The sequence below is a fragment of the Autumnicola psychrophila genome, from assembly GCF_031846645.1.
Classification (GTDB): domain Bacteria; phylum Bacteroidota; class Bacteroidia; order Flavobacteriales; family Flavobacteriaceae; genus Autumnicola; species Autumnicola psychrophila.
Genome location: NZ_JAVRHN010000003.1, coordinates 1 through 57671, shown reverse-complemented (window position 1 = coordinate 57671; position 57671 = coordinate 1). Strand labels below are relative to the sequence as shown.

The window sequence follows — 57671 nt, the reverse complement described above, 5'->3', positions numbered from 1 at the left end:
CTTTAACCGAGGCTTCTGCTATAATGCCGTCTTGGGCAGAAGTCACCCCGCTGATGCCAATTGAACCTATGATCCTATCTCCTCTCATAATAGGTAAACCTCCCTCTACAGCCATTACATTCGGCAAACCGAGTAGGGCGGAATTTCCATCATTAATCATATCCTGAAAAACTTTGGTTGATCGTTTAAAGTAAACTGCGGTTTTCGCTTTTTCGAGGGCCACATCTATACTTCCCAACTGCGTTCCGTCCATTCTCCTTAAAGAAATAAGATTTCCTCCATCATCAAGGATCACAATTACTACATTCCAGTTATCCTGCTGTGCACGTTCTTGGGCAGCATCTGAAATTCTCTGAGCATCTGCTAAGGTGATGGATCCGCTTTGACAAAAGGCCTCTCCGGAAAAAAGAATAAAAAGAAAAGAGGCCAAAAGAGTAAGATTGGTTTTCATAATGCTATTTATTAACAGATAATTTATCAAAAATAGCAAAATTATCTTAAAATTAAACCAGCTATTAAATTTAAAACCCAAACGATCAATCAAATAGCTCTTTTCTTCTAATCCTTAGGTTGAACCCAAATTATTATCCTTAGTAGCTTTCGACCTCAATTACCCTTGGTTGTTCAGCTTTGCTCCAAACATGCGTGTACAGGTACATTAAGGTGAACGTAGGGATTACATCTGTTATTGGTAAAATCTCCTCAATAAATACGATAATAGAAGCCAGTTTTCCTTTCTTTCCAGGATACATTTTTCTCATTTTCTTTGCAGCATAAGGTGCCCATAATAAATCAAGAAAAGGACCTATAAACGGGATTGCAACGGTAGCCATACCTATTGCATCCTAAATAATTCCCTTAATAAATAATTTATTCTTTAAAATTTTCATTGATACTTTTTCTATGAATAAATCAAAAAAAGTGCCAGGTCCAAACTCATTTGAGATCTGAGCTAATGAGCTTCAGGAATTCATTCCTGGTTTCTATTTTTTCAAATTGACCTCTAAAGCCGGAAGTAGTTGTAGAACTATTCTGCTTTTGCACTCCTCGCATCATCATACACATGTGCTGTGCTTCAATAACCACCGCCACTCCTTTAGGTTTTAAAGTTTCGTTTAAACATTCCAGAATATCATGAGTTAAACGCTCCTGTACCTGTAATCTTCTGGCAAAAACATCAACAACCCGTGGCAGCTTACTTAGTCCAACGATTTGCCCATCAGGTATATAAGCAATGTGAGCTTTACCGAAGAATGGAAGCATATGGTGCTCGCACAAAGAATAAAGTTCTATATCCTTAACCACCACCATCTCGTTGTAGCCTTCTTTAAACATGGCTTCTTCCAGAATTGTTTTAGCATCCATTTCGTAGCCCTGCGTTAAAAACTGCATTGCTTTTGCAGCACGTTCAGGTGTTTTTACTATCCCTTCCCTTTCGGGATCTTCTCCCAACTCCTGAATAATGCTTCTGAAATTACCCTTTAGATTATCTGTGACTTCCAGGTTGTACTCTTCGAAAAGTTTGTACGCCATGAGTTTTTATTTCTTTAGTTTTTCTGAAAAATGTTCTTTCAGTTTAGTGACTTTAGGATCAATAATATATTGGCAATAAGGCTGCTGCCTGTGCTGATTATAGTAATCCTGATGTTCCTTTTCTGCAACGTAAAAGGGTGAAGCTTCAGTAACTTCAGTCACAATAGGATCATCAAAAACGGCTTCTTTTTCAAGGTTTGCAATTACTTTCTCTGCAGTCTCTTTTTGTGCTTCAGAATTATAGAAAATTGCGCTTCGGTATTGTGTTCCCACATCATTTTGTTGCCTGTTAAGGGTTGTAGGGTTATGGGTTGCGAAAAATACCAGTAATAGTTCTTCAAAAGAAATTACTTTAGGATTAAACGTGATTTCTATAGCCTCTGCGTGGCCGGTTCTTCCAGTAATAATTTCGCGGTATGCAGGATTTTTAATTTTGCCCCCGGTGAATCCTGAAACTACTTTTTCGACTCCGTCGAGTCTCTGGAAAACCGCTTCTGTACACCAAAAACATCCACCCGCAATTATAGCTTTTTCTAACTCTTCTCTTTCCATTTAAAATAAATTTTTTGTTTAGCTAATTTAGCTTTATAATAAACAAAATACTATGCATTTAACTATAAATTATGTCTTTCTTACTTCTCTTTTATAATAGACAAAACCCATTCCACAGTTCATTTTTTGCCATCTTTTTGAAAATCTATGACAATCAGGAGTAATAGAATATATTATTCTAATCTCAAATGTTGCCAATTCTTTACTATTTGGGTACTTTTCCAACTTTAACAGTAAAAAATGATTTCAGCAAATAACATCCATAAATATTACGGAGATCTTCATGTTCTAAAAGGAGTTGACCTGCATATTAAAAAAGGGGAAATTGTCTCTATTGTTGGTGCTTCCGGAGCCGGGAAGACCACGCTTTTACAAATCCTGGGGACTTTGGAAAGACCTGAAAAAGGCAAGGCATCAGAATTGGCAATTAATGATATTCAAATTGATAAATTGTCTTCAAAAGAACTTTCAAAATTTCGGAATAAGCACGTAGGTTTTATTTTTCAGTTTCACCAGCTGTTACCGGAATTCACTGCTCTGGAGAATATTTGTATCCCGGCTTATATTCAGAATAAATCGAAAGCAGAAGCCGAAAAAAGGGCAAAGGAACTGCTTAAATTTTTAGGTCTTGAGCACCGGGCCAGTCATAAGCCCGGAGAATTGAGTGGTGGAGAACAACAACGTATTGCTGTTGCCCGGGCCTTAATAAATAATCCTGCGGTGATTTTTGCAGATGAACCTTCGGGAAACCTGGACAGTGAATCTGCCGAGAACCTTCACAAATTGTTCTTTAGACTAAGAGACGAATTTGATCAGACTTTTGTAATTGTCACTCATAATGGAGAACTTGCCGATATGGCAGACCGAAAATTATCTATGGTCGACGGCGAAATTGTATAATCTGAAAGTAATTATTCCCATTGAAAAAAAGCGAGTTAAAGTCTTTCCTTGATTTTAAGGCTGAACAATATAATACCCCGGAATTTATTGCAACCGATCCGGTTCAGATTCCGCACCAGTTTTCTAAACAAGAGGATATTGAAATTGCCGGTTTTTTGACTGCAACCATAGCCTGGGGTAACCGGAAGAGTATCCTAAACAATGCCAACCGGTTAATGGACCTTCTGGAAAGGAGTCCGCATGATTTTGTCATAAATCATTCTGAAGATGACCTCAAAAAAATGGCAAATTTCGTCCATCGCACGTTTAACGGTTTGGATTTAGAATACTTTATAAAAGCACTTCAGAATATCTACTTAAGGCATTCGGGAATAGAAAAAATCTTTAGCAAATATGCTGAAACAGATAACCTTCAGCCTGCAATTCATCACTTCAAGAAAATCTTTTTTGAACTTCCTCATCTGTCAAGAACTGAAAAACACGTGAGTGATCCCTTAAAGAATTCCGCAGCAAAAAGGATTAATATGTATTTAAGATGGATGGTGAGAAAAGACAATTGCGGAGTAGATTTTGGGTTGTGGGATACTTTAAAACCTTCCCAACTGTCCTGCCCTTTGGATGTTCACTCGGGTAATGTTGCCCGTAAACTGAATCTGCTCAAGAGGAAACAAAACGATGCAAAAGCACTTCAGGAACTCGATACCGTCTTAAGAACCTTAGATCCAAACGATCCGGTAAAATATGATTTTGCCCTTTTTGGTCTTGGGGTATTCGAAAAATTGAATTAACACATTTTTAAGAATTTTTACTATATTAGCATATGATACGCACCTCTAATTTTCTGATTGCATGATTCATCCTCCTGTTCCTGTGAATGAGGAAGAGCGCCTTACAGCTCTTTACGCACTAAACATCTTAAATACCGATCCTGAGGAAGAATTCGATAATATTACCGAACTGGCTTCTTATATTAGCGGTATGCCTATTTCTTTAATTACCCTTGTTGATGAAACGAGACAATGGTTTAAATCTAAAATAGGAACAAATATTTGTGATACAGACAGAGATGTTTCTTTTTGTGGTCATGCAATCATGGAGCCTCAAAATTTTATGGAGGTAGAAGATTCCCATAAAGATATACGTTTTCATGATAATCCTTTAGCAAATGGTAGAGAAAAGGCTATTAGATATTATGGGGGAATGACGTTGGTAAACAGCGCCGGAGTGCCATTGGGCACCCTCTGCGTTATAGATACTAAACCTAACAAATTAAATGAGAATCAAATAAAAGCATTAAAAGCACTGGCAAAGCAGGTAGAAATCCTTATTGAGGCCAGGCATAAAAATTTCCTTCTCGAAAAAGCCCGACAGGATTTAGATGATCACAATGTTCTTTTAAAAGATTTTGCAGGAGTAGTCTCGCACGACATGAAGATGCCGCTAGCCAACATGGTACTTACCGCAGATGTAATTAAAAAAAAGTATGGTGACCTTATTGGGGAAGAAGGGGTGAAATATCTCAATCAACTTAAAAAATCGGGACTAAACCTAAGCGATTATATAACAGGTGTTCTCAATTATTACGAAAGTGAAAAGCTGGCTAAAGTAGAAATTGAGGAAATTGATTTACATAATCTTCTGGAGGATATCATTGATCTTTTAGGAATAGAAGAAGATTGTGAGATAAATTTCCCGAAGAAAAATGTTAATATCAGAGTAAACAGATCGGCTCTGGAGCAAATACTTTTAAACCTGATAAGCAACAGCCTTAAGTATAACGATAAGGAAAAAATCGTGATCAATTTAGGTTTTAAAGAAGTCCCAGATTACTACGTTTTTACTGTAGAAGATAACGGAATAGGCGTGAAACAGGAGGAACAGGAACTTATTTTTAAACTATTTTCCACCCTCTCCATAACAGATAGGAAAGGTAATAATGGACATGGGATAGGTCTTTCTACTGTTAAAAAATTGGTAACAAACCTCGGGGGCACTGTTAAAATCGAGTCAGAATTAAAAAAAGGCACTAAATTTACTTTTACAATATTAGCAACTTAACTTCTTAACCCCCAAAATTTTGTTTTACAGTTGCGAGTATAAACAGCAGGCAAAAATCGGGGCATGAATTTTAAAACTTCTACAACTAAGAATAATAACCGCCGGTCTTCTCTAGCGGAATATAAATTCGTAAAACGAGAGGTGGATAAAGATTATGAGGAATTAACTTTTCTCGCTTCACAAGTATGTAAGGTTCCTATTGCTCAAATAGGAATTATTGGTAAAAAATCGATCTGGTTTAAATCTATTTTTGGAGCCTCTATAGCTGAAATACCTCATGAAACAGATCTTTTAGAAAGAACGCTTCGCAAACCTTACGAAATTTCTGTATTCCACAAGAAGGATGCTCCCGATGCTTTTGAAGAATTAAATAAACTTTATCAAAAAGATTTTCAGTTTTACGCCGGAATTCCTCTTTTTAACCCTAAGGGTGATGTTATTGCAGTTTTTAATATTCTGGATACTGAGCCTCATGATTTTTCTCAAACCGAACAACGTTCTTTAGAAGCAATTGCAAATCAAACACTTAATCTTTTTGAGTTCAGAAAACAAAATAACAAGCTTTACCAGGTTCAGAAAAAGCTGAAGCTGAAGTATCAGGAGCTGGAAAAATTTACAAGCGTGGTTTCCCATGATATTAAATCCCCCCTGGCTAATATTATCTCCCTTTCTGAACTTTTAAAAGACGAAAATGAAGGAAAATTCGATGAGGATACTTCACAATACTTGCAGTACCTGGTAGAATCTTCTTATTCTCTTCGTAATTACGTAGATGGAATCCTGGGTTATTATCGAAGTGACCATATTAGCGAGAAAGATTATGTAAATGTCGACCTTGGCGATCTTCTCAAAAAAGTTTCTGATCTCTATCAGGTTTCCGAAAATATTGAAATTACATATCCTGAAGATGTTACGCTGCACAACGTCAACAAATCTGCTTTAACTCAGGTTTTTATGAACCTTATAAGCAATGCATTAAAATACAACGATAAAGAAGTTCGCCGAATTGATATAGGTTTTGACGAGACCAATGACTTTTATTTATTTGCAGTTAAAGACAACGGTAAAGGAATTTCTAAATCAGACCTGGAAAAAATTTTCGATCTTTTTACCACCCTGGATGAAAATGACAGGGATGGGAATCCCGGCACCGGAATTGGCCTCGCCACGGTAAAAAAACTTGTGGAGAATATGCATGGGAAAATTGAGGTCCAGTCTGTTCCTGGAGATGGCAGTAAATTTTCATTTAAGATCAGGCGTACTTAGGTTAGAATAGTTTTCATTTCCTATATTTGAAAAATATTCAAGCCGAGCATGTATTTTAAATACCCGGAACTTCTTTTTGCCCTTTTCTTGCTCATTATTCCAATTATTGTTCACCTTTTTCAATTACGGAAATTTCAGAAGGAGGAATTTACAAACGTAAAGTTTCTGAAAAAAATTTCCAGACAAACCCGAAAGAGTTCCAAAGTGAAAAAGTGGTTGGTCCTTTGTTCGAGGTTACTCGCCCTGGGATTTTTGATTTTTGCTTTTGCGCAACCTTACCTCCCCGCCTCTACTAAAGCTTTTAGATCGAAAAACACGCTTATTTACCTGGATAATTCTTTTAGCATGCAGGCTACAGGCCAAAAAGGTCAATTATTACCGGCTGCTATTCAAAGTGTACTTGAAAGCTTACCTGAAGAGGAAACTCTTAATTTGCTTACTAATGATGAAGATTATTTTAATATCGAAACAGCAGAAAGTCAGAGAATTTTACAGGATTTAAATTACACTGCTACTCCGCTGGATTTTGAAAACCTCAAGTTAAGAGCTGAAAGATTTTTTCAGGAAAATCCGGCAGACGATCAGGAGTTGGTTGTAATTTCAGATTTTCAGCAAAATTCCGAATTTCCTGTAAAGCCTGATGCCGAAAACTTCAATTTTCGACTTCTCCCCTACCAGCCTGTAAATATTACGAATATCAGCCTCGATTCCGCTTTTATTGCTGAAAGAGACAGAGAAAATATCATCCTGAAGGTGCAATTAAGTACTTCTTCAACCAATGAAGATCAGATTCCCGTCGCTATTATGGCAGGAGGCGAACTCATAGGGAAATCCTCAGTGGCCTTTAGCGAAAATAACCAGGCTGAAGTAACTTTTAGTCTTTCCAATGACTCTATAAGTGACGGAAAAATAGAAATTGAAGATAACGGACTCCAATACGACAACGAACTGTTCTTTAGCATACCGAAAATTGCCAAAATTAAGGCTGCTCTTATTTCTAAAGATTCCGATTCATTTTTGAAAAGAATTTATACCGAACCCGAATTTGATCTTGCAGTTTTTCCATTTTCCGGAGTAGATTACAATCAGCTTTCGAGCTCACGACTCATTATTTTGGATGAATTGAAGGAAATTAGCCCTTCATTATCCACTATTCTTCAAAAGAGAATGGAGGAAGGGGCAATTGTGGTTCTTATCCCTTCAGTTGATGCAGAAATTGCCTCTTACAATACATTTTTACAAAATTCCGGAGCACCAGCTTTTGAAGCTTTCCAAAGTGAAGAGCGAAAAATTACAAATATCCGCTTTGATCATCCCCTATACACTTCAGTTTTTGAAGAACAGGTAGAGAATTTTGAATATCCTTCAGTACAATCCTATTTTACATTAAATCGGCCTGGATCGCCAGTTCTAGAATATCAGGATAATGCACCGTTTCTCACGCAAAGTGACCAGTTGTTTTTATTTACTTCAGCATCAGGTGCAAAAAATGGCAATTTTCAGCAGTCACCTTTAGTCGTTCCCACGTTTTACAATATGGGCAGGATGGCGCTACAGGCAAGGCAAATCTATTACGAAATTGGTAAAAATAACCTAATTGATATTCCGGTTACTTCAGAAAATGATGAAGTTGTTCATCTTACTTCAGAAGAAGACAATTTTATTCCGCAGCAACAAGCTTTTTCAGAAAAAATTAGAATAAACACCTCTGAACTACCTGCTGTGGCTGGAAATTACCAAATTAATTACAGAAATAATATAATTGAGAACGTAAGTTATAACTACAGCCGCCACGAAAGTAATCTGAATTATATTAATCCTGAAGATTTCGAAAATGTCGAAATTTACGACAACATCAATAACTATTTTGAAAATACAAATGCAGTAAGGCAAATAACTGCGCTTTGGAAATGGTTTGTTATTTTTGCATTAATCTTTCTAATCGTGGAAATGCTCCTGTTAAAATACCTTAAATGAAGCTACTTATAAAATCGGCCACAGTCATCGATAAAGAATCGGATTTTAATAATAAAAAGGTTGATATTCTTATCCAGGATGGTATCATTAAAAAAATTGGTGCTTCTCTAAAAGAAAAGGCAGAGAAGGAAATCTCTAAAGAAAATCTGCACGTTTCCAGAGGCTGGTTTGACAGTAGTGTAAGTTTTGGGGAACCGGGATTTGAGGAGCGCGAAACTATCGCGAACGGACTTGATACCGCAGGAAAAAGCGGATTTACCACAGTTTGCGTGAACCCCAGTACTTCTCCAGTCATTGACCATAACAGCGCGGTAAATTCTTTGATATCAAAAGCTGCCAACCACCCGGTAACATTGGTTCCTACAGGCGCTTTAACCGTAAAAAGTGAAGGATTAGACCTAGCAGAGCTTTATGATATGAAACAGGCCGGAGCAGCTTCTTTTGGAGATTACAAAAGTGCGGTTAGAAATCCGAATCTTTTAAAAATTGCCCTGCAATACGCACAAAATTTTGATGCGCTGGTGCAGTCTTTTCCGCAGGAAAACAAAATAGCCGGGAGCGGACAGGTAAATGAACATCACCACAGCACTTCTCTAGGGCTAAAAGGAATTCCAAATCTTGCTGAAGAACTCCAGATTACTAGGGATTTGTATATCCTTGAATACACCGGTGGGAAACTTCATATTCCCACAATTTCCACAGAAAAGTCGGTTAAGCTAATCAAAGACGCCAAAAAGAAGGGACTGGATGTAACCTGTAGTGTCGCTATTCACAACCTGATTTTTACAGACGAACTACTAAAAGAATTCGATACCAGCTCGAAAGTGCTGCCTCCTTTGAGAACTTCAAAAGATATAAAAGCACTGATAAAAGGCCTTAAAGACGGTACGATAGATATGGTTACGAGCGATCATCAACCCATAGATATTGAACATAAAAAAGTAGAGTTTGAAAATGCTTCTTATGGGACCATTGGACTTGAATCTGCTTATGGAGCGCTAATGAATATTTTTTCTGCAGAAGAAGCTATTTCGCTCCTTACTTCAGGAAAAAACAGGTTCAACATAAACGAATCCGGAATTAAAGAAGGAGAAAGAGTAGATCTTAGCTTATTTACTACTGAAGATAAATACAACTTCTCTAAAGAAGACATTTTTTCCACTTCCCAAAACAGCATTTTTATTGGAAATCAATTAAAAGGAAAAGCCTACGGTGTTATTTCAAAAAATGGTCTAATTACCTACTGAATTTTAAATATGAAAGAAGGAAAAATAGCAGCAATTACAGCCTATATTACTATTATAGGAACCGTAGTTGCCTACTTTATGAATCTTGACAAGAAAGATCCTGTGGCAAGTTTCCATATCAGGCAGGCACTTGGTACACATTTATTATTTTATCTAATGGGAGTATTAGCTTCTATGTTTACAGGATATATGATCCCGACAGCTTTTTACATTTTCGTGCTCGTTCTCTGGGCTTACGGTCTAATAATTGCAATAAAGGGTGAACAAAAAGAAATTCCTCTTGTTGGTAATTTCTTTCAAACAATTTTTAAAAGTATTACTTAATGACGACTGCAGATTTATCCTTACATCATCTTATAAAATCTTCTACAAAGACTGAAAATGCTCCGTTGGCAATCATGCTCCATGGCTATGGAAGCAATGAAAATGACTTGTTTTCTTTTGCCGGGGAACTTCCCGAAGAACTATTTGTAATTTCTGTGCGCGCTCCACACCCAATGCAACCTTCCGGAAACGCATGGTTCGCTATCCATTGGAATAATACTGACGGAAAATTCAGCGATGAAAATCAGGCACGGGAATCCAGGGAAACGATCTCCCGTTTTATAGATGAAGCTGTGGCTGCTTATCCCGTAGATCCTGAAAACGTTACCCTTATAGGTTTTAGCCAGGGAAGTATTTTAAGTTATGCTGCAAGCCTGTCTTATCCTGAAAAAGTGAAAAACGTGATTGCTTTAAGTGGATATGTTAATGAAGACCTTATGAAAGAAGGTTACGAAAAAAATGATTTTTCTCATTTATCATTCTACTGTTCCCATGGTACACAGGATCAGGTTCTCCCTGTGCAATGGGCGAGAAGAACAAAGCCTTTTCTCGATAGTCTAAAAATCGAAAATGTATATTCTGAATTTCCTGTTGGTCACGGTGTGGCTCCGCAGAACTTTTTTGAATTACAGGAGTGGCTAAAAAAGAGGATTTAGTCCAGTGGATATAAAAATGATTTTTCCGGAACAAGAGAAACTTCACCATCTTCTTCTACAGAGTAGCTGAAGAAAACTTCTCCCCAGTAAGTACCGTCGGTAAAGTCTGCCAACACCCATTTGTGATTAACAATTTTTATTTTATTAATCCTCATATTCCCTTCCATTCCTGCAAATGGAACGAACGGATTATCCTGGGATGCACTGTTTCCACTAATTAGTTTATCCTGAATTTTTAGTTTTACATCTTCAGGTGAAATTCCCCGTTCTTCAAAGTAATTAAACGCGTCCTCGTTTCGATCAATCGAAAAATAATCAGTTTCAGTACCTGACATTTTCAGCGAGTCCAGCTCTCCTTGTACCTCAGCAATTTGATTTTCAAGACCAGCTATACTTTCGTCCCGCGCATCGAGAATTTTTTTATCATTTACATAAATAAATATGGTAAACAAGAGCGTGAAAATGAATAAATACATCAATATTTTACTCCGCATGCTAAATTTCTATTTTAAGATTATCATAAGCCAGGTGAACGTTCTCAGGAAGTTCCTTTTCAACCTCGTCATGAAAACCCAGCAGATGGCTAATATGCGTTAAATAGGCTGTTTCCGGTTTCACCCTTTCAATAAATTCCAGGGCTTCTTCAAGATTAAAATGAGAATGGTGTGGTTCCCTGCGCAGCGCATTTACCACCATAACCTTCACATCCCGAAGCTTTTCTACCTCTTCATCTTCAATAGACTTTAGATCTGTTAAGTATGCAAAATCTTCAAACCTGAACCCAAAAACCTGAAGCCGGTTATGCCTAAAGTCAATGGGAGTTATAGTCAATCCTTCAAAAATGAAAGGCTTATTTTCTATTTCAAATTCTGTAACTCCCGGAGCTCCGGGATATTTATTTTCTGAAGCAAATATATAATCGAAGCGGCTACGTAATGCCTTCAGTACGCGTTTGTGAGCAAAAATAGGGATGTCACCCTGCCTAAAAAAAAAGGGACGAATATCATCGAGGCCGGCCGTATGGTCATTATGCTCATGGGTATAAATAATCGCATCCAGCTTTTTTACGTGATTGGCCAGCATCTGGGACCTGAAATCAGGTCCGCAATCTACAAGCAGATTATAACCTGCCCATTCCACCAAAACCGAAACCCTGAGACGTGTGTCTCTTGGATTTTGGCTTAAACAAACGGGATGGTCACTACCTATAATTGGGATACCCTGTGATGTTCCTGTGCCTAAAAATGTTACCTTCAAGAAGTGTTTATTTTATCACAAAAATATTTAGATATACAATTATCTGAATACTATGTGGTTAAAGTTAAAAATGTTTTACACACGACCCCTTTCGGAGTCTATTTGTTATACACGTTATTTTATCCCTATCTTTGAATCACAATACTATTTTTATGTCTACTACTCATAAAATTGTTCTAATTAAAAAATATGCTAAGGATAAAGAAGGTTATCTAAAGCTTAGAACTACAAAGGATAGAAAACCTACCTACACTCCTTTAGGATTTAAGGTGCAAGTTAGTAATTGGAATGCTGACAAACAATATGTCAAGAGTAAAGAACCTAATTCAGATAGAATAAATGAGAAAATTCAGGAAGTAAAAGCTGAAGCTCAATACAATACTGTCAAGAAAAAGAAAGAAGTAAAAGGTAAGTCTTTTGTCAGATATGCTAAAAAGGTCATTCAAGTAATTTCACAGGAAGGAACTAAAAGAAGTAGAAATAATGGTTTGAACAAGCTTAGAGACTTTTTAAAAATTAAAGATAAAGATGACATAGCTTTTGAAGACATAGATACCTTCTTTGTTAAAGAGTACTATGGATATCTATTAGAAAATGTAGCAAACTCTTCTGCTAATGAATACCTCACAGTCTTCAAGTACTTCTTAACTCATGCAGATGCACATGGATATCATTCCTACACTATAAGCCCTTTCAGAGGACTCAAAAAGAAAAAGGAGAAGAGAAGTTTACCAGTCCTAAAATATTATGAGGTAGAAAAGTTTTTTGGCTATAAACCTGAGAAGGAAGACTTTTATCTAGTACAGCAAGCATTTGGATTCATGATGTATGCTAGTGGCATGAGAGTCTCTGATTTCGTCACTCTTAAGTGGAAAAATTTTAAAGAAATTAATGGTAACTACTATGTAGAGTTTAATATGAATAAAACCAAAACCTTGATGAAGACTAAACTCACCTTGGATGCTCTACAGTTTCTTATTCCTTTTATGGAATTATATGATAAAAGTGCTGTAAATTCCTTTCGAATTTTTGAAAAGAAGCAGAAAAACATGAGGAAAAAATTAAAAGAAGCTATTGATGAGGAAAGTCAGATTGAGCTTAGGAGCTTTAGTGAATTTAAGTATGATATTTTTGCTGATTTAATGGATAAGTGGCATACGTTAGTTGAGCAGGAAAGTAAGAAGGAAGAAAGAAAGATTACTTTACAGCAGCTTATAGAAGGAATGAAAAGAGATTTAATATTTAATGAGGATATTCTTCTGAGTATTCTAGGTAATCAAATAATTGAATTTAAAGATAAATATCCTGAAGATACTGTTCATCCAATGCTTAGAGATGGTCAATCTTATAGTGAAGCTCAAAATGCAAAACAACATTTCAACTACAGACTAAGAATAATGGGAAAGGAATGTGATATTAAAACTCCTGTGACTAATCATCAAGCTCGTCATGTGTTTGCTCAAAGGTTATTTGAAGCAGGTGCAAATTTTCACCATGTCAGTCTTGCTCTTGGTCACTCCTCTTTAGAAATTACTGAACACTACAGGGAGAAGCTTGTGACAGATGATGCTATGGATGTTGTAGAGGAGTTTAGCAGGATTATGACAAAGACGATCTGAGAGTACTAAGATAAAGAATGTTCAGAAGGATCAAGTAAGTAGGTCACTGACTAAAGAAAATCCATTTTAAAGCATGTAATAGGCTGATATGATGTTATAAAGGGTTGGTTTAGAGAAAATTTATAAGTCTACTTTTATGAATAATTTTGAAATTTATATTTTAGAAGTCATAGACCTGAAGAAGAAAAAGCAGTATGATTTGGCATGGAGAAAAGCTAATGAGTATATGCTAAAACTTGTTCAAGAAGGTCATGAAATGTGGTACATGCTCTACCACCAAATGGCAGATATCTTAGCAAGAGAAAAGAAATGGTATGAAGCATTGAAGCAAATGACCTATACCTTCCATTATTTAGGTAAAGTAGGTGGAATAACTCACCAAAGGTTTATTGAGAAGTTATTGAAGAAGGTAGATAAAAGCTCCTACTTTGATGAATTTGTGAAGATATCCATAGACCCTGAATTAGATATAGAAACTAAAATAAGTCTCACTACTGAATTCAGGAGTCTATCTGCTTAGACACTCATGCATAAGTCATCTATCTCTTCCTGCTGTGCACCTAAGTAGGTTCTTATAGTAGCTACATCTTTATGACCAAATGCTTGGAAGAGCTTCAGAAGAGCTTTGTCTATTTTTCTATCGTGAGCCCCTCGCTATCCTACCAAACGTTTTTCTAAGGCTGTGTGAGGATATCCTCTCTCCCTTAAAGTACTGGTTCACGACAGTAAAAGAAATTAAAATAATATTTCAACAAAAATTACTAATATTCAGTTATTGCTATAAACTAAACCCGCCAGATATGAAAAAATTGGGTTTACTTGGATTCCTCTCCTCTTGAAAAATCCAATCCACCCCAAAGGTTAAAAACGTAGGATTCTTTAATGTTCTAGAAATGTTATTTTCTTCAATTTGAATTGAAGAATCAATATTTTGTCTAATCCTTTCTTTCGCTTCATTAGATATATTTGGGTCATCATAAATTTTCTGTAGATAAGGTTCTAGAAGCTTTTTGTTAGTTTTTCCAGGCTTCTCAATATAATTTTTTGCCAATAAATTAATTGAACCACCGATATTATAGGTAGGATTTTTTATATATGAGTATTTTTGTACACCTGAATATGGTATTAGCATTATTTTGGGAAAATATTTCCAATGGTAATCAAACAATAGAGGTAACGAGATTGAAGAATAATATGTTTGGACATTGTTTTTATAATCTCCAAATGCACCTTGAAAACTTTTCGAAGAAACTATAAACTCACCCGCATTCTCTATGTCACTGGAATTAATAAATGATCTTTTTAAGGATTCTTTATTATAAGTCACAAAATCAACACCTGCATTAAGTTGGGGATAAAGAATCATGTTTTTTCGATGCCAGTTAAAAAGGTAGTAACCGATTCCACCTTCCAGTGCACCTGTAATTGGATGTTCTATAGAACTTTTAAAACTGATAGGATTTAGAACTTTTAATCTTTTATACCCGACAGTTAAATCGAATTTATATGTCCATAGATCGTTTGTTCTGTATACATCATTTTCAACATCAAAAAATTTATTTGTGGAATGCACAAAACTATATCCTACTTGAATTCCATTCTTTTCTTCAAAGTTTACATCATTTAATTTTAAAAATTTATCAGTTTCAGTTAAACCAAATTTAATAAAGTGACCGTTTATTTTTTCAGCGGTGATTTCCCCTGTCACTTTACCTTTATACCTTAATTGCGTGGAATCTATTAAAAACTCAATTGTTGCTCCAGAGGTATTCAAATTAAAATTTGTACTAGTAGCATTATAGAAATTTGCATAGGTGAATTCTGCGCTATTGGTTAGCTGACCAAAAGAAAAGTTGATCGAAAAAATAAACAACGGCAGTAATATTGATTTTTTCATAGGTATACATTTTTATTACAGAATGGTTTAATCACTTTGAAATTAATCTAATTTTTTAGGAAGATAAAACAAAATTACATTAAAAATCATCTGTAGAATTCTCAAAAACAGCATTTTGCATAAAAATACCCATTTTTAGGTATTCATTTTTCTTCTTTATTTTTTAGGAGAGACTTATCAGTTCAATGGAATTAAACCTTAAAAAGAAAGAAGCTTCTCATTTTTTTAATTCAAATTGTTATTTTTAAGAAAGCAGGGAGATACCACTTTTTCTGTTCCTGCACCTGTATCTTAATGGGATGGTTATTCTTTTTTACGAACGTAATTAATTTGAGAGATAGCTTATGTCAAGAAACTATAGAAGGGATTAAAACAAGGTGGTTCGAACTTCTTTCAAAATATTGGGTGAGTTTTTATCTATACTTTTTTTTCTGGAGTAAAAATCCTTTGTTACTGGATATGCTGAAAATTTATCATTCGTGTAGCCCTCCTTTATTATTTCTTTTACATCCTTATCAGATAAATCATTACTTATCCATTGCTTTAAATACTCGTCATCTAAAACAAAAGGCATCCTTTTAGCTTCATTGTGTATTTCACTGAAAAAAGCATCAGCTTCAGTTGTCAGTAAAGTTGTATAGTAACTCATTCTCCCATCACTCGAATATAGCCCAGCAAAACAGAATAATTTCCTTCCATCCTGCTCAGTTGCATCAGGAATATAGCAGAAATAGGCTTGTTTACTACCATCTGGATGAGCATGTGGCTCAAAAAATCCATCACAATAAATCAAACAGCGTTCATGGATGTGGTTTTTATAGGTAGTAGTTTTGAAGATGTCCTCACTCCTGGCGTTAAGTGTATTGTACTTAAAGTTACTGTAGAATTTTTCAGGATCATTTAATTGGTACTTTGGAATTAAACCCCAATTAGCAGGATAAATATGTGTGCTTTCGTTCTGTGGAATTATGTACATGTAATCATGAGTAAAACCGTTCTGATAATAGTAAGGTTCATAGACATCAACATCTATGAATGGAATACGTAAATGTTGCTCTATTACTTCAGGTCGTTTGGTTAATGCAGTATGGTAGCACATAAGCTTATTTTCCTTAAATATATAACATAATCTCTTCTTGAAAAAAAGGAATATTTCCATATTTTTGGAAAAAATGCTATGATGATATACAACCCACCTCTGCTGTTAAGAAGTCAAGACGATATGTTTGCCCAAAATAGAATAAAGAATACCCTATTGGGCTTCAATTGGGACTTTATTTATACTGGAAAATACATTGATAAGCAAAAAACCCAAATAGAATTATCAGTGAGCACCTGGGTAATAGATCATGACGAAAACCTTTACATGCGTTGTTGTACCTATTCTGGCAATAGGAGCACTTGGAAGCAAGTAATAAAGGATCAACTATATAAAATGATGGGAGAAATAGATATTGAAGTAAATTTGATTAAATCAGAAACCAGATATTTTATGATTACCCAAGAGAAATATATCAAGCCTGAAGCCTGAACTCTATGAAAAGAAGCTCTTCGACTTAAAACATTACCTAGGTAAGAAGGAATAGTCACAACCTCTGATAATTTAAAGGGAATTATTTTTTCTTGCCTAATTGTTTTTAGAATCTTAAATCCATAAAACAGGTCAACAAAAATTGTAATATAAATGCGAATATAATGTATAAATTAAAGGTGAAACTATGGCAAAATCCATGAAAACCGACTCATAATAATTGGATGAACTTAAATAAAAAATACGGTTATATTGACCCCTATAAAAACTCCTAGATGGAAGAAGTTACTTGGCTTGATGTAATTAAAATTATGATACCTGTACTTGCTGTAATTCTTGCAGGTATTTTTGCTTTGTTTAATCTTAGACACAGCATTCAACTCCAGGCAAAAAATAAATGGAAGGAAGATTTCAGAAACCATATGGCAGAATATATCGAATCGTATATCAAGCTCACTTATTTAACTATAGAATGGAAAGAACTTTTTGCCAATAAAAAATCGACAGATGAAATAAGAAGTAAAATACAGGCTGTCACGAGTGAACTAATTTCAAGATTTAGCAAGGTAGAGTTAATGTTAGACGAAGATGAAAATTCAAAGGAACTTCTGAAATTAGTTTTTGAATATGACATGGAACTCTCTAGACTGCAAAAGGGAGAAACTATAGAATTAGATTTAGAAGCAGCGATTAGGAGAATATCACAAACAGCAAAAAAAATATATCACTCTAAATAGTTATAGATTCATATAAATATCATCAAGCTCTTCCTGCCTTATTCCTAAATATTTTCTTGTAATGGATACGGAGGTGTGATTAAATAACTCTGAAAGATACATAAGAGCTTTCTCAGACTGTTGGTTATTATCCCATACTCTTCTTCCAAAAGTTTTTCTAAGGCTGTGTGAGGTGATGTTAGAACCTTTAAAATGCTTCTTCATTAGTCTGTTTACATGCTGAATAGAATAGACTGTACCTTTTCTACTTCTAAAGGCATGGAACTCTTCATTCTCCTTAGAGAAGTAAGTGACAGCAGCCTTTATATTATCGTTTGTCTTGAGGTTTCTTTTTTTACCTGTCTTACCTTCTGTGATAGTGATGGTATCATTCCTTAATTGTCTAAAAGAAAGGTCTAACAAATCACTAACCCTCAGTCCTAAGTTAATACCTGCTATAATGAGTAAACCAAAAGTAGGATTCTCACCACTCCTGATTAACTTCATCCCTACTCCTTGTGCTTTGTCAAAATCTATGTATGTACTTCCTGTCATGATATATGGTTTTTATGTTGATTTACATCAAATATAATATATTTCTGAACATTAGGGAATAAAAATTTATATTAGTTACCTATAAACCCTCGCAATGTTCATTTATCCCATTTCTGAACATTGTAAAGAAGCTCTACATTAAATTACTTTGTTACTGAGGGTGTTCTATTACCTTAGACTGTTGTAGGTTTAGGGTTTTTTTGTGGATTCTCAGGATTTTCTGAGTGGTTTTGAACAATAAAAATAATTGGAGGAGTTTGGTCAAGGGGTGAAAAACGTGGAAAATACCCCATCAATGTTCATTGTTGTTTTCTCTTATCCCTTGCTATACTGGCTCTCAGTAAAGCTTTAGGTATGTTTCGGTATATTACTTCGGATAAATTAGAAGGCTTACTCAGGGTCTCCTATGAACTCAGAAGAACCTATTTGGATCTCTAAAGGGAATGACTATGCTGCTAATACAATTTTTTGCGGAATTTTTATGGGGTATACTCCACAAGCAGAATTGCTAAAATAAGTGCAGTAAGAGCTATGACTGTCATAACTAATCCGTACCATTGCTCACTAAATTTAAAGTTCTTGAAATATTGCCTAACTTCCGCCCTAAAGACAGTAGCCACAAAAGTCCCTACAATGCCTGTCATGGGTACTACAAAAAAATATAAGAATTCCATTTGTTTCTGTTATTGAGTAGTTTCACCTCCTTAGCTACTCAGTTCGTAATTGAAACAAATATAACGGTTACAGGTATGTATCTGAAAACTATCTTTTAGTTCTTATTAACAGAAAAAACATTATAATCGATGTCAAACTATTAATAATCAATAACTTATATTTCATTCTTAAATCTGACTGTCAATAACTTTTTGTTTGTGAGTAACTTGCCATATACTGTATTCAATATTTTTGTATAAAAAACTCCAGAACTTCATCTGAAGGGGCTTAATCTATCCCAAAAAATTAGTAGGCCTCTGGAATCTTACTCTTCCCTTTACTGTCTTCTTGAACTAATTACTAAAAAGATATCATCTACTCCTACCCTTGGTGCAAGAAGAAAAATCTCTCAACTCGAACTACTCTTCCATTATTTTATATCAAAAATTCTTTACTTTACAAACAGGGGGGGCACGCCACTTTTCGTTCCAAGGGAGGGGGTTCTCATAGGGGTGGATTGCGACCTGTTTTTACATAATGAATTTCAAAAATTAAGTTTTCCTGTTTTCTCTTTAGGGGGTGTGAAAATTTTCAGCACTTTTCTTGCCAGCATTTAATTAAATCTGTTTAACTATAGTAATTATTATACTGTGCCACTACAACATAAGGCTTCTATTCTCAAACAGCTTTAGAAAATAGCTCTTGCCAGAGAACTACAGGAGGAATTAAAATAAAGTATCCGCACCTCTTTTAGAATGTCAGGGATTGTTTTTATCCAGACGGAAAGGTCTAAACTTTATTATAACCCCTCTATAGGTTATTATTATAAAATTACTTCTATGGGAGACATATAGCTATTTAAATTCGCAATATTTTGGAAAAAATATTATCTTAGATGAAGCATAAGTGTTTATATATCAAATATTTAAAAACATGATAAAATTTATTGGAGAACCGATTGCAGGGGAAGACTTTGAGTATGTCCTTGAAGGTGGGGATGAAGTAAAGCATAAAATTTTAGCTTCAGTAAATAATCGGATAATATATAATCAGGAGGATGAATGTGATGATCCACCTTGTCATGAAATGATACACATTGATCCTAATTATGCTTCGGAAAAAATTTTAATTAATTACAGCAATTCGGAAGGTGAATCTCAAAGTTTAGAATTTGAAGTTAGGGTTAGATATTTAAGAAGGTAATGAACGATATTATTGCAGCATTAATAACAGCCTCTGCAACCTTATTCTCTGCATTTATTATTGGAATAGCAGGAGGTATTATTTCCCATATGTACGCTAAAGAAAGGGACAAACAGGACAAAGAAAGTCAATGGAGGAATCATGCCATCGAATTAACAAAGCTTGACCTTCAGAGAAAAACCTTAAACACCAAGAATGGTAAAATACCTCGAATAAGTATTTTAGATTTTCTAGCTAATTATAGAGATTTAAAGGAATTGGATTATAAATCACCAAAGGAACTTTATAGTATAATTAAGGAGAGCAGAACAAATCCAACACAACAGGAAGATGACCATTAACAATAAAACTTCAACTTCAGAATTAGAAAGGGAAGGAAGAGAACAAATTTACATGAGATTGTGGTTGTTTACTATGGCATTCTGAAGGAAATCCTTTTCAGCTATATATTGCCACAGAAAGTGCTCCTACTAAAGAATAATCCATAAATAAAAAAGGGATATTGCCCCCACAATACCCCCATTTTAAAATAATGACAGTTCCCCAACAAATCATTAAATCAAATGTAGTTAAAAAGCCAACTATGTTTTAGGGTGTTTTTCCCCTTTTTTAGCATATATATTTTTGTTTACATTATAAAATTAAAGTGAATAAAGATGCTTAAAATTAAAATCGGGAGAAGAATTTATATAAAGAATCTGTCCTTCTTAATTTTGTTTTTATTAATTTCTTGTTATTTCTTCGGACAAGAAACACACTTTTCTCCCATGACAGAATATTTAAACACAGGAGAAAAAGAATTAATAAACAGAACCATCAACATTGATGAAAACTTCATCCAAATTAAAACTCAAACTGAAAATGGAGTTGATATCCAAGTCTTAAAAATAGTGGAATCGAAGTTGAACAGAGAGACTAAACCTCCTACCATAATCTATGACTGCACCTCCCCTGATGGAGTTTATCCGACCACCTATTTATTCCTCAAAAAGAAGTTATAACTGAGATTATAGCCATTCAACCCTCTTTGGTCGATGGTACAGATGAGAATTTTAGATTTCATATAGAAGCTAAAGAAAACCTACTCCTTCAGTAACATGGGCAGGTGCTTTCCTCCTTTACAAAGTCATGATTGGGAAATATGCGCCTCTACCTCACGACTGAAATTGTAACAGTTCAAAAATTTCCCTTTGCGAAATTTAGGATATAGAACAATATTCGGACTCAAATGGTTTACTAGGACCAACCCAATACCTTTTCTTTGGCAAATTTTGAAGAGATTTTCGTAACTACATCCTCTTATTATATATGGTTTCCTGTTCCTTAAAAGATTTACACTATCGCTTGAAATTGCTATCCACTTCTCATTTGCAGGATATCTGCTAATTTGTGAAACAACATCAGCAGTTTTATATCTATCTGGTTCATATTTATCTAATGGTAAGCCCATTATAAAAAAACTTGCTATAGAGATACCTAGGAAGAGTAAAAGCAACCAATACCATTCAAACCTCCAATTAAAAAAAGTAACACTAATACCTATTACTACAGCTGTCAGTAAAACGTGGAGAATTAGTTTATCATAATTTACAAACGGTTTTAAATTCATTAAAGTTTTATATGATTTAGCTTCTATTGATACAGAATGAAACGTTTGCTTCTGAGAATGAAAGCAAAGGAAACCATCAGCTATACCATTATACTTCGGAATTGTGTAGGCCTGCGACTTTGCATAAATAGTTTCAGTTTTGTGTTTTGAAGAGTAAAATTGTTTTAGATGCTCTATGGCAGATGCTTCTACACAAGGCTCAGTAAGTTTTGCCATGGTCAAATTTGGGTTTGTTACGATAAACCGTCTGTTTACCGCACTTCTCTTTTCATTTCATGAATTTACTTATTTTTTCCTTAACAAATTTTTATATCTTTATTTCCTACAAAATCTACTCCCTACGTTGATTTCTGTTGAATTATAAAAATAAGGAATGGCTGAAACTGTCAACCAGAATCCTGAACAGATAGCAAGAGATAAAATCGATAAGATGCTTTCTGATGCAGGATGGGAAATTCAATCAAAGGACAAAATAAATCTCTCTGCTTCCAAAGGTGTAGCTGTAAGAGAATACCAGACTGATGCAGGATTTGCTGATTATGTACTTTTCGTAGATAGGATTCCTGTTGGAGTAATCGAAGCTAAAAAGGAAGATGAAGGTCATCGCCTGACAGTTGTTGAAGAGCAATCTAAAGACTATGCTCAGGCACAGCTAAAGTACCTGAAGAACGACCCTCTGCCTTTTGTTTACGAAAGCACAGGAACTATAACTCGTTTCAGAGACTTCAGAGACCCAAAGCCAAGAGGAAGGAACGTTTTCAGCTTTCATAAACCTGAAACCATAGCAGAATGGATAAGGAAAGGTAACAGCCTGAGAGATAGGTTGACAAAACTACCTTCTTTAAATCCTGAAGGTTTACGTCCTGCACAAATTGTTGCGATTAATAATCTTGAACAATCCTTCAAAAACAATAGACCTAAAGCTTTAATACAAATGGCTACAGGGGCAGGAAAGACCTTTACTGCTGCTACCTTTGTTTATCGCCTATTAAAATATGCTGATGCCAAAAGGATACTCTTCCTAGTCGACACACGTAACCTTGGAGAGCAGGCTGAGCAGGAATTCATGACCTATCAGCCCGATGACGATAATAGAAAATTCACAGAATTGTACAATGTCCAGAGACTTACTTCAGGCTACATAGCATCAGACAGTCAGGTTTGCATCTCTACCATCCAAAGATTATACTCCATTCTTAAAGGTGAGGAATTGGAAGAAAGTGCTGAGGAATCTAATCCCAACGAAAGTACTTGGATGGAACAACAGATGAATAAAAAGCAACCTGTTCCTGTCGAATACACCCCCAGAGTTCCCATAGAACAATTCGACTTTATTGTCATTGATGAAGCGCATCGTTCCATCTACAACTTATGGAAACAGGTGCTGGATTACTTCGATGCTTTTTTAATAGGTCTTACTGCAACTCCAGATAAAAGAACCTTTGGATTCTTTAATGAGAATGTAGTAAGCCAGTACACGTATGAAGAATCTGTAACTGATGGTGTAAACGTACCATATGAGGTTTACAATATTGAAACAGAGATTTCTTCAAAAGGAGGTGTAATTGAATCAGGATGGTTTGTCGACAGGAGGGACAAACTCACCAGAGCAAAAAGATGGCAACAGGAGGACGAGGATACAGAATACAAGAGAAACGATTTAGACAAAAAGGTAGTAAACCCAAGTCAAATCAGGAACATCATAAAAGAATATAAGAAGGTACTGCGCACCACCATCTTTCCAGATAGGTTTGATGAACAGGGAAATTATGAAGTACCTAAAACTCTTGTCTTTGCCAAGACTGACAGCCATGCTGATGATATCATCAAAATCATAAGAGAGGAGTTTAATGAAGGAGATGACTTCTGTAAGAAGGTTACTTATAAAATTGATGAAGACCCAAAATCAGTTTTGAATAGATTCAGGAATTCATATCATCCACGCATTGCGGTTACAGTAGATATGATTGCGACAGGTACGGATGTAAAACCTCTGGAGGTTCTTTTGTTCATGAGAGATGTGAAAAGCATCAATTACTTTGAGCAAATGAAAGGTAGGGGAACAAGAACCATAGATTCTGAAAAACTAAGAGAAGTTTCAGCAACAGCCAGAAGCAAAACCCATTTCGTTATTGTAGATGCCATTGGAGCGACCAAATCTAAAAAAACAGACAGCAGACCTTTAGAGAGAAAACCTTCTGCACCAATGAAGGATTTATTAGGTGCAGTCACAGTAGGTGTAGCAGATGAAGATTTGTTCCTGTCTTTAGCAAACAGATTAATTCGTCTGGAGAAGCAGATTACTGAAAAAGAACAGGAGAAGATTTTGGAGTTTTCAGGAGGAAAAAATCTGAAACAAATAACCAAAGAACTTATTACAGCTTTTGACCCAGATGCCATTGAGAATGGAGCACAGGAGCTAATTAAAAATATTCCTGAAGCAGAACGTACTCCTGCACAATATGAAGAAGCTAAAAAAGAAGCTCAGGAAAAATTAGCTCTTGAAGCAGCCAAAACTTTTAATGGTCAATTGAATGATTATCTCGAAAATGTTCGAAAAGAGCACGAGCAGATAATCGACCATATCAATATTGATACAGTCACTAAATCTGAATGGGAGAAAACTTCTGTTGACCAGGCAAAGAAAACTATTCAAAAATTTACGCAATATCTTGAAGCTAATAAAGATGAAATTAAAGCTCTCAGTATCTTTTATAATCAGCCTTATCAAAGAAGGGACATTACCTTCAAAATGATTCAGGATGTTATGGAAAAACTGAGAATGGATAAACCTACTTTAGCACCAGATAATGTGTGGAATGCTTATGCTGCTCTGGAGGAAGTAAAAGGTAAAGCACCTCAGGATGAACTTACAGCTTTGGTCTCACTTATTAGAAGAGCCTGTGGAATTGATAAAGAACTAAAACCCTTTGACAAGACCATAGATGAGAACTTCAAAAATTGGATTTTTAAACAAAATGCAGGAAAGCACAATCGCTTTACCTCAGAACAAATGGATTGGTTAAGAATGATAAAAGAACACGTAGTAAGCAGCTACCATATAGAATTGGATGATTTGGATTACACGCCTTTTGATTCTCAAGGTGGAAGAGGTAAAATGTATCAGCTCTTTGGGAATGAGATGAATGAAATTATTGATGAACTTAATGAAGTATTGGCTGCATAATGAGAGAAGACTGGAAGAAATGCAAATTTGAAGATTTATTAGACTATGAACAACCTTCAAAATACATAGTTAGCAGTACAGAGTATAGTGACCATTATGAAACTCCTGTTTTGACAGCAGGCAAGACTTTTATTAAAGGGCACACGAATGAAAAACATGGGATTTTTACAAATTTACCCACTATAATATTCGACGATTTTACTACTGCCTCCCAATATGTAAATTTTCCTTTTAAAGTTAAATCTTCAGCTATGAAGTTTCTAATACCTAAAAGCAGATTGTTGAACCTGCCATTTACTTTTTATGCCTTACAAGTGCATAAAACAAGGAGTGACACCCATAAGCGATATTGGATTTCGACTTCTTCCAAACAAGAATTTCTTTTACCTCCCCTTCCTGTTCAAAGAGCCATTGTAGCAAAGACTGAGGAGCTTTTCAGCAGTTTAGATAGTGGTATTGCAGATCTAAAGAAGGCACAGGAGCAGTTGAAGGTTTATAGACAGGCTGTTCTAAAAAAGGCTTTTGAGGGTGAATTCACCAAAGAATGGAGGATAAAGCAACAGGATTTGCCTAAGACTGAGGACTTATTAGAAACTGTTTTCATCGAAAGGGAATCTTACTACGAGGAAAATCTTAGGAATTGGAAAGCTGCTCTACAGGACTATGAAAAAAAACCCTCTGGTAGAAAAAAACCCAGGAAGCCTAGAAAGCTTGCAGAAGTTCCTGGTTTATCTTTAAAGGAATTAGAAGCCTTGCCTACTTTACCAAGAAATTGGGGTTGGACGAAATTAGGAAACATCTCTTCAGTTTTTGTCGGTTCTACACCAAGTAGAAGTAAAAAAGAATATTGGGAAAATGGAAATATACCTTGGGTAAGTAGTGGGGAAGTTAGCTTTAATAAAATATTTGACACCACAGAAAAAATTACCCAGAAAGGATTAGATAATGCCTCCACAATAGTACATCCTCCTTCGACAGTATTGTTAGCCATGATTGGAGAAGGCAAAACACGTGGTCAAGCAGCAATTTTACAAATTCCTGCCTGTCATAATCAAAATACTGCCGCCATTCAGATTAACCAGAAGATTTTATTACCTGAGTTTCTGTTCTATTATCTATTTATGCAGTATGAAAAGAATCGCAGAGTAGGTTCAGGAAACAATCAGAAGGCATTAAATCAAGGTAGAATTATGAATTTTGATTTTCCTTTGACTTCTGTTAAAGAACAAGCTTTAATTGTTAAAGAAATTGAATCACGAATTTCTGTCTGTGACCAAACAGAAAGAAGCATCGAAGAAAATCTTCAAAAAGTAACAGCGCTTCAACAAAGTATCCTTAAAAAAGCCTTTGATGGGAAATTACTTTCAGAGGAAGAAATTGAAAAGTGTAAAAAAGAAAAAGATTATGAATCTGCTGATGTCCTATTGAAACGTATTAAAGAAGAAAAAATGAAATCTGCATAAGTTATGGAAGAAAGTTTTAAACCCAACAGCCTTACAATTAATAAGCTCCTTACGGATTCTGATGCATTGTATCAAATACCAATTTATCAGAGACCTTACAAATGGTCAGACGATGAGATAGATAAATTATGGGATGATATTTTAGAAAGTTTTTATAACCAAGAACCTAATTATTTTCTTGGTTCTATCATTACTGCTGCTTCAGGAAATGGAACAAAATATCTTGATGTAGTTGATGGTCAACAAAGACTGACAACTCTTATTATATTAATGGCAACTATTAGGGATTTATACCCAAATATTAACCGTAAGCAATGTGAGGAAGACCCATTTGCCGTTGGGATTGAACAAATTAAAAATGCCATTATGGTTAGTGATAAATTTGGAAGATTACGTTTGGCAACTCACTCTAATCATAGTACTGATTTTGACAAATATATCATTAAAGGAAATATTTTAGAACATAGGAAACCTTATAAAAAAGACCTTCGGAAAGATGAAGCTCCCGAATATAAATTTATTAATACATCTGTTGAGTTTAGACATCGGTTGGAGGAACTAGGAGAATCACAGGCGGGTGAATTACTGAATTACATTTTCAATCAAATTAAAATAATTAGGATTGATTGTTCCAATGTTGGGTTTGCCATTAAGCTTTTCCAAGTTCTAAATGCAAGGGGTTTAGATTTGACTAATTCTGATTTAATAAAGAGCTTTTTAATTGGGAAGCTTCATATGAAATATGACTCTGAGGTTGTTCAGAGTAAGGAAAACCAGTTTTTACAAGATTGGATTAAATGTGAAGACATTGCGCTTGATGTAGAAGAAAGTATGAACGAATTATTCGTTATGTATGAATATTTTCTCTTAGCTGCAAACCCAAAAAAATCATTGTATGACGAATTAGAACGTCAATTCGAAAATGAAGACCCGTTAGATGTAATTTCAGATTTTAAGGCTTTTATATTAGAATATCAACAACATGTTTTCAACTCAAAAAATAAGTTAGATTACTCATTCTTTTATTTGCGGTGGTCAATATACTGGAAAACAGTTTTAACTACTGCTTTGCATACAGGATATCCTGATATTGATGAATTAAAGCAAACCGTCAGAAGATTCTTTTACCTTTTCTGGATTGCAGGTTTTACTCTTACTCGAATCAAGCAGACTACATTTAATTTAATAAAATGGCTTAAAGAAGGGAAACTAATTAATGAAATAAAATATGAACTAGAAAAGAACTTAAAAGAAAATAAAGTTCAAGATAGAATCGAAAGTGCACTTACAGGTAATATTTACCACGAACAATGGTGTAAACCTCTTTTAATACTAATAGAGTATAATCAAATTGATAATCCTGAATACATTTCTTTAAAAGATAGAAATATCCATGTGGAACATATACTTCCTCAAAATTTTCACGAGGTATACGGGTGGAAACACGTCATTGAAGATGACAGAGACGGAGTAGAATGGGTAAATTCTCTTGGTAACCTCACCTTAATTAGTGGAAAAAAGAATATTCAAGCTAGTAATGATGCCTTTGAGAATAAAATTGGAATTTACCAAGGTAAAGGAAAGCATGGTACTTCAGACGATAAAATAACCTCCTTCAGGATAACGCAGAATATTTTCGATGCTTTCAACCAGAAGAAGATTGAGAAATGGGATATAGATTCTATTGCAGCTAGAAGGTCGAAGCTATTAGGAGATATAGAAGAAATATTACAAGTGGATTTATTTTTAATTAGATGACAGACTCAACAATAATATCAAAGATTTGGAATTTAGCTAACGTACTACGTGATGATGGAGTTGGCTATGGAGATTATTTGGAGCAAATAACCTACCTCCTATTCCTCAAAATGGCAGACGAGCTTAACAAGCCTCCATACAACAAAGGACTTACCTTTCCTAAACTAAAAGATGTAGAAGGAAACGAAATTCCTGATGGGGAAATCTGTAACTGGGAAAACCTTTCAAGCAAGAGAGGAGCTGAATTAGAGTCCTTTTATTCTCAATTACTACGTTCCCTCTCCACAGAAAAAGGAATGTTAGGTCAAATCTTTACTAAGAGTCAGAACAAGATTCAAGACCCTTCCAAACTGTTGAGAGTAATCAATCTTATTGACCAAGAGCAATGGAGTTTGATGGGTGCAGATATAAAGGGTAAAATCTACGAAGGTCTTCTTGAGAAGAATGCAGAAGATACAAAGTCAGGAGCAGGTCAATATTTCACACCCAGAGCACTTATACAAGCGATTGTAGCTTGTGTTCAGCCAAAGCCAAAGAAAACCATAGCAGACCCTGCATGTGGCACAGGAGGCTTCTTTTTAGCTGCTTACGATTGGATTGTTGAGAACAATCAGTTGGACAGAGAAGAAAAAGAATTCCTAAAGAACAAGACCTTTCATGGGAACGAAATTGTTGCCAGTACACGTAGAATGTGTCTGATGAACATGTACCTCCACAACATTGGAGAAATTGATGGAGAACCTTTTCTTTCGCCTAATGATGCACTTATTTCTGATGATGGAAGGAGGTTCGACTATGTGCTTGCAAATCCACCTTTTGGCAAGAAAAGCAGCATGACCATTACTAATGAAGCAGGAGAGGTTCAGAAAGAGGATATGAGCTATAATCGTCAGGATTTCTGGGAAACTACTTCCAACAAACAGCTTAATTTCCTTCAGCACATCAAAACTCAGCTAAAGGTTAATGGAGAAGCAGCAGTAGTCCTACCAGATAACGTTCTCTTTGAAGGTGGTGCAGGAGAAGAAGTTCGAAAGCAGCTAATGAAAACTACTGATCTTCATACCATTCTACGTTTACCTACAGGACTCTTCTATGCTCATGGAGTAAAAGCGAATGTTCTCTTCTTCGTAAACAAACCTGCAAATAAGGATGCCTGGACGAAAGATATATGGTTCTACGACTACAGAACCAATGTTCACCATACCCTAAAGCAGAAGCCAATGACCTTGGCTCATCTGGAAGAGTTTATTCAGCTCTACAATCCTCAGAATAGGCACAACAGAACTGAGACATGGAGTGAGGATAATCCTGAAGGACGATGGAGAAAGTATAGTTATGAGGAGGTTCTAAAAAGAGACAAAACCTCTCTTGATATTTTCTGGTTAAGAGACAAGAGTCTAACTGATTTAGATAACTTACCTGAACCTGAAATTTTAGTTCAGGAGATTATTGAGAACTTGGAATCAGGACTGAATAGTTTTAAGGAGATAGTGGAAAAACTCAACTAATAGGTAGAATATGTTTAAAGAAGAACTAAAAGAACATTTTTCTAAATTTAATACATCTCCTTTTCTTTTCATCGGCTCAGGCTTTTCAAGAAGGTACATGGGGTTGCCATGTTGGGAGGATTTATTGAAGGAATCCTGTGCCAATTTGGGACTGTCGAAGCCTTTTAATTACTATAAATCCAATGCAAATTCCAATTTACCTAGAGTAGCTAGCTTAATGGGTAAAGATTTTAATTCTGTTTGGTGGGAGTCTGAAAGTTTTGTTGATAGTAGAACCGAATTTGAAGATAAAGCGCAAACTGAGTATTCTCCTCTCAAATATGAGATAAGCAAAAGGATTAGAGGTGAAGGAAACCTTCTAGATGATGAGAAGCTCGAAAAAGAGTTGAAACTCATAAAAAAGGTCAATATCGATGGCGTTATAACTACAAATTGGGATTGTCTCATAGAATCAGTTTTTCCTGATTTCAACAAGTACATTGGTCAGGAAGAATTAATTTTTTCGGAGCTTTTTTCAATAGGTGAACTTTACAAAATTCATGGTTGCATTTCAAACCCTAACACCTTAATATTAACTGAAGAAGATTATAAACTTTACCACGAAAGAAATTCCTATCTGGCTGCCAAGCTATTGACTATTTTTATTGAAAACCCCATTGTTTTTATAGGCTACAGCTTGGATGACTCCAATATTCAAGAAATTTTAAAATCTATCCTTAAATGTTTGACCAAAGAAAAGGTAGAAAAGCTTAAAGATAGACTCGTTTTTTGCCAATGGTCTCCTGAAGTTAAAAACCCAACAATTACTGATTCATCTATTCTGATATCAGAAACCGTTATACCAATTAAATTAGTAAGCCTTGAAAGCTACAACGAACTGTTTACTGTGTTGGCAAATAACAGAAAAAAGATGCCCATAAAGGTATTGAGACAAATGAAAGGTATGGTATATGATTTTGTTAAGACAAGTGATTCGAAGCATAAAGTTTACGTCACAGATAACCTTGAAAACCTAGAAGATGTTCACAATGCTGAGTTTGTTTATGGGGTTGGCTTAAGGGACAAACTTTCAGAAAAAGGAATTAAAGGATTAGAACTTGTAGATATTTTAACCGATGCCGTTATACCGCAGAACTATAATCCTGAAAAGATTGCTAAACTTAGCTTACCCTACTTAGCAACTACAGCCACTTACATACCTTATTTTAAGCATTTGCGAGAAGGAAATTTCCTAAATAATGAGGACGGAATTGATGAGGAGTCAGATATTAAGGAGTTCTCTCCTGGGTTTATTGGAAAAGTAAATGCTCTGTCCTTAGAAGATTTTAAACCTAAAGGAAGTTATCTGAGGAAAGAGTATATTATTAATGAGAAATATGCTTCTTTTGATGAACTAAAAAATGATTGCGAATTATATCATACCTTGATTTATACTCCACTACTGCAAGTAGATAAAATAGATTTGAAGGATTTAATAGAATTTCTACAAGAAAATGTAGAATTATTAAATGACAGTAGGTTAGGTACACACTACAGGAAATTAGTATGTCTTTACGATTTCCTCCATTTTAAACTGCAACTATGATTGAGAATAAGATTCTTGAAGACTATATTAATTCATTCTACGGATATGGTATTTGGAGTGCCAATTATTGGTTCGTAGGAATCGAAGAAAATGGAGGATATACAATTGAGGATACAATAACACGCATAAATAGTTGGAATGGGTACAGAACAGACCTCATAGACTGTAAAGAACACCATTCAAATATTGGTCACCACCAGTTTTTTACGAAGGGCAAGCATCAACCTACTTGGTGGGGACTTATGAAGCTAAGAAAGGCTATAGAAGGAAAAGATATTACAACAGCCTCATTAAGAGACATGCAAAGAAATAATTGGGGACAGAAAAATTCTGAAAACTTAATTCTTGACCTATTTCCCCTTCCTTCCCCTTCTGTCAAGGATTGGAAATATGATAAATGGTCAAAACTAACCTACCTTACTACACGTTCAGATTACTTTAAAGAATTAGCTGAGAGAAGAATAAATTACCTTCAAGAAAAAATTCAATTAAACGAGCCTAAAGTAGTCTTTTTTTATGGTAGCTCAATGATGAAATATTGGAATAAAGTAGTGCCTAATTCTTTTCAAAAAGAAGGAAAAACAACTAAGGTGGGTCGGTACTATTTACGTGTTTTAGAAAGCGACAGAACTGTTTTTGTTCAGATTCCTCACCCCTCAGCCATTTGGGGAAATGAATGGTATGAAAATGCAGGAAAAGTAATTCAAAGAAGTCTTTAAAAGAGGTATGAATGAAATTATTAAAAACATTTCTATTACTCCTTACCTGAACCTGAAATTTTAGCTCAGGAGATTATTGAGAATCTTAAGTCAGGATTAAATAATTTCAGGAAAACAGCGGAGACTTTAAACGATAAGAACCAATTTAAAAAACAATAAGTTGATAACTCCTGTTTTTAAAGATTTCAAATCCCACATTCTTCTGGAATTAGATAAAGCTGAGGAAACGATTTTAGTAGCTGTTTACTGGTTTACTCACAAGGAATTATTTAATAAGTTATGTGAGAAATTAGAAAATGATGTTTCAGTTTCCCTTGTAATATTTAATGACCTTACTAATAACGGTATAAGGAGATTGGATTTTCAACGATTCATTGATTTAAAAGGGAAATTCTATTTTTCCAGTTTCACGAATCCAATGCATCATAAGTATTGTGTGATAGATGTTAAAGTTTTAATTAATGGTTCTTACAATTGGACTTATAATGCAGAAGGGATTAATAAAGAAAATATCATTATAATTAAGAACCATGCAGAGGTAATAAATGCTTTCACAGAAAATTTCCAATCACTTATTTCTGAGCTAAAAGAAGTGGAAAAGGTAAATGATTATATATCCATTGATACAGATTTGGAGGAATATAAATTTCTCAAAAACCAGTTGGCGCAGGATGCTTTGGTTGAAGCAACTGAAACAGGAAATAACGAGGTTTTAAAAGAAATGTTATCCATTTCACCTGATATTGAGGAATATCAGCAAAAGATGGTGGAACTAGGATTGGTAGCTCGAAAAAAAATTAGACAGTCAATAGGAATAGAGGTTGACGATAAAGAGTTTTCGGTATGTTTGGCAAAAGGATTAGAAGTTCCCTGTACTACTAAACGAACTTATATTACCAAAGAGGATAATCAAGAGAATGTTACTTGTAAAATGTTTTACGGAGAAAGTGAATATTCCCCTCAAAATCACCCATTTGAGTTTAAAAAAAATGGTAGCCTAACCAATGTTTTAAAAGTGTCAAGTTTACCACTTAAACTAGCAGGAGAGGTGAGCTGTATGTTGGAATCCTCTATGGATATTTATGGTAATTTTTCTATGAAATTATATAATCATTCAGGTCACTTAGCAGATTCCATTTCACTTATGAGAAAAAACTTTTTGGATAATGTATAATTTATGGAGGAAGAGAAGGTAAAAAAACTAAGAAAATATGAGGGCTAATTTCTTAAAATCCTTTGTTGTAGTAGTTGGACTATTTATATCTCAAGCTTCGGCTCAGTCTATATGGAGTAGCTCTACTCAGGCTTATTCAATTGAAGTCCCTAAAGGTTTTAAAAAAACTACAGCCATTGGTCAGAATGTTGATTTCAAAGCTGAAAATGGCAGCAGCTCCATAATTGTTGTAGTCAAAGCTCTTCCTGCCGAATATGCTCAATACTCAATATGGGAAATTATGGGCGACCTAAACACCTATGGGGATGAGTGGGAATATGGAGCAAGGGAATATATGAACAACCCTCAGTTCTTAAAATATGGCAAGACTAAAGTTGATGGTCATGATGCTTTTTGGTATAACTACACTACAGATTCTCCAAAAATGTATTCAAAGGTATATCAAACTCAAAAAGGAAGATATACATTCACTTTTACGTTGACAAGTCATTTAAACCAATACAATTCCTTTTCCCCAATTTGGTTTAGGTTTAAGGAAAATATTCAGTTATAAAAAGTTGTTTCTATTATAATAAAACATCAAAATGGAAGAAGTAGGAATTTATATTGTTGCCTTAGTTGTAACCCTTTTAATATCCTGGGCAATTGCTGAATTCTTTGGTAGAGCAAAGCATATTGGTTTTGGTTGGACTTTTGCTCTATCGGCAACCACGATTTTCATTGGTGGAATAATTGCTGTAATGGTAAGTCCATCTGCAAAGGAAAAACCTACTGATGGCGGAAAAAGCTATAAAATATGGGCTTGGATTTGTTTCGTTTTTGGAGCATTGAATCTTTTGGCACTAAATCCAATGGTGCTTACCTTTTTTGTTTTGGGAGCTTATCTACTGTCTCTTTCAAAAGGAGAAGTACGAAATGATAATCCGAAACTTTACTTTAAAGGAAACAGTAATTTATTGAAAATCAATACTTATGAAAAAGTGATTAATAAGGGGAATGAACCTGCCTCAAATCACGAGTCTAATCATCTTACGATTTCAGAACAGAAGGAAAGACTTCAAAGTCTTTACGACAAAGGTGTTTTAAGCTCTTCGGAATTTCAAGATAAACTGAAAAAACTACAAGAGCAAGAGGTAAACGAGGAAGTGAATAAATCGGTTGAGTATAGGCAACTCCAAGAGCTATTAGCATCGGGAGTTTTGACAAGAGAAGAATTTGATAAAAAGATATGTCTAATTAAGGAAAGGAATACTAAATATCGAGAACAACAAAAAGAATATCGGAACTCACCTGATTATCAAAAGAAAGAACAGGACAAAAAAGAAATGAATGCTTTTATGATAATGACTGCTATAGCAGCTATAGTTGGATTTGTGTGATATCTAATATACGCAGCTAATGGCTGGATTTAAAGAAAAGTAGAAACTATTTCTTACTCAAATATATCTCTAAGTGGCAAGAGACCAACTTTAATAATGAGAATATTTATATCCCCATCATTCCTCTCAAAATCATAGACTTTCCAAGTCCCACTCTTTGGCACTGCAAATGGAAGCTTTTACAATCATCAGGCAAGCTAATGACGAAGTTAGTCATAAGTTAATCCATCAGGGAGCTACCTAATTTTATGTGATTCAGGAGGCTATAATAGCCTCTGCTAACCGCTTTCTTTATTTCCAGATGCCATCAATCCTTCAGAGAATGAAGGTGGCTTATACAGGCTCTTTTGATACTTTTTCTAATCTAATTTTATAATCCAAAATAACTTCAGCAATTTCAAATTCATTTAGACGCTCTGCCAAAGAAAGTTGATTGTCTAGCTCCCTTTTCATACCTGAAATATTGTAGAGACCATAGATATCCCTATGCCTAATCATTAATTCCAAAATATCTTCCAAAATCCTGCATTGAAAACCAATGTTTTCCCATTTTTCTTTTTTGGCTATTAAATTCTCATGTCTGTCATAGTTTGAATAGACGTGCTCAATTAGGGCATTGCGCTGTGACCACCCTGCTGCTCTTTCCTTTTTCTGTAGAACCTCCAACTCCCCCTCTAGAGTCCGAATGAATTTCGCTACCTTTTTTTGTTCAATAATTTCTTTTTCCATGTTCTCTCTCATATTTAATTACCACTTCTTTTAGCTTTTCCTGGGAAAAAAAATTTTGACCGAAAGAAAAACTGTAAACATCTATTTTTACTCCGATTTATTGCACTAAAATTAAAAAAATAGGGTATAAACATCAGATTCATTCCTAGTGATATCATACCGTTCAAAAATGTTTGGCTCATTTAATTTCTCTAAAAAATCGAAGGATTTACATTCTTTAGGTAAGCCTGAAAACACGAGGGTAAATTTCTCATATTTTATGATTTCTGTCCATTGTGGATAAGCAGCGATATTGTAAAAATGAAGAAGCTTTATCTTTTTTCCTGTCTGCTTACAAATTATGTAGGTCTTTGGATGAATACGAACTGTATTTTTCCATGAATTTATATAGCCATGAATAAATACTTGCCTCTCCTCCTCTACTTGTGTTAATTCAGAAGGAATTTCAATTTTTTCAGGTTTTGGAGGTTTTAAATCAGATAGATAGTTCATAGATGTAATTTATTATAATTGAAAAATATTACATCAAGAGAGAAAAGGAAGCCATTTTATTTTGACAGAAAGTCCCCATCTTTTTACCACCTTGGAGTGTTGCTCTAGGTTGGTGACTTGAAAAAGTCTCTTGATGTATGAAGACCAAATATAAGTTTTTCCCTTTAAGAAATAAAAGGTTGTCCCACAAATTAATAGAACTTCTTATATTGTCAGCAAAAATTACATGAAAGGGGATAGAAAATTTTCTGTAGTACAAATAGAAGAAATAAAAAAACTTGTTTTTGAAAAAGAAAATGCCTTACCCAATCAACAAAAAAAAATCAGGGACAAAATTCGAAAAATAGGATTTTATTATTCTGATTTTAGTCCAAGTAAAAGAGGTTATACTGTTCAGGATGTCGAGAATCTCATTGCAGTAGGAGAAATTGAAGTAATAGGAGACAGAAACCCAAAATCTCAACCCTTAGAAAAAACGAGAGCTGATAATTCAACCGACATTATTATTCTAGAAGAAATTCTCAGCGAATTTAGGAAGAACTGTTTCGACCCTAAAGTAAATTCTGAATCTACCATTCCCCATGCATCAGGTAATTATATAATGTGTCTTAAAGAAGGTTCATCTTTACCTGTAACAGCTATCTCTCCATTTTTTAAAAGCTTTGACCATTATAAAGTTATATATACAGGTATAGCAGGAAAGAGCCTAAGAACGAGAATTTTCAGAACACATTTTTATGGGAATAATGCAGGGCGTTCCACCTTAAGAAAAAGTTTAGGGGTTTTATTTGGCTATAAATTAATTCCAAGAGACTCAGACCCTACATCAGGAAAAACAAAATTTTCTCAGGTGGATGAGAAAGAACTTTCCAATTGGTTGTCCGAAAATATTTTAATGTTTTTCTATCAAACTGAGAATTGCCACAAATTAGAAGAAAAACTAATTGAAGAATTTAATCCCCCATTAAATCTTGATGCCAATAAATCTGAAAAAAATAAAAATTTCAGAGTATTACTTTCTCAATTGAGAAACAGCAAAAACTAACAAATGGAAGCAGCATTTTATTATCTAGTAAGGGTGAAACTTATCAGATTTATTAAAGATGATAACATAGATTTTATTTCTGATGAAAAGGAATTTATAGATAAAAGTCCCATTAAGGCAAGAGAAAAAGCTTTAGATTATTACAACAGTTACATTGATACCTTGTTAGAACCTAATCTTTCGCATAAAGAGGTGAGAGCACTTCTTTCTGAGAGAATAAAGGGAGCGGATAAACCTTATGAATTTGACCATATCTCAAATGATGAGGAGCTATATATACCTCCAAGTATGTCGAAGAGAATAGGAATAGGAGTTTTTCTAAAATTCACCCAGCCTGAAGGTGGAGAAAGGGAAGGTGAAGAACATCTGATACATGGAGTTGGTTTCAGTTTGTTTGGAACTAACTTGAGTATCATGGACAGCCTCAACTTAGAAATCAACTACTATAACGACTTTGGGTATGATAAGGATGACCAAGAAATTTCTTTACGGTTCTACAATGAAGAGGATGACGAAATTTATGATGAAGTCATTTTAAAAACTCCATTTGATTGGACAGGATTGGATAAACCACAAGATGACAATTTTGAAGAAGAAAAAGGAGAATCCATAGGTATTAAACCCAATGAGTTGTCTGTGGCAGAACTTGCGGAAATTTTAATCCACAAAGGAGAGGGAAAGATGATAGAATTTAAACCGTCATTGCAGTCCTACGAAAGAGATGGTAAGGTGGTTTTTGGGAAGTTCAACAGATTTGAAATCCTCCGAACTATTGCTGCTTTTTTAAACTCCAAAGGAGGCTTTTTACTCGTAGGTGTAAGTGATATAGGTAAATTATTAGGTTTAGATAATGACTTCTCCCTCTCAGGAGATAATTCTGATAACCCTAAAGATTACTTCAAAATTCAAGTCGATTACATCGTTAAAAACAATTTTAAAGCTTTAGCTTCCAACATTAGTGGGGAATTTGTTAATCTAGATGGAAAAGAAATCTATTTTTTCAGAGTGAAGCCAAGTGCTCAACCTGTTTTTGTGCTAAATGATACCGAAAACTCAGTCAATCCTCAAAAACAATTTTATGTAAGAATGACTGGGGCATCTTCTATTCACTATTATGATATTGAAGACATAGTGGGATACTGTCTGAACCATTGGGGGAAATCCAGCTAAATTTCATTTTCAAAAACATGAACTATCTAGAAAACTTTATTTAGAACAAAATGAGTATGTCTCACATTTATCAGCCTGTAATGATAAAAAAGCTGTTGCTTAGTGAGGGAAAAGCTCATAAATCGGAGATTGCTCAAGAAATACTTTCCTTTGACTCGTCACAAGTAGAATATTACGAGAAGGTTACAAATAACATGGTGGGCAGAGTTCTCAGAAGTCATGATATCGTGGAGAAGGAAAAGAACCACTACACATTAAAGAACTATAAAAATCTCTCTCCTAAGGAAATCGAAGAAATAATTCAACTTTGCGAAACTAAGATTCAAGAATACTTGAAGAAGAGGGGAATGGCTATTTGGGAACACAGAAGAAGAAATCGTAAACCCATTAGTGGATCTGTAAGATATCAGGTTTTAAAACGTGCATATGGGAGATGTGAGTTATGTGGAGTCTCTAAGGAAGAAAAGGCTTTGGAGGTCGACCATATAGTTCCGAAAAATTTAGGAGGTGAGGACTCCATTAATAACTATCAAGCTTTATGCTTTACCTGTAATGCGAACAAACGTGACACCGATAATACTGACTTCAGAGAGTTAGAGGGTTATTATAATACAAAGGATACGACATGCATCTTCTGTAATGGAAACTTTCAAAAGATTTTTGAGAACAATCTTGCCTTTTCTTTCCTTGACAGGTATCCTGTGACTAACTTCCATACCTTAATTATACCCAAGAGACATTGCTCTACCTTTTTTGATTTGACACAAGCGGAGTTGAATGCCATATATGGGTTAGCTCAAAAGGTAAAAGAACAGATAATTGCAAAGGATTCGTCAGTCGGAGGATTCAACATAGGTTTCAATGCTGAGGAAGCAGCAGGACAAACTGTGAATCATTGCCATATGCATGTCATTCCTCGCAGAAAAGGTGATGTAGAAAATCCTATAGGTGGTATTCGGAATGTTATTGCAGGAAAAGGACAATATTAAATCCTGTTAGTTTACAAAAGGTAATAAGAGACCTTGAAAATGATGATAAGCTTCAGGGGTTAGTGAGGGAACTTTCCTAAAACCTTAAATAATTTTTTATAATCCATAAACCGCACTTAAGTAATAACGTGAAGTACTGGTAGGGAAAAAAAATCATGAGTTATTAGGGGTCAAAAAGCGTCTTTCTCTGTCCGTCACATTGCCTTTCAAGAAACTCATTTTGCCTCGTCAGAAGCCAAATAAGCTCTCTCCTGAAGCTTTCTTGTTTCAGAGGACTGATGTTACCATGAAAAGAAAATGAACGGCTTAGGAACGATTTTTTAATGGTCTAGAATTATCAAAAGAATTACCTTCTTAAACCTCAATAGAAGAGGGGGTTACAATTCGTCACAGAAAAAGGAGAAGCCTATGCCCCTCCCCCCGTCCTTCTGTCTGTCCAAACCATTTCTAAAGGCTATCAGGCTTTAAAATAGAACTTGAGAGAGCTTTTCTTCTCTTGAAGGGTATGGTTGCTCTCTTGGAAATATTGAAAGGTATAGAAGGAAAAAATAAATATCCCGTTACAAAAAATATAGGATGCCCATTAAGAGGCTTGTGCAACGGTTATCATTTTTACCACAGTTTCTATAAAATTATTTCTTGAGCGTGTAACCTTATTATGTTATCCACATCTAATAAATTGCGCTCTTTATAAAAATTGGTGTGTTCTTCATAAGTCAACCACCTTGAGCCAATCATTCTTGCATTGAAAAGCTAATCAAAAATCCTGTAAGAAACATTTTTCCCACTAACGTTCTTTTTGTTCAGAGACTTTTCAGTTTCCATAATCTTCTTTACTTCGCAGATTGGCACGTGTAACCCAGTACTTACCATTTTGCTGTCAGAACTTTGTAACTTACTTGTAGGGCGTAGAAAAGCACAACAATAAGGAAGCCTATAACCTTTAATATTCTTTTTCCCTTTTTCATTTCCACAATAACCTGCTTGACATAGGTTTTTGCTCATTTTTTCTATTTGGGCGCTTAAGCTTCCAGCTTTAAAATTCAGACTTTTATTATTCCACGTCTTGTACTGCATATGTAAAAAACGAATTTGTCCGCTTTTTGTGTCCAAATGTTCGTAGATTAAATCCGCTCCGATAATATTTTCTGCATTGTCTGGATGCAAAAGTCTTAGACGAAGAACGTTGTCACTATCTAATCTATAATCAACGAATTCTTCTCGCTCGTAAATTTTGTTTTTTAATTTGAGGTCTTCTCTTTCTGCGAGATACGTGTCTCGATTGAGTATTTTATGCTCAGATATTTTTCTTGGTTGAAAATATTCAATCGCACTTTTATAGTCTCTAATTCGTTTTTTTAAAAATCTCTTGTTGTCTTTATTTAGGGCAAGACTATCCAAAATTTTCAAATCCTTTTCAATTAAGTCAACTGGATTTACTTCTTTTTCAGGTGTTGATTGTACATCTGCTAATTCTTTGTAATATTTAACCCAATCACTTTCATTCTTTCTATCCAACAATACCGTAATTGATTCATACATTTCTGGATTTAAATCTTGAACTAAATCAATTGTTTGCTCGTAGGAAATCGGTTGATTTAATTTTCTCGAAATACTAACGACCTCTCGCAAAGCATTAACAAGTTGAAACGCAATATCTCTTCTGTCATCTTCGTTGACTTTATCATTTGAAAAGTAATCCATATTTTATTTCTCGATGTTTCTTCAATTCTGACTAACGTCAAATTTTGTTGGTGATTATTAATTGGTTACAAATATAAAATCTGTCTTTACTTCCTTCAATTCTCTACCTCTTTTCCTTGACGTTAGCCGAAGAAATTAATGGAGTTTCTTCATGTGGGGAATTGTGGGCAACGTGCCGATAGACTATTGGGTTTATATCCTTTATGTTTTCTTAAAGTTATGCTAATCTAATGGGTTTTTAATCGTTAGAAAAATATTAATTGCAACATAAGTGTAATCTCTGTGCGATATTTCAATGAAAAGGATGATGAAGTAATTTTAACTCCCCTTAAAACCGTTTAACCATTTTGTTCAATTTCAATCCACATTAAAGGAACATTATTTTAGACTCTGAGACTTCAAATGGAGACACGAGAGACCTTTTCTTCTCCTCAAGGACACGTTGCTCCATATGTAAGATTAATGGCTTAGATGGGAAAAATAAAGAGACCACTAAAAAGATTACATGATGCATTTATCCCTGCCCTTTAAGCAAAAAAAGGAGCAGCCTTTGCCACTCCTCCTTTAAATCTACTAAATCCTCTGAAATGCCTTGATTTACTGGCAATCTGGGTGCAAGCAATACTAACTTTTAATTATATAAATAACTAAAAGGTATTGCACCATTAGCTATCAGAAAACTTAAATAGGTGGTATTTGTCTTCAGTAAGTGAGAAGTCCTCTTTAAGGAGTTTAATAAGGCTCTTTTGGGTAAGACCAATCTCTTTGCCAAAAATTTTATACCAGATAGGCTTCATTTCATTTGCTTCAAATGATTTTTTCTGCTTTAATTGTAGAATAAATTCTTGAAACTTATGCTTTAAATCCCTGTCTTTATCATTTTTAGGATTATCCAATAGGTTCTTTAGGTTTTGAATTTTTATAAGGTTTGTAATTGCCTCCTGTCCCCTTTTTTTACCATTCCTAAACATTTCAATATTTTTTAAACCTACCTTTTTTAGCTTAATGAAATTAACACATAAACTTTCGAAATCCTTCAACTCATCTTGAACAAAACTATAAAGACAAATTTTTTTATCCATTCCTTTGAAATTAAAGTAGTTTTGGATTTCTTCATTACGACTGTAGCTTAAAACAGCATCAATACACATTTCTGTTTCCTTTAACCAGAGCCTATCTATCGTCTCTTTTGTGACCTTCCTCGATTCCTTAATTTCAGATATGTCAATTTCCTCCATCGTCCAAGAAGCGTCCAATCTTACTTTTAGGTCATAATTAGTTTCAAGAAAGGAATTATACTCCTCATGATTAAACGAACTATAAGTGATATTAGTGGTTTTATAAGCTAAAAAAAAAGGATTGATTGTACACGAATGGACATAAAAATACTTATCAAACTCAGACAAATCTGTATAAGTGGTAAAATCTCCTGAGCATCTTCTTTTTAAACTACGTTCCTGATTTTTAAAATAATTCGCCTCATTAAAAACATTAAAATCCTGATTGTTTTTCATTTTGAAATAATGATAATTTTTCCTCTGGGGTTCTATATGTCTAAACCTTGCAAAAAATTGTTTTATACTTTCTGGTCTCTGACGGTAATCATTTTCTATGAAGACGACATCTGTAAAACCTTCTTGGTAGAGACTAACTCCCTCATCAATTACTCCAGTAGTCAAAACCACTCTCACATTATTTCTAAATTTTCCTTTTTCAGCCATTAATTTAAAATCTTCACTTTTCTTTATCTCAAAATCAGAATGTAAAATGAGTATTTGGTTTTCTTCAAATCTCTTTAATTCTATTAATTCTTGCTTTACGCTTTTCAAGACCTTTTCGCTATTCACTCTGATGATAACTTTTCCCTCAACAAAATTTAAATGGTTCAAGATAATTTTTTCAGCCTCTTTATTACTTACTCTTTGAATAACCTCTGTAACATTCCTATCTGTGTTTTCCAGGTTTATTAGCTTGTACCCTAAGGAGCTAAAGATATTAGAAGGTGTGCCTGTTAAACCTATCACCTTCTTATCTTTTAAGAGCCATGTCAGTTGGGATATAGTTTCTGGTTTATAACCATTAGCCACAAGGAGATTATGAATTTCATCAACTATAATGTAATCAAAAGGTACTTGGTCTTTTAATAAGGTTATTCCTTTTTCATATGTTGCCATTACAATTCTATCTTCATAAGCTTGCTGAAATTCTCCTAACCCACTAATTCCTGTCAATCCAGTTAGGTTAGGGTAATCATTTTTGGATTGGTCAACAATTGCAGTTAATGGTTCTAAAATTAGAATCTTTTTTTCTGGAAAAAATTGAGGAAAAAATTTTAAAAAAGCTGTGGTTTTACCTGTACCTGTTTCAGCTCTTAAAATGATTTTATCTTCATTCTTATAGTCCTCTATAATTGATTTTATTTTTCCACCAATGTGTCCTTTAATTTTATAAGATTTGTCATATACAATTTCAATTTGATTATAGCCCAGGTAACTTCGGAGAACTGTTTCATCTATATCCAATTGACGAACTTCCTGAAAAAACATTGATTTTTGTTTTACTGTTCCTTTTCTCAAATGATAACAAACTTTAGCCACTTCATCTTGCGAAGTATGGTTACTGAGATAGTTTAATCCATCTTCAAAATCCCTTTCATCAATAATTATTTCATCGTAACCTTGAACTCTTAAATCATTTACTAATGATTCAAAATCGCCATTAAATAAGAACTTTTTAGAAAATTCAAAAGCATCATATTTCTTTTTACCACCAAAGGTTTCGCTATAGTTCATATAGGTATTGTCCTTTAAATCTACAAAACCTGTGGAATAGCTTAAACTCTTTGAATGTCTTAATCGAATTGAATCACTACTCTTATTTAATTCATTAAAACCTGCTTGTTGAACCAAAAAACGTATATCAGCATCGGTATTGTATTTTTCAATAATGGAAGTTGATATAGTGTTAGAGGTGAATTTATACTGAACTACTCCTAAATCATCTAATTCTAATTCTTCCTTTAATTCATAATTAAAAATCAATGGTTCTTTATTTAATTCAACTGGATATTGTTGTTCCGCTAAATAACGTCCTTGCCTGAAGTTCGCCTGAGATTCATCAAATTCTATTTCAATTTCCAATTTTGATTTTAATTCAGTTTTCAAAAACTTATAAATTGCATTCCCCACAATTTGATGGGAACGAGAATGAGAATCCCCAATTTTTACTAATTGAGGTACATATAAAATTCCTGCAATACCTTCTTGACTATAGGAACGATAGGTTAATAGAGAAATCTTCTGAAAAAAATTAAATACTCTCTGATTTACTGATGGATTTTTTAGGTGTTTATTGATTACATTCTTCACATCAATGTCGAAAAACAGAAAGGGTGAAGGCTTTGAGCAATCTGAACTTTTAATACCATCGGTATAAATCCCCTTCAGGATTGTAGGATGCTCATTTTTACTCTTTCCTTCCTTTTTAAATGAATTGATTCTATTCTCAAGTTCCTCTAAACTGAAATAATTTATAATCTCACCTCCATTTTTGCAAATATCAATTTCTGTAAAAAATTTATCCACCAAAAGGTGGCTTTTAAATGGCTCGTTAATAAGTTTTATAGAAGCAACACGTTTTTTTATTGGTTGCGCCTTCAGATTTTTAAAATCCATCAGAACCTCCTTTCTTATTTAAAAGTGCATCTACATCTGCTTTTTTGTAGTATACCCTAGTTCCCACTCTAATTGGAATTAGTATTTTATGCTTTTTCCAAATTGTGTAATGTTTGGAGGGAAACCTGAAAAAAATCAGCTGTTTCTTCTTTCGTCCATAGTACCTGGTTCTCTTTAAAAGGTTGTTGAAGTCCTTCTATTTCATTCAGAACTTCACGTAACCTTTCCACTAGCTCATCTATCGATGTGCCCTCATTCATTAAATTTTTCATCTGTTATAAATTTTAGTTTTACATTTTTCAGGTTCATTCCTGTTTAAAAATTTATAAGAGATAGCGCTATTTCTTATGGTAGCAAGATGGCTGCTTTTTTTGGTTCAAGCAACTGGGCAAGAGCACATTAACAGCTAAAAAAATTAACAAAAAAGATAATTAATTGAAAATGAGAGGAAAGAAATTAAACTTAGATAAGTTAAACAGATTTTAACAAATTCTGTAGGAACTTTAATAAGAAAATTTCTTAAAATTAACATAACGATATAGAGAAAAGGTTGTCAAATTCCTCTAAACTAGATAAGTTAAGGTGAAAAACGTCAGGTTGGAAGTTGTTAAGAATTAAAACTACTCTTTGAAAAAATCATACTCAGCAATTTTTAAGCTTTTTTGTAGATGGTCTGCTTTGATGTAGTTGTAAAACACTCGTTCAGAACTATGTCCACTTATAGCATAATATCTGCCATAGGGATTCCAGATAAACAGCATTAGGAATTTAATTAGGAATTTAATTTTAGGTAGCCATAAAAAGTTTCCTGATGTTTATAGACGTGAAATAAAGGGATATTGGTATCCTAGTTGATTTTATTTCAGAAAAATAACATTTTTTTCGTGTAAAGGAAGTTTTATTTTAAATTAGATAAACCATTGGTAACGAATAGCATAAAGACCAATATCAGTTTAAAAAAGACTTCTAATAAAATTCTTTTTCATTTGCCAATCATTCGGAAGAAAAGGACACATTTGATTAAAAGATGGCAGAAAAAAATAGTGTTGATAGAATTTTAGAGCTAGCTAGAACTTTACAGAAAGAATCAGATGAGGAAGATGTAGTTCTTACCGTTCAAAGATTCGTGATCTTTTTAAAAAAAAACATCGCTTTTCTTTCGTCAATTCCTATTTTATTAGGAGGCATTTTTCAGGTGATTTATTTATTGAATATTAATTTTAGCTTTCTAAAGTTCTTTAGTGGAACACAAATGGTATCAGATGGATTGTTAATGATTTTTCCATTTTTAATTTTGCTTTTCTGTTATTTCTTATGGAGTAGAACTTTAAAAGGAAAAATTCCCCATGGGATTATGGCAGTGCTCTTAACTATAATACATATTCCTGTGCTTATAAAAGTGGGTAAATATCCTTTGGAAATGGAAATGTTCATTCTAACAGGTTTTACTCTATTAAATTATTTATACTCTTTCTTGATACCACAAAAGAATAGATTAAGAATGAATGCTCTAAAAGGAGTTAATGGGCTGTACATAGGAACTTATGGATTGTTTCTCTTTTTAAATGGCTTTTCTTTTATTAATAGTAAAAGTAGTCTTCAAAATATGACCAACATTGAAAATGTCTATTGCTTTCTGGGCAAGGAGGGCTACAACACAAAAAATTCGGAGATTCTATATTACAATGATAAATATCTGTTTGTGGAAATGGGAAATGTTGGTGAGCGAAAGGTAAGAATTTATCCTTTTCAAATTTTTTTAGATTTTAAAGCGTGCAGAAATTAATATCTGTAAGAATAGAAGTCATATTATATTCATCTTTTAAATTAGCAAAGCAATTTTTTTTGATGCTTTGATCTATCTAAAAAAGCCACTTGTCACGACTAGTTTTTTAAAAAACTCATTTAAATAGTGGAAAGAAGGTGAAAGAGAGGGTGACTTTTTTAACTTTTGCCTTAAGGATTTCCCTAAGGTTTTTAGAGGGTATCTGAGGTAGGTAATCCTGTTAAGGCTTAGGATGGTTCTTTCGAGCTTATCTGACCATTCTGAGGTGCTCTATATTAGCTTTTCTTGGTGCTTAGGTCTTAGTTCTCTTCTGTTTGAGCCTCTTCTGTAGTAAATTTTTACCTCCTTAAAACTTTAAGAAATATTTAATTGATAATCTATTTCATCTAGTTTCGAAGTAAAGGAGGTCTAAACCCTTTGATAATGTGGAGTCAAGAAAGATGATAAAGAATTTAATTGTTTCACACTTATTTTTTAATTGTTTTACACAATCCTGATAAACCTTATTATTAGTATATTTACAATATATTATTACTTTTATCACAAAAGTAATTATATTTTTTTGTTTACCTCCCTCTTTTAGTACCTTTGGTAGGCACGAAAATGAAATTCATTTAAAAGAAAAATTATGCCAATTACTATAATGGGCGACAAGGAATTTGAAAATATTCCTTCTATAAAAAGCAAAGCACTTCGCATTAATTTAAATGACAATATCTATGGAACTTTCTCTGAAATTGGTGCTGGCCAGGAGACAGTAAGGAATTTCTTTAGAGCCGGTGGTGCTTCCGGAACTATAGCAAAAGCTATGAGTGCTTATGACAAGGACTTTAGTGATGCAATTTATGGAGTTGAAGATGATCGCCGATATGTTACAGAAGCACGACTTAAAAGGATGCTTAGCCATGAAATAGACCTCATCGAAAAAAGGATTTCCCGCGAAAAACATCCCGATAAACTTTTCTTTACCTATGCAAATACTGTAGCAACTATAGATTTTGCGAAGAAGTATAAAGGTCATGGATGGGTTGGGATCAAATACCAGGTGCGTCCAGACGAAGATTACAACGAGATCAGCCTTCACGTAAGGTTTCATGAAAATGACGCCCGCCATCAACAGAATACTTTAGGGATACTTGGAGTAAACCTTATTTACGGAGCTTATTATAAATATGATAACCCAAAAAAATTACTGAGATACCTTTACGATCATATTGATAAAGATCAGATAGAAATTGACACGATCAACTTTTCGGGACCACGTTTTAAAAATGTGGATAACCGACTTATGAGTCTGCAACTGGTTAAAAACGGAATGACAGACGCTGTGATGTTCGCTCCTGACGGGAATAATGTTTTACCAGCCAAAATTCTTTACAAAAAGAACATTCTTGCGTTAAGAGGAAGCTTTCGTCCGGTAACAAAGGTGAATATGGACATGTATGAGCGATCTTTGGAACTTTTCCTCAGAGAGAATAAAGTTTCTGAAGAGAACACTGAAGTGATCTTTGAAATCACTCTCTCCAACCTTAGAGCCGAAGGGGAGATTGATGAAAGGGATTTTATGGATCGTGCAGAATTGCTCTGTTCCCTGGGACAGACTGTAATGATTTCCAATTTCCAGGAGTATTACAGAGTTGTTGAGTATTTCTCTAGATATTCCAAGCAAAGAATGGGACTTGCTATGGGTGTAAATAACCTTGTGGACGTTTTTGATGAAAAATACTACCGACACCTTAGCGGCGGAATACTCGAAGCCTTCGGAAAACTATTCTTTAAAGACCTGAAGGTTTATTTATACCCACTCAAAGATCCTGAAACAGGAAAGATTACTACGAGTGACGATATGAAAGTACATCCAAGAATGAAGGAGTTGTACAAGTTCTTTAAATACAATGGCAGGGTTGAAGATATTGAAAATTATAACCCTGAAATCCTGGATATTTACTCACGCGAAATCCTCCAGATGATAAGCGAAGGCAAAGAAGGCTGGGAGGAAATGCTCCCTGAGAACACGGCTTCTATGATTAAAGAACTAAACCTTTTTCATTATAAAGAGAATAAGAAAAAAGCAGAAACCGAAAAAGCAGAAATAAAATAATCCATATGGATATATTAAAAGCGAGGGGCTGAAAATTGCAATTTTCAGCCCCTCGCTTTTTTTAATTGATATTTGTTGTTTTAAGTTATCCGCTCAATTTTGGCTCCTATTGCTTTTAGACGTTCATCAATATTCTCATAACCGCGGTCAATTTGTTCAATGTTATGAATCACCGAGGTTCCTTTTGCAGACAAAGCCGCTATTAACAAAGAAATTCCGGCACGAATATCCGGAGAACTCATTGTAGTAGCCTTTAAAGTAGATTTAAAGTCATGACCTATTACCGTGGCCCTGTGCGGATCACAAAGAATAATCTTGGCTCCCATATCTATAAGCTTATCCACAAAAAACAAACGGCTCTCAAACATTTTTTGATGTATAAGCACACTTCCTCTTGCCTGTGTGGCAACAACAAGCAGGATACTCAGTAAATCGGGCGTAAATCCAGGCCATGGAGCATCACTAATGTTCATTATAGAACCATCAATAAAATTTTGCACCTCATATCCATTGGTATGTGCAGGAATGTGAATATCATCCCCCTGCTGCTCTATAGTAATTCCAAGTTTTCTGAACGTATTTGGAATAACACCCAACATATTCCAATTCACGTTCTTAATAGTTATTTCGCTCCTGGTCATTGCAGCAAGCCCGATCCAGGATCCTATTTCTACCATATCTGGTAAAATCCGATGACTGCATCCGCCCAGTTCATTCACACCCTCTATAGTTAGAAGGTTAGATCCCACGCCGCCTATTTTGGCACCCATGGAATTTAACATTTTACAGAGTTGTTGTAAATAAGGTTCACAGGCAGCATTGTAAATAGTTGTAATACCTTTAGCCAGAACAGCTGCCATTACAATATTGGCAGTCCCGGTGACTGAAGCCTCTTCAAGCAGCATATAACTGCCCTTTAAGCCGCCTTCGGGTGCTTCCACCCCGTAAAAACGTTCTTCTTTATTATACCTGAATTTTGCTCCGAGCTTAATAAAACCTTCAAAGTGTGTATCAAGACGTCTTCTTCCTATTTTATCGCCGCCAGGTCTTGGAATATAACCTTTTCCAAACCTCGCCAGTAAAGGTCCAACGATCATAATAGAACCCCTTAATCCGCTACCGTCTATTTTAAATTGTTCGCTCTGTAAATAATCCAGGTCGAGCTCATCACTTGTAAAAGTGTAGCTTCCCTCCCCTCTATTTTCTACTTTAACACCCAAATTCGAAAGTAGCCGAATGAGTTTATTTACATCCAGAATATCAGGAATATTTTCTATTGTAACTTTTTCTGAGGTGAGCAGAACAGCGCAAAGTATTTGGAGAGCCTCGTTCTTTGCACCCTGTGGCTGAATACTGCCACTTAGCCGTTGCCCTCCCTCTATCTGGAAAGATCCCATGTATAATTATCGATTTTAATAGCGTTTACGGCCCTTTTTAGTTGGTTTTTTAGAATTGCTCTTTGTGCTTTTCTTTCTTCCGCGCAGTAGATTGGAAGAATCACTAAGATCCTCGTCAGAGTTTTTCAGATTCAATTCCCCGCCGCTAAGCTCCTTTAGATGTTCAAAAATAACATTATCGTCAACCGTATCCCTGTTCCAGTTAAGAAAGGATTTTTTCATATGGTTGGCAATAGTAAAAACCAAAGCATCTTTTAATGGACCTTCATCATACTCCTTGGCTTCGTCTATCATCCGCTTAATATTATTTCCGTAGAAACGATACTTCGGGAAATTTTGAGGATACGCTAAAGGTTCTGGTCGCTCTTCCAATATTTCTCTGGAAGGCTTGGGAAAAGGTGACTCTACATCCAATTTAAAATCACTGATAATAAATAACTGATCCCACAATTTATGCTGAAAATCGGGTACATCCCTTAGATGCGGATTCATGTTACCCATAACCGCAATAATGGATCGGGCGACTTTGTTGCGCTCTTTATCGTCTTCAATCTCTACGGCGTGTTCAACCATTTTTTGCAAATGGCGACCGTATTCAGGAATAATTAATTGGCTCCTTTCAGAGTTATATTCTAATGCGTTTGTCAAATTTGAAATTTATAAGGTAATAAAAAATTGCAGAAGTTTTAAACGTTTGCAAAATACTAAATTTAATTCAGGAAAGACAGTAAATAACTTGCTTTTATTTGCCTGATGATTTTAAAGTGAAATCACGCCTTTTACTTCCCTTCCAACCTCTTTATATTTCTCGATTACGGCATCAGGATTCTTCATCCTTACATTAATGGAAACACTGGTATACTTACCATTCTTGGATTTTTTTGTAGTAATTACTGCTCCCAAATTGTCAAATATCGATTCTATTTGTTTTATTTCCTTTGCATTAGTAGGAACAATAAATTTATAAAGATATTCTGATGGCCATAAGGATGTATCCTGTAATTGCGTCTTTAATTTATCGTAAAATTCTTCGTTTTTCTCTTCACTCATAATTTTTCCCTTCATTTTAGTATTGCAAAGATACAAGGAATGCTTTCATTTTTATAATCAAATTCAAATACCGAAATTTGCAGTGTGAAAAAGAAAAAAATTATTATCACCGGTGGTCCGGGTACTGGAAAATCTTCAATCGTTCATCATCTTGAAGAACTGAATTATAAATGCCTTCATGAAATCTCACGAGATGTTATACGCGAGGCACAACTAAACGGAATTGAACAACTATTCCTTGAGGATCCCTTACTTTTTAGCAGGAAACTTATGGAGGGACGAATTGATCAGTTTCGTGAAGCAGAAGAGAATCCTTCAGAAATTATTTTTATAGACCGTGGAATTCCGGATGTCACTGCATATATGGATTATCTTGGCACGGATTATCCGGAAGAGTTTGTGGAGCCCTCTCGTAAGTATAAGTACGATAAAATCTTTATTCTGCCACCCTGGAGAGCAATTTATAAGAGTGACAATGAGCGTTATGAATCCTTTGACCAGGCAAGCAAAATTTCCATATATCTAAATAACACCTATAAATCTTATGGTTACCAGCCAATTTTGGTACCTGAGGCCAGTATTGAGGAAAGAGCTAACTTTATCCTCAATAATTTAGGATCTTAAAATTGCAGGAAGCACAACATATACTACAGAAGTTCTGGGGGCACTCAGAATTCAGGCCGCAGCAATGGCCAATAATTTCAGCCCTGCTAAGCAAAGAAGATGTGGTTGCCCTGCTTCCCACAGGTGGTGGTAAATCAGTTTGTTTTCAAATTCCCGCACTTATGCAGGAAGGGATTTGCATTGTGGTTTCACCTTTAATTGCACTTATAAACGACCAGGTAAACGCGCTACAGGCCAAGAACATTAAGGCTATGGCCCTCACCGGCGGTATGCGCTATAACGATCTGGATAAAAACCTGGACAACTGCATCTATGGAAATTATAAATTCCTGTACCTCTCACCAGAACGTTTGCAGCAGGATCTTGTCCAGGAGCGCATCAGGCAGATGCATGTTAACCTTATTGCCATAGATGAAGCGCACTGTATTTCCCAATGGGGTCACGATTTTAGACCGGCTTACAGAAATATTGCCATTTTGCGGGACATTCAACCCGAAGTTCCTTTTGTAGCCTTAACCGCCACTGCCACTGCAGAAGTGATAGAAGATATGAAGACAGAACTGCTGATGCCAGAAGCTCAGGTAATAAAACGTTCTTTTGAGAGGGAAAATATTGCCTACAACGTTCTGAATGCTGAAGATAAATTTTATCGGCTATCTCAACTCCTGAATAGTAAAGAAGAAACTGCCATTATTTATGTTCGTAGCAGGAACGCGACTATAGAAATTACAGACCATCTAAAGAAAAGCGGCTATACCGCTGAAGCTTTTCACGGCGGATTAAAGAATGAGGATAAAGCCGACAAACTAGAAAAATGGCTGCGGGACGATTTTTACATAATGGTGGCCACTACGGCCTTTGGAATGGGTATCGATAAACCTGATGTTAGGCAGGTAATCCATTTGAATCTTCCCGAAAGCCTGGAAAGTTACTTTCAGGAAGCAGGACGCGCAGGAAGAGATGAAAGACAGGCTGTTTCGACGATTATTACCAATACCGGCGATATTCCAATACTTAAAAATCAATTCCTGGTAAATCTTCCCAACGTTGAAGATGTAAAACTGGTTTACAAAAAACTAAATTCCTATTTCAGGATAGCCTACGGAGAGGGTGCGAATGAAAATTTTGATTTTAACTTTTCTGAATTTTGTTCCCAGTATAACCTGAATTCGCATAAAACCTATAACACGCTTCAAATGCTGGATCGTTGCAGCATTATAAGACTTTCACAACAATTTCAAAAGAAAACCGAGATACAGTTTATAGTGACTGCCAATCGGCTTACGCATTATCTTCAGGAAAATGAAGCTACTGATAAAATTGTTAAATCCATCTTGAGGACCTATGGCGGAATTTTTGAAAACAAGATAAATGTTGGTCTTGCTTCAATATGCAAGAAAGCTTCCATCCCTGAAGATAAAGCAATAGAAATTCTTAAAAAGCTGGAAAGAGATGAAGTTATAGATTTCACCCATTCCCAACAGGACGCTGCTGTTACTTTTCTTGTTCCGCGGGAAGACGATACCACTATAAATCCCGTAGCGGAATATATCCGGCTACACCAGAAAAATAAAAAAGATAAAATTGAAGCTGTTCTTCATTATATTAATAATAAAGAGGTTTGCAGAAGCATTCAATTACTTTCCTATTTTGGAGAAAAGACAGAAAAACCCTGCAAGATATGTTCTGTCTGCCTTGAGCATAGCACTCCGCTTTCCAGGAAAGAAATGAATAGTATATATAAAGAACTCGCTTTTCATTTAAAACAAAAAGATTTGTCATCCCGGGAACTAACAGAAAAAATTTCCTTTCCTGAGAAAAATGTTTTAAAAGTGCTACAGCTGTTGATCGAAAAAGGAATTATTACGCGAACCAGCAGTAACCAATATAAAATCATTCAGAAATGAGAGACCTTAGAATCGTATTTATGGGTACACCAGAATTTGCGGTGACCAGCCTTATAAAAATTATTGAAGCCGGTTACAACGTGGTCGGAGTAATTACAGCACCAGATCGTCCTGCCGGAAGGGGAAGAAAACTTCAGCAAAGCGACGTAAAAAAATATGCATCGCAGCAGGATCTAAAGATACTGCAACCAACAAATTTGCAATCCAAAGATTTCCAGCAGCAATTGCAGCAACTCAAACCAAATGTGCAGGTAGTAGTGGCATTTAGGATGCTGCCAAAGTCTGTTTGGGCTTTACCCGAGTACGGCACGTTTAATTTACATGCATCGCTCCTGCCCCAATATCGCGGCGCGGCTCCAATTAACTGGAGTATCATTAACGGCGATAAAACAACAGGAGTTTCTACATTTTTTATAGATGAAAAAATAGACACCGGTGCCATGATCCTTCAACGACAATTATCTGTTGGAGAAAATGAAAATGTAGGAGTATTGCATGACCGATTAATGGAAAGTGGGGCTGATCTCATTTTGAAGACACTGGAACTTATAAAAAGTGATAAAGTAAAAACTACTTTGCAGGAAGAAAATGATCATTTAAAACCTGCACCTAAACTCACAAAGGAGAATACGAAGATTAACTGGGAGAGACCAGTAGCAGAGATTCATAACCTTATAAGAGGTCTAAACCCTTATCCTGCTGCATGGAGCATCCTGCAAAATGCTTCAGAAGAATATAAGGTGAAAATTTTTGAAGCGGAAAAAATATTAGATTTACATGAATTGCCGGCGGGCACCATATTATTAAATGATAAAAAACTGAAAGTCGCAGCACCTGATGGTTTTCTTCAAATTGGTGAAATGCAACTTCCGGGAAAGAGAAAAATGGCAATTCATGACCTGCTAAACGGTTTCAGTTTCAATTCTGAAGCAAAAATGCTCTGAGGCCTTATGCCTGCTGAAATCATAAAAAATCAATTTTTGCAAGACTTCTTTGTTAACAAAAAGCCAAAGTTATTAACAATAAACTGCATTTCCCTTGATATTACTTGCGTGGCCGGGAAATCCATATAAATTTGTAAAGCAATGTAACAGAATGTTTAACCAACAACTTTAATTTCACATTATGAACAAAACTGATTTAATCGACGCAATGGCTGAAAATGCTGGTATTTCAAAAGCAGCTGCTAAAAAAGCCTTAGAGTCTTTCCTGGAAAATGTAGAGAAATCCCTTAAAAAAGGAGATAGAGTATCTCTTGTAGGATTTGGATCTTGGTCTGTATCAAAAAGAGCTGCTCGTGAAGGTAGAAACCCGCAAACTGGAAAAACTATAAAAATTGCTGCTAAAAACGTAGTAAAATTTAAAGCCGGAGCAGATCTTCAAAAAGCTGTTAACTAATAATTTATATTAGGAAAAAGAATCAAAGCCTCCATGGGAGGCTTTTTTTTATTAGAAAATTGGCATAATCATTTGATTTTTTTAAATAAATACTTAGATTAGTTAAAAAGAACCCATTATGATAGCTTTAAAACCAGCCAAAGGGCACCTGCTTGTAGCAGAACCTACAATAATCGGGGACGTGGCATTTAACCGATCGGTGGTGCTGTTAGCTAATCATTCCGATACCGGATCTGTAGGATTTATTCTGAACAAAGTTCTCGATTTCACTCTTAAGGATCTTATTCCCGAACTTAAGTTCTCGTTTAAAATTTACAACGGTGGTCCTGTAGAACAGGATAATCTTTACTTTATACATAAAGTACCTCATCTCATTCCTGATAGTATCGAGATCGCCAATGGTATTTACTGGGGCGGTAATTTTGAAGCGGTTAAGGAACTGGTTAACCGGGAAATGATTGATGAAAACCAAATAAAATTTTTCCTGGGATATTCCGGTTGGGATGCCGACCAATTAAATGCGGAACTTGATTCGCATTCCTGGATCGTCACTACAAACGAGGATCAGACAGGTCTTATAGAACGTCCTTACGATTCTTTCTGGAAAGATAAAATGCTTCAGCTTGGAGGGGAATATCTCCTATGGTGCAATGCACCCGAAAATCCCAGCTACAACTAACCTAGTCGTGCTTTTACATTCAGTTTAGAAAGTAGTTCTCCTGAAACTTTAGAGGCATATTCTTTTTTCCTGTATTTTGATATTGGCTGAATTCCTACAACAACATTTGTAATAAACAGTTCATCTGCTTTCTGAAGTTCAAAAGGAGAGATCGAAGTTTCCTGTAATTGAAATTCCGGAACTTCTTTTATTATTTTTAGAAGCTGTTTACGGGTAATGCCGTTTAGAGCACCGTCACTAATGGGCGGTGTTTTTATAACATTATTTTTCACCAAAAAAATGTTTCCGTTTAAGGCTTCGACAACACTTTTGTTCTCATTTAAAAGCAGGCAGTTTTTATAATCATTTTCACTGGCATAAATACTTCCAAGAACGTTTATAGCCCTGTTGTTGGTTTTAACGCTGGAAAGGATTCCGCTGTTAATGTAATGGTCCTTAAACAGCTCAACTTCATAAGAGTCATCATTTAAAAGGTAAAATGAATTTTCCAGTTCTTCTGCGATAATGGTATACCCTATTTCCCTGGTGGTGGGTTTGTAAAAACCACCCTGTTCGCGAAAAACGGCAAGTTTAACCCTGGCGGGGAAATTATCTAAATTGTTATTTTTAACTAAGTTTTGGATCTCTTCTTCTAGAAATTCCGGAGAAAAAGAAGCAGGAATTTCCATGCGCATAATTCTCATTGAAGACATTAGCCGGAAATAATGATCTTCCCAGAACATTATATTTCCGTTTATCACTCTAACAGTTTCAAAAACTGAATCGCCATAAGCAAATCCACGATTAAAAACTGAGAGGGTTGCGTCCTCTTCTCCAACTAAGTTTCCGTTTAAATTGATCATAAAAAAGCCCCGTTTTTAGAACGGGGCAAAGGTAATATTTTAATCAGGAATACTATACTGAACCAAGCACCTGTTTCAAATCTGAAATCATATTTTCCCAAAGCATTTTTCCTTCATCCACTTCTCCTTCTTCAGCAAAATCTGTTATCATAATAGAAACGTCCTTAGTGATATCATCCACCTGGATTCTTATCTCAAAATAATATGGTGTGTCTTCTTCTTCAAGCCACCTGAATTTGATTCGTTCATCACTCTTTTTGCTTACCAGCTTCGCCTTTTCTTCACTGCCTTCCCAGATAAATGTAAAAATTTCTCCACGAGAATTGACATTATCGGCATACCACTCGCTCAAACCTGAAGGTGTAGAGATATATTGATATAGTAAAGATGGAGAAGCATGAATAGGAAATTCCATTTCGTACTTGATCTTTTCTTCCATTGTTTTTTTGGTTTTGAGCCAATATAGATATTAATTATAAAGATAGAAAGAAAAGAAAATAAATATTTTGGAAATTATTGTTTGCGCCAATTCAAATTGTTTCTATATTTGCACCCGCATTTGCACAGAGGGTAAACGCTTCGGAAATAAGGCTAATGGTAGAATTTGGCAATTTTCGAATTTTGGCGAGGTAGCTCAGTTGGTTAGAGCGTCGGATTCATAACCCGGAGGTCCCGAGTTCAAATCTCGGTCTCGCTACTAGAAAAGTAAAGGCTTTCGAGAAATCGGAAGCCTTAATTTTTTTACTTAGTACAGAATAAGTACAGAAGAGGCTATATTTTTATCTCTATTTATATTTATAGGAAATACATTCCAAAACTTCTAAAATCACCTGAATATTATGGTTTAACGGCCAAATTGGGTACTATTTAATAATCTATCCAAAAATTTTGCTCTTACCAGTAATAAATGTCGCAATGCAGAAGTTTTGTCTACTGCTTTTTTTAATGGAGATAAAGAAGCTAATTAACAGTAAATCTATAAAATAAATTGTGATATATTATTTTTAAAAGTCCTCAACGATTCCTTTGAAGAGACAATAGATAAAGTTACAAAGGATCGATCTAAAATAAGAAGGATTCGGAATCCTTACCAAAATTGATGTAAAGGAAACTTTAAAAAGAAGCTGGATGTTGATTTTTGGAAGTACAGGATCCTAGGGCTCGTAATCCGCAGATGGCGCATAAGCAATTTCCGCAGAAAACTAGATCGGTACCCTGCTGCCATATAATGTAATTGTTCAGGAGACCGAGTTAGGAAAAACTGAAGTTTCTGCAGTAGATCTCGTAGCCTCCATGACAGCAATAGAGAATGAGGAATTATGAAACATGGCTAAAGAGGTTCGGTCAAAGCTCAAAGCAGTGATTGAACGGCTAAATTAATCTACCTCTTTTTAAAATTCCACAAAAAAAATCCTGGATTCTCAACAGAAATCCGGGTTCTATATTTATTGATTTTGTGTTCAAGCAGTCTAATTAACTGAAAGGAGAACTTTTAATTTTTATGATTTGTATCAGATTTGACCTCGCAGGTTCCTGTGGAGCAATTTCCATATGCACAACCAAATGCAAATAATCCCATTGCAGCCGGCCAGGCGCCAAGAATAAGATCGATCAACTGACCCTCCAAAGCGCTTTGTACAATTACCCATACTCCAATTAAAAGATAGGCAGCGCGTATCAAGGTCCAATTGCTAAAAACCCTGTTGATCATGATCCAATTTTATTATTAAGGCTCTTCCAGCTTCCGCCGTTGTAAA

General features: G+C 35.0%; 57 protein-coding genes, 1 tRNA gene and 1 riboswitch (1 of these 59 running past the window's edge). Of the genes, 36 read left to right on the top strand and 22 right to left on the bottom strand.

The window, feature by feature from the left end; genetic code table 11:
* The 4 genes from RM541_RS04475 to msrA all read right to left on the bottom strand — a co-directional run.
* Nucleotides 1-451, bottom strand: the 5' portion of a protein-coding gene (locus RM541_RS04475; RefSeq protein WP_311499024.1) for a GlcG/HbpS family heme-binding protein. 8 nt of this gene lie to the left of the window's left edge; the window shows 451 of its 459 coding nt (coding positions 1-451); it begins with the start codon at nt 449-451; its stop codon lies beyond the left edge, outside the window.
* Nucleotides 452-590: 139 nt separating this feature from the next.
* Nucleotides 591-833 (bottom strand): hypothetical protein, encoded by a 243-nt coding sequence (locus tag RM541_RS04470; protein WP_311499023.1) that lies wholly within the window; start codon nt 831-833, stop codon nt 591-593.
* 103 nt (nt 834-936) lie between these two features.
* Nucleotides 937-1533: a GTP cyclohydrolase I FolE gene (gene folE, locus RM541_RS04465; RefSeq protein ID WP_311499022.1), complete on the bottom strand. Its 597-nt coding sequence runs from the start codon at nt 1531-1533 to the stop codon at nt 937-939.
* Between the two features lie 6 nt (nt 1534-1539).
* A complete protein-coding gene (gene msrA / locus RM541_RS04460) occupies nt 1540-2085 on the bottom strand; it encodes a peptide-methionine (S)-S-oxide reductase MsrA (protein ID WP_311499021.1) in 546 nt (181 codons plus the stop codon).
* 240 nt (nt 2086-2325) lie between these two features.
* Here msrA and RM541_RS04455 point away from each other — a divergent pair, with 240 nt between their 5' ends.
* From RM541_RS04455 to RM541_RS04420, 8 genes are all read left to right on the top strand, one after another.
* On the top strand, nt 2326-2985 hold the full coding sequence (locus RM541_RS04455; RefSeq protein ID WP_311499020.1) for an ABC transporter ATP-binding protein: 660 nt from the start codon (nt 2326-2328) through the stop codon (nt 2983-2985).
* 20 nt (nt 2986-3005) lie between these two features.
* Complete coding sequence (locus tag RM541_RS04450; protein WP_311499019.1) at nt 3006-3773, top strand: TIGR02757 family protein; 768 nt, start codon at nt 3006-3008, stop codon at nt 3771-3773.
* Nucleotides 3774-3834: 61 nt separating this feature from the next.
* The gene (locus RM541_RS04445; protein WP_311499018.1) at nt 3835-5043 is read left to right on the top strand and encodes a sensor histidine kinase; all 1209 of its coding nucleotides are present in this window, start codon (nt 3835-3837) and stop codon (nt 5041-5043) included.
* 63 nt (nt 5044-5106) lie between these two features.
* Entirely contained in the window at nt 5107-6309 is a 1203-nt protein-coding gene (locus RM541_RS04440) for a sensor histidine kinase (RefSeq protein ID WP_311499017.1), read from the top strand.
* A gap of 48 nt (nt 6310-6357) precedes the next feature.
* Nucleotides 6358-8286 carry a BatA domain-containing protein gene (locus RM541_RS04435; protein ID WP_311499016.1) on the top strand — a complete coding sequence of 643 codons (1929 nt, stop codon included), beginning with the start codon at nt 6358-6360 and terminating at the stop codon, nt 8284-8286.
* The gene (locus tag RM541_RS04430; RefSeq protein WP_311499015.1) at nt 8283-9533 is read left to right on the top strand and encodes a dihydroorotase; all 1251 of its coding nucleotides are present in this window, start codon (nt 8283-8285) and stop codon (nt 9531-9533) included. Before RM541_RS04435 ends, RM541_RS04430 begins: the two co-directional genes overlap by 4 nt.
* A gap of 9 nt (nt 9534-9542) precedes the next feature.
* Nucleotides 9543-9857, top strand: coding sequence for a magnetosome magnetite crystal formation protein family (locus tag RM541_RS04425; RefSeq protein WP_311499014.1), 315 nt, complete (start codon nt 9543-9545; stop codon nt 9855-9857).
* The gene (locus RM541_RS04420) at nt 9857-10513 is read left to right on the top strand and encodes an alpha/beta hydrolase (protein WP_311499013.1); all 657 of its coding nucleotides are present in this window, start codon (nt 9857-9859) and stop codon (nt 10511-10513) included. The genes RM541_RS04425 and RM541_RS04420 overlap by 1 nt, the downstream gene beginning before the upstream one ends.
* On the opposite strand, the gene RM541_RS04415 is transcribed toward RM541_RS04420, so the two are convergent.
* Entirely contained in the window at nt 10510-11007 is a 498-nt protein-coding gene (locus tag RM541_RS04415) for a hypothetical protein (protein ID WP_311499012.1), read from the bottom strand. The genes RM541_RS04420 and RM541_RS04415 overlap by 4 nt on opposite strands.
* A gap of 1 nt (nt 11008) precedes the next feature.
* The gene (locus RM541_RS04410) at nt 11009-11770 is read right to left on the bottom strand and encodes an MBL fold metallo-hydrolase (RefSeq protein WP_311499011.1); all 762 of its coding nucleotides are present in this window, start codon (nt 11768-11770) and stop codon (nt 11009-11011) included.
* 152 nt (nt 11771-11922) lie between these two features.
* On the opposite strand from RM541_RS04410, the gene RM541_RS04405 reads away from it, so the two are divergent.
* Nucleotides 11923-13389 carry a tyrosine-type recombinase/integrase gene (locus RM541_RS04405; protein ID WP_311499010.1) on the top strand — a complete coding sequence of 489 codons (1467 nt, stop codon included), beginning with the start codon at nt 11923-11925 and terminating at the stop codon, nt 13387-13389.
* 136 nt (nt 13390-13525) lie between these two features.
* Nucleotides 13526-13909, top strand: a complete 384-nt coding sequence (locus tag RM541_RS04400) for a hypothetical protein (protein ID WP_311499009.1) — start codon at nt 13526-13528, stop codon at nt 13907-13909.
* A 258-nt stretch (nt 13910-14167) separates the two neighbouring features.
* Here RM541_RS04400 and RM541_RS04395 read toward each other — a convergent pair whose 3' ends face one another.
* Complete coding sequence (locus RM541_RS04395; protein WP_311499008.1) at nt 14168-15286, bottom strand: hypothetical protein; 1119 nt, start codon at nt 15284-15286, stop codon at nt 14168-14170.
* A gap of 367 nt (nt 15287-15653) precedes the next feature.
* The gene (locus RM541_RS04390) at nt 15654-16385 is read right to left on the bottom strand and encodes an SOS response-associated peptidase (protein WP_311499007.1); all 732 of its coding nucleotides are present in this window, start codon (nt 16383-16385) and stop codon (nt 15654-15656) included.
* Between the two features lie 78 nt (nt 16386-16463).
* On the opposite strand from RM541_RS04390, the gene RM541_RS04385 reads away from it, so the two are divergent.
* Together RM541_RS04385 and RM541_RS04380 are read left to right on the top strand one after the other, a co-directional pair.
* Complete coding sequence (locus tag RM541_RS04385; protein ID WP_311499006.1) at nt 16464-16817, top strand: hypothetical protein; 354 nt, start codon at nt 16464-16466, stop codon at nt 16815-16817.
* 275 nt (nt 16818-17092) lie between these two features.
* Entirely contained in the window at nt 17093-17554 is a 462-nt protein-coding gene (locus RM541_RS04380; RefSeq protein WP_311499005.1) for a hypothetical protein, read from the top strand.
* Here RM541_RS04380 and RM541_RS04375 read toward each other — a convergent pair whose 3' ends face one another.
* Nucleotides 17555-18088: a tyrosine-type recombinase/integrase gene (locus RM541_RS04375; protein ID WP_311499004.1), complete on the bottom strand. Its 534-nt coding sequence runs from the start codon at nt 18086-18088 to the stop codon at nt 17555-17557.
* A gap of 479 nt (nt 18089-18567) precedes the next feature.
* Nucleotides 18568-18762 carry a hypothetical protein gene (locus RM541_RS04370; RefSeq protein WP_311499003.1) on the bottom strand — a complete coding sequence of 65 codons (195 nt, stop codon included), beginning with the start codon at nt 18760-18762 and terminating at the stop codon, nt 18568-18570.
* A gap of 913 nt (nt 18763-19675) precedes the next feature.
* On the opposite strand from RM541_RS04370, the gene RM541_RS04365 reads away from it, so the two are divergent.
* The 3 genes from RM541_RS04365 (at nt 19676) to RM541_RS04355 (ending at nt 20946) form a co-directional block, all read left to right on the top strand.
* A complete protein-coding gene (locus RM541_RS04365; RefSeq protein WP_311499002.1) occupies nt 19676-19945 on the top strand; it encodes a hypothetical protein in 270 nt (89 codons plus the stop codon).
* On the top strand, nt 19945-20286 hold the full coding sequence (locus RM541_RS04360) for a hypothetical protein (RefSeq protein WP_311499001.1): 342 nt from the start codon (nt 19945-19947) through the stop codon (nt 20284-20286). The genes RM541_RS04365 and RM541_RS04360 overlap by 1 nt, the downstream gene beginning before the upstream one ends.
* A gap of 426 nt (nt 20287-20712) precedes the next feature.
* Entirely contained in the window at nt 20713-20946 is a 234-nt protein-coding gene (locus RM541_RS04355; RefSeq protein WP_311499000.1) for a hypothetical protein, read from the top strand.
* Between the two features lie 125 nt (nt 20947-21071).
* Here the strand turns inward: RM541_RS04355 and RM541_RS04350 are convergent, their stop codons facing one another.
* Complete coding sequence (locus RM541_RS04350; protein WP_311498999.1) at nt 21072-21770, bottom strand: hypothetical protein; 699 nt, start codon at nt 21768-21770, stop codon at nt 21072-21074.
* A 157-nt stretch (nt 21771-21927) separates the two neighbouring features.
* Here RM541_RS04350 and RM541_RS04345 point away from each other — a divergent pair, with 157 nt between their 5' ends.
* The 9 genes from RM541_RS04345 to RM541_RS04305 all read left to right on the top strand — a co-directional run bounded on the left by RM541_RS04345 (nt 21928) and on the right by RM541_RS04305 (nt 34327).
* Nucleotides 21928-24741, top strand: a complete 2814-nt coding sequence (locus RM541_RS04345) for a type I restriction endonuclease subunit R (RefSeq protein ID WP_311498998.1) — start codon at nt 21928-21930, stop codon at nt 24739-24741.
* A 251-nt stretch (nt 24742-24992) separates the two neighbouring features.
* A complete protein-coding gene (locus RM541_RS04340) occupies nt 24993-26204 on the top strand; it encodes a restriction endonuclease subunit S (RefSeq protein WP_349254611.1) in 1212 nt (403 codons plus the stop codon).
* A 3-nt stretch (nt 26205-26207) separates the two neighbouring features.
* Nucleotides 26208-27962 (top strand): DUF262 domain-containing protein, encoded by a 1755-nt coding sequence (locus RM541_RS04335; protein WP_311498996.1) that lies wholly within the window; start codon nt 26208-26210, stop codon nt 27960-27962.
* Nucleotides 27959-29470 (top strand): class I SAM-dependent DNA methyltransferase, encoded by a 1512-nt coding sequence (locus RM541_RS04330; protein ID WP_311498995.1) that lies wholly within the window; start codon nt 27959-27961, stop codon nt 29468-29470. The genes RM541_RS04335 and RM541_RS04330 overlap by 4 nt, the downstream gene beginning before the upstream one ends.
* A gap of 10 nt (nt 29471-29480) precedes the next feature.
* The gene (locus RM541_RS04325; RefSeq protein WP_311498994.1) at nt 29481-31055 is read left to right on the top strand and encodes an SIR2 family protein; all 1575 of its coding nucleotides are present in this window, start codon (nt 29481-29483) and stop codon (nt 31053-31055) included.
* Nucleotides 31052-31774 (top strand): hypothetical protein, encoded by a 723-nt coding sequence (locus RM541_RS04320; protein ID WP_311498993.1) that lies wholly within the window; start codon nt 31052-31054, stop codon nt 31772-31774. The genes RM541_RS04325 and RM541_RS04320 overlap by 4 nt, the downstream gene beginning before the upstream one ends.
* Nucleotides 31775-31934: 160 nt before the next feature.
* Entirely contained in the window at nt 31935-32948 is a 1014-nt protein-coding gene (locus RM541_RS04315) for a phospholipase D-like domain-containing protein (RefSeq protein ID WP_311498992.1), read from the top strand.
* A 37-nt stretch (nt 32949-32985) separates the two neighbouring features.
* Nucleotides 32986-33501 (top strand): hypothetical protein, encoded by a 516-nt coding sequence (locus RM541_RS04310; protein WP_311498991.1) that lies wholly within the window; start codon nt 32986-32988, stop codon nt 33499-33501.
* Nucleotides 33502-33532: 31 nt separating this feature from the next.
* Complete coding sequence (locus RM541_RS04305) at nt 33533-34327, top strand: SHOCT domain-containing protein (protein WP_311498990.1); 795 nt, start codon at nt 33533-33535, stop codon at nt 34325-34327.
* A gap of 333 nt (nt 34328-34660) precedes the next feature.
* Here the strand turns inward: RM541_RS04305 and RM541_RS04300 are convergent, their stop codons facing one another.
* Complete coding sequence (locus tag RM541_RS04300; RefSeq protein WP_311498989.1) at nt 34661-35056, bottom strand: hypothetical protein; 396 nt, start codon at nt 35054-35056, stop codon at nt 34661-34663.
* A 111-nt stretch (nt 35057-35167) separates the two neighbouring features.
* The gene (locus RM541_RS04295; protein ID WP_311498988.1) at nt 35168-35548 is read right to left on the bottom strand and encodes a hypothetical protein; all 381 of its coding nucleotides are present in this window, start codon (nt 35546-35548) and stop codon (nt 35168-35170) included.
* A gap of 47 nt (nt 35549-35595) precedes the next feature.
* Nucleotides 35596-35690, bottom strand: a riboswitch (SAM-I-IV-variant riboswitch).
* A gap of 84 nt (nt 35691-35774) precedes the next feature.
* Between RM541_RS04295 and RM541_RS04290 the strand changes: the two genes are divergently transcribed.
* Genes RM541_RS04290 through RM541_RS04280 form a run of 3 tightly spaced genes read left to right on the top strand, consistent with a single transcriptional unit; the run spans nt 35775 to nt 38752 of the window.
* Nucleotides 35775-36593, top strand: coding sequence for a GIY-YIG nuclease family protein (locus tag RM541_RS04290; protein WP_311498987.1), 819 nt, complete (start codon nt 35775-35777; stop codon nt 36591-36593).
* A gap of 3 nt (nt 36594-36596) precedes the next feature.
* Nucleotides 36597-37763 (top strand): AlbA family DNA-binding domain-containing protein, encoded by a 1167-nt coding sequence (locus RM541_RS04285; RefSeq protein ID WP_311498986.1) that lies wholly within the window; start codon nt 36597-36599, stop codon nt 37761-37763.
* 56 nt (nt 37764-37819) lie between these two features.
* On the top strand, nt 37820-38752 hold the full coding sequence (locus RM541_RS04280; RefSeq protein WP_311498985.1) for an HIT domain-containing protein: 933 nt from the start codon (nt 37820-37822) through the stop codon (nt 38750-38752).
* Nucleotides 38753-39505: 753 nt separating this feature from the next.
* Here RM541_RS04280 and RM541_RS04275 read toward each other — a convergent pair.
* From RM541_RS04275 to RM541_RS04265, 3 genes are all read right to left on the bottom strand, one after another.
* Entirely contained in the window at nt 39506-40456 is a 951-nt protein-coding gene (locus RM541_RS04275; protein ID WP_311498984.1) for a hypothetical protein, read from the bottom strand.
* Nucleotides 40457-41121: 665 nt separating this feature from the next.
* Nucleotides 41122-44130, bottom strand: a complete 3009-nt coding sequence (locus tag RM541_RS04270) for a DEAD/DEAH box helicase family protein (protein ID WP_311498983.1) — start codon at nt 44128-44130, stop codon at nt 41122-41124.
* An 86-nt stretch (nt 44131-44216) separates the two neighbouring features.
* Nucleotides 44217-44402, bottom strand: coding sequence for a hypothetical protein (locus tag RM541_RS04265; RefSeq protein WP_311498982.1), 186 nt, complete (start codon nt 44400-44402; stop codon nt 44217-44219).
* 755 nt (nt 44403-45157) lie between these two features.
* Here RM541_RS04265 and RM541_RS04260 point away from each other — a divergent pair.
* Nucleotides 45158-45916, top strand: a complete 759-nt coding sequence (locus RM541_RS04260; protein ID WP_311498981.1) for a hypothetical protein — start codon at nt 45158-45160, stop codon at nt 45914-45916.
* A gap of 628 nt (nt 45917-46544) precedes the next feature.
* Nucleotides 46545-48017 carry a TonB-dependent receptor gene (locus RM541_RS04255; RefSeq protein WP_311498980.1) on the top strand — a complete coding sequence of 491 codons (1473 nt, stop codon included), beginning with the start codon at nt 46545-46547 and terminating at the stop codon, nt 48015-48017.
* Between the two features lie 80 nt (nt 48018-48097).
* On the opposite strand, the gene murA is transcribed toward RM541_RS04255, so the two are convergent.
* From murA to RM541_RS04240, 3 genes are all read right to left on the bottom strand, one after another.
* Nucleotides 48098-49414, bottom strand: a complete 1317-nt coding sequence (gene murA, locus RM541_RS04250; protein ID WP_311498979.1) for a UDP-N-acetylglucosamine 1-carboxyvinyltransferase — start codon at nt 49412-49414, stop codon at nt 48098-48100.
* Between the two features lie 15 nt (nt 49415-49429).
* Nucleotides 49430-50062: a DUF4290 domain-containing protein gene (locus RM541_RS04245; RefSeq protein ID WP_311498978.1), complete on the bottom strand. Its 633-nt coding sequence runs from the start codon at nt 50060-50062 to the stop codon at nt 49430-49432.
* Between the two features lie 111 nt (nt 50063-50173).
* Nucleotides 50174-50464, bottom strand: coding sequence for a DUF493 family protein (locus RM541_RS04240; RefSeq protein WP_311498977.1), 291 nt, complete (start codon nt 50462-50464; stop codon nt 50174-50176).
* A gap of 84 nt (nt 50465-50548) precedes the next feature.
* On the opposite strand from RM541_RS04240, the gene RM541_RS04235 reads away from it, so the two are divergent.
* The 5 genes from RM541_RS04235 (at nt 50549) to RM541_RS04215 (ending at nt 55072) form a co-directional block, all read left to right on the top strand.
* Nucleotides 50549-51088, top strand: coding sequence for an AAA family ATPase (locus RM541_RS04235; RefSeq protein WP_311498976.1), 540 nt, complete (start codon nt 50549-50551; stop codon nt 51086-51088).
* 2 nt (nt 51089-51090) lie between these two features.
* A complete protein-coding gene (locus tag RM541_RS04230) occupies nt 51091-52995 on the top strand; it encodes a RecQ family ATP-dependent DNA helicase (protein ID WP_311498975.1) in 1905 nt (634 codons plus the stop codon).
* On the top strand, nt 52992-53939 hold the full coding sequence (fmt, locus tag RM541_RS04225) for a methionyl-tRNA formyltransferase (protein ID WP_311498974.1): 948 nt from the start codon (nt 52992-52994) through the stop codon (nt 53937-53939). The genes RM541_RS04230 and fmt overlap by 4 nt, the downstream gene beginning before the upstream one ends.
* A 181-nt stretch (nt 53940-54120) precedes the next feature.
* Complete coding sequence (locus tag RM541_RS04220) at nt 54121-54393, top strand: HU family DNA-binding protein (protein WP_006990442.1); 273 nt, start codon at nt 54121-54123, stop codon at nt 54391-54393.
* Nucleotides 54394-54511: 118 nt separating this feature from the next.
* Nucleotides 54512-55072 (top strand): YqgE/AlgH family protein, encoded by a 561-nt coding sequence (locus tag RM541_RS04215; RefSeq protein WP_311483623.1) that lies wholly within the window; start codon nt 54512-54514, stop codon nt 55070-55072.
* Here the strand turns inward: RM541_RS04215 and RM541_RS04210 are convergent.
* Nucleotides 55069-55914: an aminotransferase class IV gene (locus RM541_RS04210; RefSeq protein WP_311498973.1), complete on the bottom strand. Its 846-nt coding sequence runs from the start codon at nt 55912-55914 to the stop codon at nt 55069-55071. The genes RM541_RS04215 and RM541_RS04210 overlap by 4 nt on opposite strands.
* Before the next feature lie 52 nt (nt 55915-55966).
* Nucleotides 55967-56353, bottom strand: coding sequence for an START-like domain-containing protein (locus RM541_RS04205; RefSeq protein WP_311494611.1), 387 nt, complete (start codon nt 56351-56353; stop codon nt 55967-55969).
* A 184-nt stretch (nt 56354-56537) separates the two neighbouring features.
* Here RM541_RS04205 and RM541_RS04200 point away from each other — a divergent pair.
* Both RM541_RS04200 and RM541_RS04195 read left to right on the top strand, forming a co-directional pair.
* Nucleotides 56538-56611, top strand: a tRNA-Met gene (locus tag RM541_RS04200).
* A 509-nt stretch (nt 56612-57120) separates the two neighbouring features.
* The gene (locus tag RM541_RS04195) at nt 57121-57237 is read left to right on the top strand and encodes a DUF302 domain-containing protein (RefSeq protein ID WP_311499283.1); all 117 of its coding nucleotides are present in this window, start codon (nt 57121-57123) and stop codon (nt 57235-57237) included.
* 169 nt (nt 57238-57406) lie between these two features.
* Here the strand turns inward: RM541_RS04195 and RM541_RS04190 are convergent, their stop codons facing one another.
* On the bottom strand, nt 57407-57625 hold the full coding sequence (locus tag RM541_RS04190) for a hypothetical protein (RefSeq protein WP_311498972.1): 219 nt from the start codon (nt 57623-57625) through the stop codon (nt 57407-57409).
* Nucleotides 57626-57671: the final 46 nt, after the last annotated feature.

Coding starts and splice junctions, on each gene's coding strand:
- RM541_RS04220 (WP_006990442.1), top strand. CDS start 54,121: ATGAACAAAACTGATTTAATCGACGCAATGGCTGAAAATGCTGGTATT.
- RM541_RS04395 (WP_311499008.1), bottom strand. CDS start 15,286: ATGAAAAAATCAATATTACTGCCGTTGTTTATTTTTTCGATCAACTTT.
- RM541_RS04240 (WP_311498977.1), bottom strand. CDS start 50,464: ATGAGTGAAGAGAAAAACGAAGAATTTTACGATAAATTAAAGACGCAA.
- RM541_RS04340 (WP_349254611.1), top strand. CDS start 24,993: ATGAAGTTTCTAATACCTAAAAGCAGATTGTTGAACCTGCCATTTACT.
- folE (WP_311499022.1), bottom strand. CDS start 1,533: ATGGCGTACAAACTTTTCGAAGAGTACAACCTGGAAGTCACAGATAAT.
- RM541_RS04430 (WP_311499015.1), top strand. CDS start 8,283: ATGAAGCTACTTATAAAATCGGCCACAGTCATCGATAAAGAATCGGAT.
- RM541_RS04290 (WP_311498987.1), top strand. CDS start 35,775: ATGAAAGGGGATAGAAAATTTTCTGTAGTACAAATAGAAGAAATAAAA.
- RM541_RS04320 (WP_311498993.1), top strand. CDS start 31,052: ATGATTGAGAATAAGATTCTTGAAGACTATATTAATTCATTCTACGGA.
- RM541_RS04260 (WP_311498981.1), top strand. CDS start 45,158: ATGGCAGAAAAAAATAGTGTTGATAGAATTTTAGAGCTAGCTAGAACT.
- RM541_RS04455 (WP_311499020.1), top strand. CDS start 2,326: ATGATTTCAGCAAATAACATCCATAAATATTACGGAGATCTTCATGTT.
- RM541_RS04205 (WP_311494611.1), bottom strand. CDS start 56,353: ATGGAAGAAAAGATCAAGTACGAAATGGAATTTCCTATTCATGCTTCT.
- RM541_RS04310 (WP_311498991.1), top strand. CDS start 32,986: ATGAGGGCTAATTTCTTAAAATCCTTTGTTGTAGTAGTTGGACTATTT.
- RM541_RS04440 (WP_311499017.1), top strand. CDS start 5,107: ATGAATTTTAAAACTTCTACAACTAAGAATAATAACCGCCGGTCTTCT.
- murA (WP_311498979.1), bottom strand. CDS start 49,414: ATGGGATCTTTCCAGATAGAGGGAGGGCAACGGCTAAGTGGCAGTATT.
- RM541_RS04330 (WP_311498995.1), top strand. CDS start 27,959: ATGACAGACTCAACAATAATATCAAAGATTTGGAATTTAGCTAACGTA.
- RM541_RS04420 (WP_311499013.1), top strand. CDS start 9,857: ATGACGACTGCAGATTTATCCTTACATCATCTTATAAAATCTTCTACA.
- RM541_RS04425 (WP_311499014.1), top strand. CDS start 9,543: ATGAAAGAAGGAAAAATAGCAGCAATTACAGCCTATATTACTATTATA.
- RM541_RS04305 (WP_311498990.1), top strand. CDS start 33,533: ATGGAAGAAGTAGGAATTTATATTGTTGCCTTAGTTGTAACCCTTTTA.
- RM541_RS04360 (WP_311499001.1), top strand. CDS start 19,945: ATGAACGATATTATTGCAGCATTAATAACAGCCTCTGCAACCTTATTC.
- RM541_RS04445 (WP_311499018.1), top strand. CDS start 3,835: ATGATTCATCCTCCTGTTCCTGTGAATGAGGAAGAGCGCCTTACAGCT.
- RM541_RS04190 (WP_311498972.1), bottom strand. CDS start 57,625: ATGATCAACAGGGTTTTTAGCAATTGGACCTTGATACGCGCTGCCTAT.
- RM541_RS04350 (WP_311498999.1), bottom strand. CDS start 21,770: ATGGCAAAACTTACTGAGCCTTGTGTAGAAGCATCTGCCATAGAGCAT.
- RM541_RS04270 (WP_311498983.1), bottom strand. CDS start 44,130: ATGGATTTTAAAAATCTGAAGGCGCAACCAATAAAAAAACGTGTTGCT.
- RM541_RS04335 (WP_311498996.1), top strand. CDS start 26,208: ATGGAAGAAAGTTTTAAACCCAACAGCCTTACAATTAATAAGCTCCTT.
- RM541_RS04380 (WP_311499005.1), top strand. CDS start 17,093: ATGGAAGAAGTTACTTGGCTTGATGTAATTAAAATTATGATACCTGTA.
- RM541_RS04255 (WP_311498980.1), top strand. CDS start 46,545: ATGCCAATTACTATAATGGGCGACAAGGAATTTGAAAATATTCCTTCT.
- RM541_RS04435 (WP_311499016.1), top strand. CDS start 6,358: ATGTATTTTAAATACCCGGAACTTCTTTTTGCCCTTTTCTTGCTCATT.
- RM541_RS04215 (WP_311483623.1), top strand. CDS start 54,512: ATGATAGCTTTAAAACCAGCCAAAGGGCACCTGCTTGTAGCAGAACCT.
- RM541_RS04295 (WP_311498988.1), bottom strand. CDS start 35,548: ATGAACTATCTATCTGATTTAAAACCTCCAAAACCTGAAAAAATTGAA.
- RM541_RS04300 (WP_311498989.1), bottom strand. CDS start 35,056: ATGGAAAAAGAAATTATTGAACAAAAAAAGGTAGCGAAATTCATTCGG.
- RM541_RS04470 (WP_311499023.1), bottom strand. CDS start 833: ATGGCTACCGTTGCAATCCCGTTTATAGGTCCTTTTCTTGATTTATTA.
- msrA (WP_311499021.1), bottom strand. CDS start 2,085: ATGGAAAGAGAAGAGTTAGAAAAAGCTATAATTGCGGGTGGATGTTTT.
- RM541_RS04275 (WP_311498984.1), bottom strand. CDS start 40,456: ATGGATTACTTTTCAAATGATAAAGTCAACGAAGATGACAGAAGAGAT.
- RM541_RS04370 (WP_311499003.1), bottom strand. CDS start 18,762: ATGGAATTCTTATATTTTTTTGTAGTACCCATGACAGGCATTGTAGGG.
- RM541_RS04375 (WP_311499004.1), bottom strand. CDS start 18,088: ATGACAGGAAGTACATACATAGATTTTGACAAAGCACAAGGAGTAGGG.
- RM541_RS04210 (WP_311498973.1), bottom strand. CDS start 55,914: ATGATCAATTTAAACGGAAACTTAGTTGGAGAAGAGGACGCAACCCTC.
- RM541_RS04415 (WP_311499012.1), bottom strand. CDS start 11,007: ATGCGGAGTAAAATATTGATGTATTTATTCATTTTCACGCTCTTGTTT.
- RM541_RS04390 (WP_311499007.1), bottom strand. CDS start 16,385: ATGTGCTACCATACTGCATTAACCAAACGACCTGAAGTAATAGAGCAA.
- RM541_RS04385 (WP_311499006.1), top strand. CDS start 16,464: ATGATGATATACAACCCACCTCTGCTGTTAAGAAGTCAAGACGATATG.
- RM541_RS04405 (WP_311499010.1), top strand. CDS start 11,923: ATGTCTACTACTCATAAAATTGTTCTAATTAAAAAATATGCTAAGGAT.
- RM541_RS04280 (WP_311498985.1), top strand. CDS start 37,820: ATGTCTCACATTTATCAGCCTGTAATGATAAAAAAGCTGTTGCTTAGT.
- fmt (WP_311498974.1), top strand. CDS start 52,992: ATGAGAGACCTTAGAATCGTATTTATGGGTACACCAGAATTTGCGGTG.
- RM541_RS04345 (WP_311498998.1), top strand. CDS start 21,928: ATGGCTGAAACTGTCAACCAGAATCCTGAACAGATAGCAAGAGATAAA.
- RM541_RS04285 (WP_311498986.1), top strand. CDS start 36,597: ATGGAAGCAGCATTTTATTATCTAGTAAGGGTGAAACTTATCAGATTT.
- RM541_RS04265 (WP_311498982.1), bottom strand. CDS start 44,402: ATGAAAAATTTAATGAATGAGGGCACATCGATAGATGAGCTAGTGGAA.
- RM541_RS04400 (WP_311499009.1), top strand. CDS start 13,526: ATGAATAATTTTGAAATTTATATTTTAGAAGTCATAGACCTGAAGAAG.
- RM541_RS04365 (WP_311499002.1), top strand. CDS start 19,676: ATGATAAAATTTATTGGAGAACCGATTGCAGGGGAAGACTTTGAGTAT.
- RM541_RS04325 (WP_311498994.1), top strand. CDS start 29,481: ATGTTTAAAGAAGAACTAAAAGAACATTTTTCTAAATTTAATACATCT.
- RM541_RS04355 (WP_311499000.1), top strand. CDS start 20,713: ATGACAGAATATTTAAACACAGGAGAAAAAGAATTAATAAACAGAACC.